The following is a 57,148-nucleotide window of genomic DNA, read 5'->3' as shown; positions in this document are numbered from 1 at the left end:
GAGCAGGCTCATGCGCGGCGGGAGCGCCATCGGATGGCAGCAGCCAGAGCAAAGCCAGAGGAAACAGACGCCCGCCATTGTAAGGCTTTCCATCGTGTTTTTCCGGCTGCGCGTTGATGATTCCGGCGTTGGCGGCTATCCAGTCCGGGCGATGAAAGTGCCGGGCGAACCAGAAGAGCGGAAGTTGCATCCCTCGATTGCTTCTGCAATCGGAATAGCAGAAGTACCGCCCGATGGGTGAAACCACCTGCTGCATGTAGTCCGCACTGGCGGCGAAGCCCGGATAATCCGCGACGCCCTGCGTCGAACCGGTGAGGCGCTCCAGGGAGGCCGCGAGGACGACGTGAAACATGGTGCCGTAATCCCAGTACATCGGCCCCTCGAGGAAGGCGCCATCGGGAGCGTAGGATTCCGCCGCATTGGGCAGGTAGCGAATCGCGCGCTCCAATACCTTCTCGGCGAGGGCAGGCTCTCGGTCGGCCACGGCAATGGCGGCTGCGGACAGCCCCGCGTGACAGACCTGATTCCAGTTGTTCGTTCCCTGGACAAAAAATGGCTCGGGCGTAACGAACGACGGACGGATGCCCTTGTCAACGAGCGCCTTTGCGATTTCGTCGCGTTGGTCTGGAGTCAGCTTGTCATACAGCCAGTCGTAACCGATGGCCACGGCCAGGGACATTTCCGCAACGTCGAGAAAGTGCGACGGATTCCAGTCGCTGAACTTGATGACGGCGAGCATCTCCTCGATGGCCCGGCTGGAATAGCGCTCGTCCCCCGTGATCTGTGCGACCATCGCGAGGGCGGTGATGCGCTCCAGCGCCAGACGGGAGACATCCAGCAGACGGCGTCCCACCAGGGTACGCTCCACGGGCGGCTGATCGAGCATGCGATCGGCATTTTCGCGGACCAGTGCGAAAACTTTGCCGGATAGGGGATCGGCCTCAATCTGTCGCCGTATTTTTTCCCAGTCCCCGCCAGCAACCAGCAGGCGGGGATGATCGGGCAGCGGATGGGGGAGGACTGCGGGATCAGCTTTTACGATTCCGAGCAGGATGGGAGATATCATGGTCAGGAGGAAAAGGATTCTCATAGGAAAGACGACGCGCACAGCCGACTCTGTCGGAGGCAGCGAAAGCTAGCTGGCTGGAGAAAATCCCGCGGTGCGAAGCACGTCCGCGAATTTTGGCAGGGCGGCTTCCAGCGGGGCGAGTTCGGGATGCCATTTGCGTTCCCACTCCAGTGAGACTCCACCGGCGTAGCCCTGAGATTTCAAAAGCGAAAACAGGTCCTGGGAGGGAAACTCTCCCTCGCCGGGCGGCACGTAGTCAAAGCCCTCCGCCGTCGCGCGGCTGTCCTTGTAGTGGATGTGGCGGATGAGAGGGCTTACCGCCTGCCAGGTGTCGGCGAGGCTTTCCCCGCCGATGCGCCAGGTGTGATGACTGTCCCAGAGCAAGGAGAGCGGGGCGTCCAGCAGGGAGTTCAGCCGCTGGCAACGCTCGGAGTTGGAAAAGGCATCATGCATTTCCAGGATCGGCTCCGCCCTCCATCCCTCGGCAGCAGCTTTTTCCCGGATGCGCCGGACAACTGTAGCGGCATGCCGCAGCTTTTCCGGGTCCAGGTCCTCGCTGAAATCGCCTCCGCCAAACACCCGCACGTAGGGCGTCCCGAGTTGATCGGCGAGTTTCATGAAGCCAAAAAACGCCTCCACATCGGCATCGCCCGCCATGGTGAGGAAGAGGGAGGAACCCAGCACGTGAATGGGCAGGCTGCCCGCAGGCACGGGATTCTCCGCGAAATACGCCGGCATATCGAGGCTTCCCCCGAGGCTGCGAACCTCAAGAAAATCCAGACCGCAGGTGACGGCGAGATCGTTGCATTGGGCGAGGCTGTATTGAGGCGCCCCGAGAGTGGAAAAGCCGAATTTCATAGGGAGATGGCCAGCTTCGCGAAAGCTGGGAACCGGAGCAATGCCGAAAGCCGCCGTCCTGCGGGAAAATCCGTTCTACGCGTACAGCTCCTACTCGGGAGCGACGTACCCGGCAGGCCCGCCGTACCGCAGAAACCGGCGATAGAGCAGGAGGAAGAGCACGATGGAAACCACAGCGAGGATAAAGCCCATGAAGAACGTGTAGCGGTAGTTATGCCCGCTCTGGTCGAGAATAAAGCCCACCGCCGGGGCGAGGACGATATTCACGCCTGCACCGAGAATGCCTCCCGCCGACGACAGCTCGGCAAATTTCGCCCGGGGCAGCAACCTCGCACCCAGCGAGGCCGAGGCGGTGTAATAGGCGCCCGCCATCACGCCCAGGGCGACGAGGCCCACGAGGAAACTCACTTGGGATTCCACGAAAAGCCCGCAGGCCAGAGTGACCAGGGCAAAGACGGACTGCACGGCGATGGTGAGGCGCAACGGATGAACGCGATCCGCGAGAGCACCCAGCGGATAGGACACGACGAAGGAGATCAGGTACGTCAGCGCGATGTATTTGCCATACGTCTCGAGGCTCAGCCCGATGCTCTTCACATAAAGGAGGACGAAGAGGTTGAACGGAATGTTAGCTGCGCCCCCGATGATGCCCGAGAGGAAGCAGAGCAGGTAATACGGTTTGGTGAAGCAGTCGCGGAAGTAGGATTTCACCGCCGGGAGGAATCCCCCCGCGGCGTCCGGCCCCTGCGGCTCGGGGGGCGGCGGGTATTCCCCCTCCTTCACCTTCACCAGCATGACGGTGAATCCGATGCCGTACAGGATGGCCATCCCGAGAAAGATTGCCATGTGGTGCGTCTCGGATTTCCCGACGATCCAGAAATTGAAGAGCATCCCGGCGAAGAGGCTCACCGCGCGAAAGAGTCCGTAAAACCGGCCCAGCAGCTCCTGAGGGACCACGTCATTGACCAGGGCATTGAAGACAGCCATGGACACGACGCAACCGACCTCAAACAGCGTCCAGAACAGGGCGAGAAAGATCAGCGTGGCGAGGCTCGCCCCGAGCACGGGACCGAACCAATGCGACAGCGTCGTCCCCAGCGGCGGGCTGAAGGCGAGACCGACCAGACCGATGACGATGACGGGCGTGGAAAGGATGAGATACGGGATGCGGCGCCCGAGACGGCTGCGCAAGCGATCCGACCGGTAGCTCACGATGGGATTGAGCACCAGGCCGAGCAGCGCAGGCAGGGAGCCGATCAGGATGCCGGTGAGCATGTCCGGCGAGCCGTAGTTTTTGAAAAGGAGGGTGATGACGGGAGGGATCGAGCGGTCCCGCATCGACCAGGCAAAGTCTCCCCAGAGCAGCCAGACAAACAAGGCCACGATGCCCGCCGCCGTGTAGGTGAGAGTGCCCACCTTCCAGACCTTCCGCGAGGCCGGGGCGGCATCGGGTCGCAACTCGGAGGCCGGGTTCATCGCAGGATCTCGCTGAACAGGTGACGCTGCGGGGGAAGGAGGGACTTCAGCATGGTGCACTTCATTTGTCCGACACGGGGAGGAGTGAAACAAATTGCGGCTTGCTCTAACAATTGAATACCTCCGTACGAACCAGCTTAACCCGCGGAAAATCCCCTCGACAACTTTGATCCGCCCAAGCACTAAGGAAATGCCGTGAATGACATTTCGCACTGCGTCGAGGTCCATGATTTCGAACGGATGGCCCATGAGGCGCTCCCCCAGCCCGCCCGCGATTACTATGCGGGAGGCGCGGCGGATGAGATCACGCTGCGGGAAAACGTCGCGGCATTTCAGCGCACGGTCCTGATGCCACGCGTGCTGGTGGATGTTTCCCGGCCCGAGCCCGGCACCACCGTACTCGGCGAGCGCCTCACCCTCCCGCTCCTCATCGCACCGACCGCCTTTCATCGCATGGCCCATCCCGATGGGGAAATGGCGACCGCACGCGCCGCGGCGGCCGCCAGCATCGCCATGGTGGCAAGCACCATCGCCTCCTGCACGCTGGAGGAGATCGCCGCCCAGGGGCCGTCGCCCCGCTGGTTCCAACTCTACGTGCACACGGACCGCTCGCTGACCGAGCGACTGGTCCGCCGGGCCGAGGCGGCGGGATACACGGCGCTCGCGCTCACGGTGGACGCTCCGCGCTTCGGGCGGCGCTATGCCGACATGCGCAATCACTTCACCCTGCCGGATGGCATCACGGTGGCCAATCTCGCCGAGGAGGGGCGTGAAAAGATGGATATCGTCCCGGGCGGCTCGGGACTGGCGCAATTCATCGCGAAGCAATTCGACGCCTCGCTGAACTGGAGCGATTTCGACTGGCTGCGGTCGATCACTTCGCTGCCGATCCTGGTCAAGGGCGTGGTGCGCGCCGACGACGCGCGCAAGGCGGTCGATCATGGCGCGGCGGGAGTCATCGTCTCCAATCACGGCGGCCGCCAGCTCGATACCGCACCGGCGACCCTGGATGCGCTGCCCGCAATTGCCGAAGCCATCGGACACCAGGCCGAGGTGCTGATGGATGGCGGGGTGCGGCGCGGTACGGACATCCTCAAGGCCCTCGCCCTGGGCGCAAAGGCCGTGCTGGTCGGTCGCCCCATCATCTGGGGTCTGGCCGCCGGGGGAGAGGCCGGCGTCTCCCGCGTGCTGCAGCTTTACCGGGAGGAGTTTGAGCTTTCCCTCATACTCGCCGGGTGCGCCTCGGTCGCCGACATCACGCGCGACCTCATTCGCCAACGCACATCGTGACCCAGGTCTTTTTTTCCCTCGCCGCCATCGCCTTCATCGGGGCGCTGCTGCGCCAGTTTCTCCCCGCAGCGGAGGAGGCCCGTCAGCACCTGAACCGGCTGGTGCTCTATGCCTTCCTGCCCGCACTGGTTTTTCACACAGTCATTCAATCCGATGTCGACCGGCTTTTCTTTGCCATTCCGGCGGCAGCGGCGACCGGCGTGCTGGCCTGCCTCACGCTGAGCTTTGCCATCTTCCATTTCCTGCCCATTCCCGGCCCGACGAAAGGAGCGATGATCCTGGCCGCGGCGTTTGGCAACGTGACGTATTTCGGCCTCCCTGTGCTGCTCGGGCTCTTCCCCGGTCATCCGACCGAGGCCGCACAAACCTCCGTGCTCTTTGAGGTCACGAAATCCTCCCTCAACCTCACCCTCGGCGCGATGATCGCCATCGCCTACGGGTCGCACGAGAAGATCACCTTCCGCAAAACCGCGCTGGAGGCGCTGAAGCTCCCGCCCATCTGGGCGCTGGCCGCCGCCCTGATCTGGAAGGCGCTGCACATCCCCTGCCCCGACTTTGTGCTCTCCGCCACGGGAATCATGGCCGCATCGGTCAGCGGCATGATGATCCTGTCGCTCGGCATGGCGCTGCGCTTCCGCATCCCACGCCGCGCCTGGCTCGCCCTGCCCGTGGCCGGGGTGAAGCTCGCCGCATCTCCGCTCATCGTGGCTGCGGCGGCGGGAGCCGTGGGATTAACCGGCATCTTCCGCGACATGACGATCATGGAGGGCGCGATGCCCAGCCAGTTGCTGAGCTTCGTCATCGCCGGGCGGTTCAAGCTGGATGACGAAACCCTCGCCTTCGTGATCATGGCCGACACGATCCTGGCCTTCGTCACCCTGCCCGTCGTCCACAGCCTGCTCGCGTCCGGTTAGGGACCGCAGGCCGGATCAGTCAATAGTGGCACTCGCCTTTCTTTGACTCGACCTTGAAATCGCGTTCCGCATCGAGATCCCGGTAAAACGCCGGATCGTCCTCCACGGAGGGAGCCTCGGTTAGCGGCTTAAGGGTTTCCCGGATGTGCTCGACTCCCGCCCGGGCCACAAAGGCCGGAAAGGATTCCGCCTGCTGTCGCTCGTCGCGGTACAGGCGCACCGTTCGCTCGACGGCAGCGCCGATGCGCGCCGCCGGGATGTCGATCACACGCAACCCCGTTGTCTCCCCGAGAGCGGAACCCCCGGCGAGCAGGGCGTAGTGCGGGACAGCGCGTCCGTTCACCTTTTTCGAGATCCCATAAAGTCCGATGTCACTCGCGTGGTGATGGCTGCAGGAGTTGGGGCAGCCCGACACGCGCACGCGCAAATGTTGCAGCGAGGGATCGTAGCCGAGCTCCCCCTCCAGCGCCCGGGAGATGTCGGCGGCCGCGGAACGGGAACTCGTGATCGCCGAAAGGCAGGCCGACGAGCCAACGCACCGCGTGACATCGAGGAGCTTCCCGGCGCAGCACGTGGCGAGACCGGCAGGCAGCAGAAACTGGTACAGGGCGGGCAGCGCCTCAACGCGCACTCCGCGCAGGACGATATTCTGCTCGATCGACGTGCGCAGCCCGCCGCCAAACAAGCGCGCGGCCTCCGCGATGACGTGAAGCTGGTCCGGGCTGACGTCACCGAAGGGCACGCGGATGGTCACCGCAGCCAGGCCGGGCTGGCGTTGGCGGAGGACATTGGCCGCAGACCAGCGGGAGAAATCCTGCGCCCGATCGGCGGAGACGGCGCCCGCTCCCACGCCAAAGAACGAGACAGGAGGCAGGGAGAAATCCTCAACGTGAAAAGCCAGTTCGTCCGGAAACGCCCCATCCACCGGTTCGGCGCGGACGGCGTCGCGGAACTTCTCGATCCCCCACTCCGCCAGCAGCCATTTCAGCCGGGCGCGGGCGCGATTGTTGCGGTCCCCCTCGCGATCGAAAACGCGCAGAATGGCATCGATGGTGGGGAAGAGTTTTCCCACAGGCACAAACTCCTCCAGCACCTGCCCGACCTTGGGCGTGGCGCCCAGGCCTCCGCCGACAATGATGCGGAAACCGCGCTGCCCCTCGCGCTTCACGGCGCGGATGCCGATGTCGGTAAAGAACGCCCGCACGTGATCCTCGGGGCAGGAATCGAAGGCGATCTTGATCTTGCGCGGCATGCGCGTGAGCGTGGCGTGCTCGCGATAATAGCGATCCACCGCGAGCGCGAAGGGGGTGACATCAAAGGCCTCGTCCGGCGCGACGCCGGAGAATGGGCAGCAGACCACGCCACGCACGGCATTCCCGCCCGTCAGCACGGTGGTCAGCCCCGCGACTTCGAGACGGGTGAGATAATTGCACACCGCAGCTCCGGGAATCCCGGCCAGCTCCAGCCCCTGGCGGGTGGTGAGATGCACTCCCAGCTCCCAGCCCGACTCGCGGCTCAGCTCCGCCACGGCCTCGAGCTGATCCGTGGTAATGACTCCTCCCGGCACCCGCACGCGGATCATGTAATACCCGGGGGTGTTGCGCAGGCTGTAGACTCCCCGGCGCACGCGGACGGATTTGGTTTCATCGGTGGGGCCGGATTCGCTTTCGATCCGAATCGCTTCGGCTACGGGCTTGGTACTCATGGAAAGACAAGGCGCATGGCGGCAGCGGAATGCCGCCGATGCGACGGGCAAGGGGTTGAATGCTCAGGCAGTCCGGCAAGGACTCGCCGCGATGAAGTCGAGCGCATCCCTCGTCCGTGAAACCGGACGCTCATGCCAGGGGACATGCTGGGACGCGACGTTTTCGTGAAAGACAATCTAGTCGGTCGCTATTTCCCAAACAAACCAATAGACCGCACATCCCTTGTCCATTTCTCACCGTAAAATCACCGCATGCCTGACCGGGATCGGGCAAAGCTCCTCCTAGGCGACAGCGGCCTCGCGCCATGCCCTCGGTGTAAAACCCGCCTGCTGGCGAAAGACGCGGATGAAATAGGATGGCGAGGAGAATCCGCACATCCAGCCGATTTCGGAGATGGAATGCCTTTGCTCCGACAACAGATCCCTGGCCATCTCCAGGCGCTCGCGGGTGATCCATGCGCCCAGGGTCATTCCCCGCTCCTCATGAAAACAGCGCGACAGATAATTCGCCGAGCAGCCAAGGGTTGAGGCAATACCTGCAACGGAAAGGTCGGGATTGCCCAGCAGCGTGCGGGCGAGCTTTTCCGTCTCCGTGACGAGGGGTGATTGCGAGTCAATACCCCCGGAGGGCCGATGCAGTTCGCCCAGGGCGGTCACCAGAAAAACCTCCAGCAGGCTCTGACGGAAACCGCTGCGGTGCTTCTCCGCGACCGCAGCGGACATTTCCTCCAGATACCGAAACGCAGACCTTCCCCGCGAGCTCACCAGGTGCTCGGCTTGCGAGGCATGAATGCCCCCGTCGGGCGAGGCTGAGGCGCGATGGACGAGGAATCCGTCGCGAGCCCGCATGAACACGATAGTGCCAAAAGGACTCTTCAGGTCGACCGGCGTCTCGGCATGGGGCACGCCGGTCGGCATCACGCAGACCTCCCACGTGCGGAGGCGGAAGGAATCGGCCGGGCACTCGAAATCCGTCGCCCCGCCAGTCTGGATAAACAGCTCGGGATACGGGTGAAAGAACGATCTCGGCTTCCAGCGGAACAGGTCGCTGGATCGGGGAACCCGCACCTTCAACCGGCCGGCCCGCAGGGAAGCCAGGACCCGTTCGATATCCTTGGAGAGAGGAATCATGGAGGTAAGATTTTTACTATTCTTCGCAGGCAATTGAAACTCATTTCCGTTGTTTTCCGGGTACAACCTGCGATGTCTGGAAACAGAAATTTCCCATGACCTCTCCCATCAACGTCATCGTCTGGGGCGAATATCGCCACGAGAAACGCAACCCGAAAGTCGCCGAGCTGTATCCCGACGGCATGCACGAAACCATCGCTGCATTCCTGCGCAAAGACACCGCCCTGTCGGTCGGCACCGCCACGCTCGACGAACCGGAACACGGCCTCACCGAGGCCGTCCTGAAGAAAACCGACGTGCTCATCTGGTGGGGGCACATGGCTCATGGCGATGTGCAGGACGCCATCGTGGAGCGGGTGAAAAAGCGCGTCCTCGAGGGCATGGGGCTCGTGGTGCTGCACTCCGGCCACTATGCCAAGATTTTCAAGTCGCTCCTCGGCACCACCTGCTCGCTGAAATGGCGCGAGGCCAGCGACAAGGAGCGCATCTGGAACATCCTGCCGTCGCATCCCATCACGCAGGGGATCGGAGATTACTTTGAGATTCCGGCCGAGGAGATGTACGGCGAGCCCTTTGGCATCCCTGCTCCGGACGAACTCCTCTTCATCTCCTGGTTCACCGGCGGCGAGGTCTTCCGCAGCGGCGCCACGTGGTATCGCGGCAACGGGCGTATCTTCTACTTCCGGCCGGGCCATGAGACGTACCCGACCTATCACCAGGCCGAGGTCCAGAAGGTGATCACCAACTCCGTCCATTGGGCCCGCGCCACGGTGCGCATCCCCGACACGTGCCCCAACTCCCCCGCGCTCGAACCCCTGCCCGATGATCCGGAAGCGCACCTGCGATCCAAGATCGGCCACAAATAACAGCGCCCGCATTTCCCCATCCCATGAGTAAGAAAAAAGTTCGTCTCGCCATCCTCGGCACGGGTGGCATGGCCAATGTCCATGCCGAGAAATTTGCCGCCATCCCGGGTTGCACGATCGTCGCCGCGGCCGACGTGGATTTGCAGCGGGCAAAGGATTTCGCCGCCAAGCATAACATTCCCGCCGCCTATGCCGGCGTGAAGGAATTGCTGAAGAAGGCGGACTTCGACGCTGTGACGATCGTGGCTCCGGATGCGTTTCACGCTCCGCTTTCCATCGCATGCCTCAAGGCGGGCAAGCACGTGCTGTGCGAAAAGCCGCTCGCCGTCACCTACCCCGACGCCCGCAAGATGGTGGCTGCCGCGAAGAAAGCCGGAGTCATCAACATGGTGAACCTCTCGTATCGCGACTGGCCCGCCATCCAGGCCGTGGAAAAGGTGATCCGCTCCGGTGAGATCGGCGAGGTGCGCCACATCGAGGCCAGCTACCTCCAGGCCTGGCTGGCCAGCAAGGTCTGGGGCGACTGGCGCACCACTCCCGCATGGCTCTGGCGACTCTCGTCGAAGCACGGCAGCAAGGGCGTGCTCGGTGATGTGGGCGTGCACATCGTGGACTTTGCCACGTACCCCGTCGGCCCGCTCAAGTCGGTCTACTGCCGCCTGAAGACCTTCGCGAAGGCCAAGGGCGACCGCATCGGGGAATACGTCCTCGACGCCAACGACTCCGCCGTGCTCAACGTCGAGTTTGCCAATGGCGCCATCGGCACCATCCACACCACCCGCTGGTGCGGAGGCCATGCGAACCGGCTTTTCCTCAAGATCGCGGGCACCAAGGGAACGGTGGAAATCGATTCCGACAAAACCACTGCCGGCTATCGCATCTGCTCGGGTCCCGATCTCGACAAGGCGCAGTGGCGGGACGTCGAGGCCCCCTCGATGCCGAACAACTACCAGCGCTTCATCAAGGCGATTCAGACCGGCAGGCAGGAGCAGCCGGATTTCGCCCGCGGCGCGGAAATGCAGAAGGTGCTCGATGCCTGCTACGTCTCCGACGAGAAGCAGGTCCCGCTCAGCCTCTAGCCGACCGCTCAATCCCAAGGAACTCCACGCCGGGACTGCCTGAAAATCAGGCGGCCCGGCGTTTTTCTTGAGAATTTCCGAGGGCTGCGGAATTGCTCAATTGAAGGATGCGGCATTCTGCCTCAGAATTCCCCCTCCCTGATCCGCGGCTGCCGCAGATTGCCCGTGCCATGAATCCCTCGCTCCTCATCGTACTCTCCATCCTCGCCGCGGCGGTCGCGCTTTTTACGATCAACAAGCCCCGGATGGATGTGGTGGCGCTGCTCGTGATCGTGCTGCTCCCGCTGACCGGCATCCTCACTGTGCCGGAAACGCTGGCGGGATTCAGTGATGCCAACGTGGTCCTCATCGCCCTGCTCTTCGTCATTGGCGAGGGCCTGGTCCGCACCGGGGTGGCCTATCAGGCGGGGGATCTGATCATTCACCATGCGGGCAAGAGCGAGTCGCGCCTGATCGTGCTGCTCATGCTCGCGGTGGCTGGACTGGGATCGGTCATGAGTTCGACGGGAGTCGTCGCGATCTTCATTCCGGTGGTGCTGAGCATCGGCGGTCGGCTCGGCATTCCCATGTCCCGGCTCATGATGCCGCTGAGCTTTGCCGGACTCATCAGCGGCATGCTCACGCTGGTGGCGACACCGCCCAACATGGTCGTCGACAGTGCGCTGCGGCAGGATGGACAGGCGGGTTTCCGCTTCTTCAGCTTCACGCCCATCGGGTGCATCATCCTCGCCGCAGGCGTCATTTACATGCTCTTTGCCCGGAGGTGGTTGAACTCCGCGCCCACACCGCGCAAACACACCAGCCGGTCCCGGCGCAGCCTCATCGATCTCGTACGCGAGTACGACCTCTCAGGGCGCGAGTACCGCATGCGCGTCCTGCCGCATTCTCCACTCATCGGCAAGGCGCTGAAGGACATCCAGCCCCGGCGCAAACACCGCGCCAACGTGGTCGCCATCGAGCGGTCCGGAAAGCTGCAGAAAAACATCATCAACCCGACGGCTCATACGGAGCTCCTCGCCGGGGATATTCTCTTCGTCGACGTCCCCACACCTGATCCCGAGGAGGCGGCGGCCATTTCCGAGGAGTTCGGTCTTGCGCCTCTTCCGCTCAAAGGCGGGTACTTTACCGACCAGTCGCGGGAGGTCGGCATGGTCGAGGTCATCATTCCTCCCAGTTCCGGCCTCATCGGCAAGAGCATCGTGGAAGCGGAGTTTCGCAGCGAATACCAGCTCCACGTCATCGGCCTGCGCAGCGGCTCCACCTCGCTGCAGGACCAGATCATGGAGCGCAAGCTCAAGGCGGGCGACATGCTCCTGCTCATCGGCCCGTGGAAGGCGATCCGCAAGATCCAGGCGGACAGCCCCGACCTCCTCGTGCTGACGCTGCCGACGGAAATCGACGAGGTGGTCCCCGCCTCGCGACAGGCTCCGCTGGCCCTCGCCAGCCTCCTCGTCATGGTCGCCCTGATGGTTTCCGGCCTCGTGCCCAATGTCCTGGCCGCCCTCATCGGCTGCCTGCTGATGGGCCTGTTTCGCTGCATCGACATGAGCAGCGCCTACCGCTCCATCCACTGGCAAAGCCTTATCCTCATCGTCGGGGTGATGCCCTTTGCCACGGCCTTGCAGAAAACGGGAGGTATCGATCTCGCCGTCAGCGGACTCATCGATGTCTTTGGCAAGGCGGAGCCGCGCGTCCTCCTGGGCAGCCTCTTTGTCTTCACCGCTGTCATCGGCCTTTTCATCTCCAACACCGCCACAGCGGTGCTCATGGCCCCCATCGCGCTGAGCGTCGCCTCTCACATCGGCGCATCCCCCTATCCCTTTGCCATGACGGTCGCCCTGGCGGCCTCGGCCGCCTTCATGACGCCCATCTCCTCGCCGGTCAACACGCTGGTGCTGGGACCAGGTCAATACCGTTTTGGCGATTTCGTGCGAGTGGGCGTCCCCTTCACCATCATCGTCCTGCTGATCAGCGTGCTGGTCGTTCCGCTGCTGTTCCCCTTTCGATGACGTGGGAACGCCGAAGATCCGGCCGCTAGAACAAGGACGGTGCGTCGTTGGCCTTGGGCAGCTCGGAAGGATTTATCTCCATGAGCTCGAGGATCTCGTAGATATCGCGGCACCGCCTGAGTCGCGAGGCATCAAGATTCAGCCGGTCCGCGATGGCATGTTCGTTGCCGGAAAGCCCAGGCAACGGGTCCCAGTTTCCCGCAAAGCGAATATCTTCCCCAGTTACGGAACGAACGGCTATGTCCAGGCGCTGGCGGGTCGTCATGATCTGGCGCTATTTGGCGAAATTCCCCCCGTCATGTCCAACCCAGAAGAGCCGGATTTTCCGGCCTTTCCGCACGCCCCGAAAGAAGCCTCTCTGGTCCAGCATTTTAGGAAAATCCGCCTCATGCGCGGTCGCCTCATTTTCTTCCCGACGGCCGGGAAGCTGCTTTTCCTTGGAGCCGCTCGCCCTCAGGCCGGCGAGGCGGCGGCGAGCTCCTGAGCGGGATTCTGCCGGAGGCGATACTGACCCGGCGGGGTTCCCACCACCTTGCGAAAGACGGCGGAGAAATAATACTCGTCAGTAAACCCGCACATGCCGGCGATCTGCTTCAGACCATGGGGCGAAGTGGCGAGCAGCACCTTTGCCCGGTTGAGCCGCACCTCGCGCAGATAGCCCACCAGGGACCTTTTCCTGGCGGAGCGAAAGAGATGCCTCAGGTGGCTCTCGCTCAGGCCGACGTGATCCGCGATCTGCCGGAGCGAGGCGATATCCGCGAAGTGCTCGCGCACGTATTGCTCCGCCTTGCGCACGTAGCGCTCCGTAGTCGAAATCCGCAAACTCTCCGAGGCTTCGCAGGCTCGCTTGACGAGAGCGAGCAGGACCGCCGTCACCCGCAGATCGAGCACCCGCTGGTCCAGCGCCGAGCCGTCGCCGTAGCTCCGCGACAGCGCCTCGATCTCCTCGACCAGCCAGTCGCCCTCCACCCCTCCGAGGAGGAATCCGTAGCGGAGCCTGCGCGCTGCTGCAGGAGGCAACGCCACCTGGATGCACACATCCTCACACTCCTCCTCGGCATGCTGGTCGTGAATCTCCCGCGGGGCGTAAACGACGATATCTCCTGCGGAGAACTGGGTAACCATTCGGTTGACGCGGGTGCGCCCAACGCCCCTGGGGTGATAGACGATCTCCGCCGCATAGTGGGCGTGGTCCGCACAGGTCGTCCGCTCCGGCATGATATGACGGGCCCCCGCGACAAAGCGCAGGGTGCGGGACGACGCATCCTCCAGAACCTCGCGCCATCGCGTGGGATTCAGCAGCTCGAGGCCGGGGTCGCCATTCATTTCCGCATCTCTATCGCGTTTCCATTTCAGCGAAAATCACAAAAGATGGCCGATAATTCGAATGGCAGAAATCGCGTGCCGATGGGAGGAGATCAGCATGAGCACAGAATCTCCCCGCCGCCTGTTTTTCCCCGCCGCCCAGCAGGTCGGCATCGAATCTTTTGAACCTCCCGCCGTCGCCGAGGGCGAGGTGCGTGTCCGTACGGAATACTCACTGATGAGCACCGGGACGGAGAATATCGTCTTTAACCGGCTCTTCGATCCGGGAACGCATTGGGACAGCTGGGTGAAGTATCCGTTCTACCCCGGCTATTGCGTGGTGGGCACGGTGGAGGAATCCCGCAGCAACGAGTTCGCCATCGGCGATCGCGTCGCGCTGCGCTCGGGCCACCAGTCCCACTCGGTCGTTCCCGCCGCGAAATGCACCCGCATCCCGGATGGCGTGGCGTTCCAGGACGCCCTGTGGTTTGCCCTCGCCAAGATCGCCTTCCATGGGGCGCTGGTTGCCGACCACTATCTCGGCGACACCGTTCTCGTGATCGGCGCCGGCCCGATCGGCCAGATGGCGATTCGCTGGGCGCGGGCGGCTGGAGCAAAAACGATCATCAGCGTGGACTCCGCCGAGGAGCGCCTGAAGCTCGCGGCCAAGGGCGGGGCCACCACCACGATCGCCTCGGGCATCGCGGCCGCGAAGGAGGAAATCCTCAAGGCCAATGGCGGCGAGCTCACGCGGCTCGTCATCGACACGACCGGAAATGCCGTGGTGTTTTCGCAGGCTCTGGAGTTGGTGAAATCCTTCGGCAAACTCGTCCTGCTGGGCGACACGGGCAAGCCGTCCGACCAACGCCTGACGCTCGATGTCATCACCCGCGGCCTGACCATCGTCGGAGCCCATGACATGCACGAAACGGAGCAATGGAACGCCCGATCCATCACCGGGCTCTTCCTGTCTCTCGTGGCGGACAAGCGGTTTTCCCTAACCGACCTGATCACGCACACGTTCCAGCCCGGGGAGTGCGTCGAGGCTTATGCGGCGGCCAATCGCGACCGCGCCAAGACCATGGGCATCATCTTTGACTGGCGGGCCGCCTAGGCCGCCCGGCGTCTGCCTTGCGAAAGGGAGCCGGGTTCAAGCCCGGCCCCAGAGCCGCAGCTGCTCGATGCACATGCGCGCGCTCTTGAGCGAAGAGGCCTCGTACTCCTCCTGCTCCGCCACGTACCACTCGACCACACCGATCTCCTCGGCGGCGGCAAAGATGGCATCGAAATTGACTGCTCCCAGTCCGATTTCGCACTGGCGGTCGCCCATGCGGCCGTCCTTGAGATGGATGAGCGGCACGCGCGATCCCAGGCGATGCAGCAGGTCCTGCGGGCGCTTCCCCGCGTGCTGCACCCAGTAGACATCGACCTCGGCGGAGAGGTTGCGAGGTTCCGCCGCATCGAGGACCCATTCAAAGGCCGTGCGTCCGTCCACCGTGGCGATCTCGTGGCCGTGGTTGTGATAGCTGAAGCGCAGTCCGTGCGCCCGGAGCGCCGCGCCGATCTCGTTGAACTCTTCGCCGAGGGCTTCGCATTGGGCGCGCGTCGCGACGGCCTCGGGAGCCATCCAGGGGCAGATGATATCCCTGGTCTCAAACAATGCCGCCTCGTCGATGACCCGGGCGCGGTCGTTCTTCAGGAGATCGATGCCGACATGCATGCCGGAGACTTTCAACCCCGCCTCCCGCACGGCCTCGCAGGCCGCCTGGGCGTTCAGGTTGCCGTAACCCGCCAGCTCGACGCCATGGTATCCCATCGCCGCCACCTCGGTGACGGCATGGCGGAAATCCTGTTCAACGACGTCACGGAGCGTCCACATCTGGAGAGAGACCAAGGGCTTTTTCATGGGAGGGGAATGTCTGGGAGGAGGAATTGACAATAGGCTTAACAGGTGGCTTAGCCACCCATCAAGCTTAATTCCCGCAAGCCAAGGCAATCGTAGGCCAGCGGAAGAAAGGCGGCCTCCTACGGCTTGAGCGTAGCCTCGGTGGCTTTGCGAGCGGCGACCACTTCATGAGCCACCTGACGCAGAATCATGGCGTCCTCGGGTGACATGCCTTCAGGAACGAAAGGGTTGTTTAGCACGCTGTCATTAAAGATGACCTCGTACCAGACGCAGGAGATAAGGAAGCGCCCGTAGAGATTGGAGTGCTTCGCATCGAGGACAAGCTTGGGCTCGTTCGTCGTCTTGTCCTTATCCCACTTCCAGCCGACGTTCAGGCTGGCATGCTGGTCGGGCAAGGTGCCGGGTGCCGGCTTGCTATAGTCAAACTTCGGATCGGGAAAGGAGAACGTCCAGCGAGGAAGCTTGCGCGCGGCCTGATAGGCATCGCCAGAAGGAATGATCCGCAGGCTGTAACGCTGGGCAAGCTTGTCATAGGCAGCCTTGAGTCCCGCGTACATCGACTGCTGGTTCAGCTTGCCGTCCTTGAACATCTCGTGATCCTCGCGATACGCCCAAGTTTGCTGGATGAGGATCTCGGCGGTCGGAGCGTTCTTGCGGATATAGTCAATAAGGATGCCCGCGAAGGGTTCGTAGGTCTCCTCCTGGAAGCTGTTGTTACTGACCTGCTGGATCGTGACGAAGTTCCATGGCTTGCTCGCGAGGATGGCTTTGAGGTTGATCTTCTTTTTGTCGCCAGTTGCGAGGTAGGCGGGTGCGTTATACGGGCTGCCCTTCGGATCGTCGGCATTTGCTTCGTAGGCCTGGAGGTAGCCTACGTGCTGGGCGAGGGAATGTCCGCCGAGATTTGCGCGCACAAGAACCAGATCTTTCCCGCCAGCCTTGGCCAGGGCCGGCAAAAGTACACAGGCGTCGTCGGCAAAGCTGTTTCCGACGGTGAGAACCTTGACGGACTGATCCCCGGGCTTGCCCTCATCGGCGGCACAGAGTCGGGAGGAAAGCAGCACTGGCACCATGGCCAGCAGGAGGGAATGGCTGATGGATCGGGGCGCGCGGGCGACCGCGCTCCGGAAAAACGAATTCATGGGCATCATCTGGGTGTGGCCTCAGCCTAGGACTTTGCAATAATCAGACAAGCCCGTGCTACCGAAGGCATCGTTTGTGCCACCGTCGAAAATGGACCCAAGCCCATAAAGCAACAGTCTTTACCCATACCCACAAGCAAACATCGATTTCTGGTCAAACAGTTTACAGTGAGGCGAAAAACCTATGCCCGAACCCTCATGGCGGCGACGGATTCCAGCAATGCCGCCGTCCCTCTGGCATAACGAAAGCCCGACGCGGCAGGAGGCGGGAGATCTTTCACCAGACCGAGGTAATGAAACTGACGGCCCATGCTCTCGGGATGAATGAGCGTCTGGAGGTTGCGCAGGGCTTTACGCGATTCGCCCACTGGTGCGGAACCCTCAAGCGAGCGAAGGTAGGTTTCCGACGCACCCACGAGATAATGGTGCTGGTCGGCAAACCCCTCGACACCGAGGCCCAGCCTCCCCGCCTCGTCGGCAAGTTGCGTGAAGTCAACATGCGAGGTGATGTCCTTGGAGCCAGGGTTCGACAATACATCATCGTCCCGCCGGTGTCCGGAGTAGCAGGAAAACGTACCGCGCGTGCGATGCTCGGCCCACAGATTCTCACGGGTGTACCCGTAGTCGATGATGAGTATCATCCCGGCTTCCAGCCGCTCGGCCATGGATGCCAGCCAGGCCACGGCAGCGGGCCGAACCTCCAGCAGGACCCCCTCAGGGCGCTCAGGCAATGCGGGCGGAATCACGTCGGTATCAGCTGATTGAAAAGCAAATCCGTCTCCCGCGCGAATGACCATCAGTTCCCGCCACCCATCGCCCTGGGATTGAAGCAGATGAAATGGCAAGGCATCGACCAGTTCATTGGAAAGGTGCACGCCACGAAACCGCGGCAAGCGGGAAACATCGTCAACCCAGCCGATCCGGTCGCCGAAGCGGCCCAGCACCTTTTCCTGTTCCGTCCGCCAAAATGATGCCGGCTCGATAATCAGGTAACGAAAGCCGCCCGGAAGAAGCTCGGACAAGGCGCTCACCACATCGGCTGCAAGGGTGCCGTCATGCGCACCCTGCTCCACCACCGTGAAATCTCCAGGTCGTCCCAGCCTTTCCCATACCTCGACAAGCTGCCCGGCCAGCAGGCGCCCGAAAAACGCCCCCACGCTGACGTTCGTGAAAAAGTCACCCTGCTTCCCGATCCGGACCTTGCCGCTGGCATAATAACCGTCTCCAGGCTCGTAGAGCGCAAGCTCCATGAACCTTGCGAACGAAATCGGCCCGGAAGCATCAATCTCCCGCGCGATCAGGTCACTGACCGCGGGTGACTTCACGAACATACACATTGACCTGGCCGTCAGTGCCCTTTCTTACGTCGGTGATGAGGAACGGACGGCGTGAATCGCGGCTGAAGGTCGCTCCTTCCGTAGGGGGCTTGGTCCCCGACGGATACTCAACAATGATGCGGGTATTCGAGCTTTTTCCACCGATCCCGAGAGTCTCGGAAAGACCGCTGTTTGCGCGAAGGACGGCGCGGTTCTGACCTGCAGCTGTAACGACAAAATTTCCCTGGAGGTAGATACGTTCACCCGCGAGACCTCGCCCAGCGAGTTCTGTCATGTCGGGGATATTGGAAAGGCGACCTCGAGGCATCTGGCCCGGCGAGTAGGTCGGCCAGTTGCCACTGCCCGTATTGGCGATGGATTCCTGGGAGGGAGTCGGAGTCCCGGCAAAAGCCGGGGTGGGCGACGCGCCCGCTTCGGTTGGGGTCGGGGTCGGCGGCTCGGCTCCCGCAATGACGGGGACTGCCGGCTTGACCTGAGGCTCTGCCGGAGCCGGCGTCGGCGTGGGAATAGGCGGCGTCTCGGCACTTTCATCCGCAAGCTTGGGGCGCTCGACGCGTACGAGTTGGGCCTGGGGCCTGCGAACGTTGGTATTGCCCGCGGTTCCGGCCTTGGTGTTGTCGAGACCGACGCGCAGCCGGTACGATGAGTATTTCTGGTTGGCCTCGGCCACCATTTTGTCGTCGAGGACCGGCAAACCGGAAGCCATGTCGAGATTGGTGGGAGGAGTCAGGGAAAACGTTCCCGGCCCTGTGCTGGAGGCATAGCTGCCATAAAGGATCGGCACGGCGGTGAACTGGAGCCGGCCATCCTTGAGCCGCTTCACGTTGATGATGGCGGAAAGATCGAGCGTGCGGTCCAGCTTCAGGTCGAGCCCGGTCAGCAGCATGCGCTGGAGCGTGAGCACGTCCTCTTTGTTGGCGGTAAAGACATGCTCGAGCAGCACGCCGCCATTCTCCGTCGACTGGGCCAGAGCCACGACGCCCGACGGGAAGAGGTTTTTGTCATTCAACTCGTAAGAATCGAGAATGTTGAACGAGCCCACGATGTAGGGCACGCGATCCTGGGTGAGCTTGTAATTGCGCAGGTAGTTGCGCAGCAGCACCTCGCTGGCGCGCTCCAGCTCGCGATCCGTCATGCGGCCATAGCGGTCGGCCAACTGGTTGGCGGTGAGGAATTCGCCCCGGGGCGCGGCCGTGATCTCAAAACGCTTGAGCGGCTCGAGCTTCTTCAGCTTGGTCAGGATCGAGTAGCTGAAGCTCTTCTCCGGGTGGCCAAAGACATAAAAGCTGAAGATCCAGCAGAACAGGGCAAACCCGACGAGGAGCAGGAGAATGATGGTCCAGAGGAACAGATTCCCTCCGCCACTGCGTGGGGGTTCGTCGTCATCGAACGAGGAAAATCCGGCTGATCGGCTTACCGGTCGCCGTCCTCTTCCGCGGGAATCAAAGGCCATGAATGCTCTGGTAAATTAAATCAGGAACCCGCCGCTTCCGGGGTCGGTTCAAAGGATGTCCCGCACCCGCAACTGCGTGCTGCCCGGGGATTTCTTATCCGAAATCCCGCGCCGGACAAGCCGTCTTCGTAATCAATCACGCATTGGTCGAGATATTCCAGGCTGTCGCGATCCACAAAAAGCCGCGCGCCCTCGTGCTCCACCTCCAGGTCGCCCTCGACGGGAGCGCCGATGGTCATGGCATATTGAAGACCGGCACAGCCGCCTTTTTCGACGGCGAGCCGCAATCCGGCCGCGCTGACATCCAGGCCTTTCTCCTGCACGAGAATGCGCAGTTGGGCGGCCGCGTTGGAAGTGAGTGAGATCACAACTCTTTTCTTATGGACGAAACCGTGCGAAGTCAAACGGCAGCAAAGTTGTTTCGATGGGAAAAATTCGCGTACTCGCCGATGAAGTAGCCAGCCAGGTCGCGGCTGGAGAGGTCGTCGAGCGCCCTGCCTCCCTCGTAAAAGAGCTGGTGGAGAACAGCCTCGACGCCGGAGCCGGGCGCATCTGGGTCGAGTTTCAGCGAGGCGGTGCGAGGCAGGTGACCGTACGGGACGACGGTTGCGGCATGGATCGCGAGGACGCCCTTCTCTGCCTGGAACGCCACGCCACGAGCAAGATCCGCCAGGGAATCGACCTGATGACGGTGCGCACGATGGGCTTCCGGGGCGAGGCCCTGCCCAGCATCGCCAGCGTGTCGCATTTCCGCCTCGTCACCCGGGAACACACCGCCGACATGGGCGTGGAGGTGCGGGTTTCCGGCGGAAAAACCGAGGACGTCCGCGAGATCGGCGCACCCCCCGGCACCCAGATCGAGGTGCGCGACCTGTTTTTCAACCTCCCGGCCCGGCGAAAATTCCTCCGGGGCGAGGAAACCGAGTCGGCCCATATCGTCCATGGGATCGAGGCCATCGCGCTGGCCAATCCCAAGGTGGCCTTCGAGTGCCGCCGGGATGGCAAGACCGTCCGCTCGCTGCCACAGGCAAAGGAACTCGCCGTGCGCATCCGCGACCTCTATGGGCAGGATTTCCTCGACCGGCTGGATGAGATCGAGCAGGTGGTCGGAGAAGGTTTTGCCATATCCGGGTATCTCGCCCGTCCCGGCCAGGGGCGTCGCGACCGTCTCCAGCAGCATGTCATTCTCAACGGCCGCCCCATCGTCTGCGCCACCGTCCAGCAGCCGCTCCGCGAAGCTTATGCCGATGCCATCCCGCGCGGAGAACATCCGCCAGCCGTCCTGGTCATCGAGATGGACCCGGAATGGGTCGACTGCAACGTGCACCCCGCCAAGCGTGAGGTCCGCTTGCGCCAGCCCGATCTCCTGAAACGGGCCGTCTACGAGGCGGCGCGTGGAGTGATCACCCGCACCCGGCGGCCGGCTGCTCCCACACCGGTAATTGCACCGGCTCCGCCGCGCGGGGAAACGCCCACGCCAACCGCGAAACCCGCGCCTGCCGCGCCGGAACCCACCGCCCCCTCGCGGCGGGCCTTTGCCGCGCCTGCGCCACAGGTGGATTTCGTCCTCACCCCGGAGCCGCCGCCCCCAGCGCCGATTCCCGAGCCGATGGCGGAGGCTTTTCCGGCTTCCGCATCCTCGCGCGATCTCGCCCCCTCCCCATCGGACGAGGCCCTGCCGTACCGCATCCTCGGCACGCTAGGCGACCGTTACCTCGTACTGGAAGGTGACGAGGGCATGGTCCTGCTCGACGAGGGAGCAGCGGCGGAACGCATCCTTTTTGAGGCTCTGGTGAAAGGCATGGAATCTGGCGGCGCGGCCTGCCAGCACCTCCTGATTCCCGCCTTGTGCGAATTGCCCGCCCGGGAGTTTGCCTGGGTGATCGAGCACCTGGCTGATTTGCGGGAGGCGGGGTTTTCCCTCGATCCCTTTGGCAACGCCACCGTCCGCATCGATGGCTTGCCCGCCGGACTGGAAAACAGCGATCCCGCCCGGCTCCTGAACGAAGTGGTCAACGCCGCCCGTGCGACCGGCAAGACATCCGCCGGACGCGGCTTGCGCGAGGCGCTGGCCCGGTCTGTTTCGCGCCTCGCGTCCCAAACGCCGACGCGGAGATTTCCCGAGCGGCTCGTGCGCGATCTCCTGCGCTGTGCCCTGCCCTATGCCAGCCCGGATGGCCGGCCCACCATGATCCAGTTTTCCTTCGCGGAACTGGCCCGGAAATTTGGCCGACGCTAACTAATAGTCGTGCAGCATGATTGCAGCCCGGCCCCCGTTGTGACATAAAGGCAGGGTTGTGATGGAAGGCCTGCGCATCGAACCCGCGACCCTGGAGGATCTGCCCGATCTGGCAAACCTCCTCCATGACCTGTTCACACAGGAAGAGGACTTCCGCCCGGACCGCGAGCGGCAAATGCGCGGCCTGCGTCTGATTCTCGAGCAGCCCTCGCGCGGACGCATTTTTGTCCTGCGCAATGCCAACAAGATCATCGGCATGATCAACCTGCTGATCACCATCAGCACGGCGGAGGGCGGCTTTGTGCTTATCCTTGAGGATCTGATCGTCCATCACGACCATCGCGGCCAGGGGTATGGCACCCAGCTGCTGAACTACGCCATCGACTTCGCCCGCCAAAAGCAGTTCCTGCGAATCACCCTGCTGACGGACAAGCCCAATACCCCGCAGAAGGATTTTTATCGCAAAAACGGCTTCGTTGAAAGTGGCATGGTGCCGATGCGCATGTACTTTCGCGAGAATGAGCACTGATGATGTACGCGACCTGGGGTTTGCCCGGGTCGATCTCGACCGTGAGCGTCGCTGCGGTCGTCCCGAAGTGGTTTTCGGTCCCGGCAAGCTGCCGGGCGAGGTGGCCGAAATCTCTCGAGCCCTCGTGCAGGCAGGCCAGCGCGTGCTGGTGACCCGCGCCACCGATGAGCAGTATCAGGCTGTCGTTGCCGAGCTGCCGGAGGCCAGATTTCACCCGCGCGCCCGGTGCATCCGGGTCGGCGAACCCACGCTATCCCCGCAAAAATGGTCCGTCGGGGTGCTTTGTGCAGGCACGGCGGATTTGCCGGTGGCCGAGGAGGCGGCTGTGTGCCTGGAATCCTTCGGACGCACGGTGGATCGGGTCAACGATGTCGGCGTGGCCGGACTTCATCGCCTCCTGGGCGAGGTGGGACGCGTGCGCTCGCACGGCGTGCTGATCGTGGTCGCCGGAATGGAGGGCGCCCTGCCCAGCGTAGTCGCCGGGCTGGTCCAGCGGCCCGTCATCGCCGTTCCCACCAGCGTGGGGTATGGGGCGAATTTCTCCGGCCTCGCCGCGCTGCTGGGCATGCTCAACAGCTGCGGCAGCGGCGTGACCGTGACAAATATCGACAACGGATTCGGCGCCGCCTGCGCCGCCGACGATATTCTCCGGCTGGGCGAAAACTAGAGTGGTTTAAACCGGCAGGGTCGTGCGCAGGACGACGGCCTTGCCGTCGACCGGAGCGAGCGTCGCCGAGGCAAAGCTGGCCGGGACGAGGAAGAACTCGCCGGGAACGAAGGACCGCGAGCCAACCGTCACCTTGCCCTCGAGCACGGTGTAAACGGCGAATCGGTTGTTTTCGATGGCGGGAATCCGGCCTTCGAGGCTCACTTTCTCCACCTTGAAGTACGGGCATTCGGCCACGGTACCCTGCTCGACGTGCTGCACGCCGGGTTCGAAATCGGCAAAATCGGTCGAGACCATCGACTCCTCGATGTGCAGCTTGCGCGGTGAACCGTCGAGGCCGACGCGGTTCCAGTCAAAGACACGGTAGGTCGTGTCGCTGTTCTGCTGCACCTCGACGATGACATTGCCCTCGCCGATGGCGTGGAGGCGTCCGCTGGGAATGAAAATGCTGTCGCCCGTGGAAACCGGCACGACGTGCAGCGCCTCGGCCACATGGCCCTCGCGGAGCAGCGTCTCAAAGCGATCGCGGGTGACGCCGTGCTTCAACCCGGCATAAATGGTCGCTCCGGGCAGGGCGTCGGCAAAGTACCACATCTCGGTCTTTGGCTCACCATTCAGGGCTGCAGCCATGCTCACCGGTGGGTGAACCTGCACAGAAAGCCGCTCGCGAGCATCGAGCAGCTTGATCAAAATCGGGAAACGAGGAGCCTCGCTGGTGACATAATCTTCACCAAAAACCTCGGCTCGGCGATTTTTCCAAAGCTCATTGAGAGTGGCCCCCTGCAATTCTCCCTGGTGAACAACGCTCTGCGCGTCCTCGCGGTCGACCAGTTCCCAAAGCTCCCCGATCGGCGCCCCCTGGGGGAGGCGTTTTCCGAAAACCGCCTCGAGTCGGCGGCCACCCCAGACGCGTTCCATGGCGAGGGGCTCAAAGACGAGAGAATCTTGCAGAGACATACCCCTCTCGTTTCGCCGACTCCCGGCCCCGCTGCAATTCCAAATTGCAGCGTTGCCGCCGGGACCGGAATCGTGAAGGATGGAGGGTTCTCATGGCGAACAAACCAAAACGTCGCGGCACCTGGGATGCGGTGATCGGCCTGCTGTTCCTGGGAGTGGCTCTGCTGCTGCCCGTGGCGCTGATCTCATATCATCCCCGTGACATTCCCGCATGGGTGCCTCTCATCAGTACCACGACGGTCTCCAATCCGGTGATGCACAACCTCTGCGGCGTTATCGGCGCAATCGTGGCGGGTTACCTCTATTTTCTCTTCGGCGCGGCGGCTTACCTCTGGATCATCTTCTTCGCAGGCTACGGGCTGGCAAAGCTGATGATTCGCGACTTCTCGCTGCGCGAACGCGCGGGCTGGGGATTTCTCTGCGTCCTGTGCGGCGCGTGCCTGCTTCAGTTGCAACCATGGTTCCTCCATGGCTGGGAAAAGGCATTTCGCATCGAGGGTCCGGGAGGCTGGGTTGGCAAATGGGTCGGTGAAAAGGCTTTCGGCGGCCCGCTGGGCCCGGTCGGCGCTCCCGTCGTCCTGCTCCTGATTTATCTGGTGAGCCTCATTCTCGCCACGGGCTTCCATCCCATCCTCGTGGGTCGCAAGATGTGGAACGACTGGCGGAAAGCCCGGGCCGAGGCCGAGAAAAAACGCCTCGCCGAGATGGAAGAAACCGAGCGCATGGAGGCCGAGCAGCGCAAACTGGCGAAACAGGCGGAAAAACTCGAGCGCCAGCTCCGCAAAAAGCCTGCCAAGGGCGAAGACGCGCCCGCCGAGGAACCCTCCGCTGCGCCGGAGCCCCAGGCGGAATCGTTTCCCGAACCGCGCATCTTCGACGCCACCGCGCCCTCCGCAAAGAAGCCGTCTCTGGCCGACATCGAGGCCAACCGGAAAAAACGCTCCGAGCCGCGTCCCGGCCTCGTCGGCGGCCTCGCCCTGGAAAACTACCAGCTCCCGCCCCTCGACCTGCTCGACCCGCACGACGAGGAAGGCCGCAAGCCCGCCGATCCGAGCGAGCTCCTCGGCGTGCAAAACACCATCATCGACACGCTGGCGCAGTTTGGCATCAAGGCCCAGCCGGGCGACATCACGCGCGGGCCGACCATTACGCGCTTTGAGGTTTATCCCGACAAGGGCGTGCGCGTGGATCGCATCACCGCGCTGGAGCGCGACATCGCCCGCGCCACCCGCGCCCAGCGCATCAACATTCTCGCCCCGATTCCGGGCAAGGACACCGTCGGCATTGAGATCGCCAACTCCAGCAAGGTCAAGGTGACCCTGCGCGAACTGCTCGAGACCGAGGACTGGCTCCAAACCGGTGCCAAGCTTCCGCTGGCCCTCGGCAAGGACGTCTACGGCAAGACCATCATCGCCGACCTCGCCAAGATGCCCCACTGCCTCGTGGCGGGTACGACGGGCAGCGGCAAGAGCGTCTGCATCAACTCCATCATCGCCAGCCTACTCTTCCGCTACACGCCGGAGGAACTGCGCTTCATCATGATCGACCCGAAGGTCGTCGAGATGCAGACCTACAACGAACTCCCCCACCTCGTCACCCCGGTCGTGACCGACCCGAAGAAGGTGCTCCTCGCCCTCCGCTGGGTGGTCGACGAGATGGAGCAGCGCTACCAGATCTTTGCCAAGACCGGCGTGCGCAACATCGGCGCCTTCAACGACCGCCCGCTGCCGAAATCCCAGGCCGAGCTCGATGCCGAGGCCGCCGCCAAGGGAGAAGAGGAATCGCCCGAGGACGCGCCAGAGACCGTCACCGAAGATACAGCCGCAGAACCCGATGCTCCCGAGGAGGACGAAGAGGAGGAGGAAACCAAGCCCATCTCCGTCCCGCGCGACAGCGACCTCATCATCCCCGATCGGATGCCGTACATCGTCGTGATCATCGACGAGCTGGCCGACCTCATGCAGACCGCCCCGGCGGATGTGGAAAGCGCCATCGCCCGCATCACCCAGATGGCGCGCGCGGCGGGCATTCATCTCATCGTGGCCACCCAGACGCCCCGCGCGGACGTCGTCACCGGCATCATCAAGGCCAACATCCCGAGCCGCATCGCCTTCCAGGTCGCCTCCGGCCTCGACAGCCGGGTCATCCTCGACCAGAAGGGCGCGGAAAAGCTCCTCGGCCAGGGCGACATGCTTTACCTGCCTCCCGCCAGCTCGCAATTGCAGCGCTCGCAGGGCGTGCTCGTGACGGATGATGAGATTCACCGTCTGGTGAAGTTCGTCGCGGAACAGGCCAAACCGAAATTTGAGTCCAGCATCCACGACAAGCTCAACAGCCCGACCATCGACGAAGAGGACGTGACGGACGAAGACGAGGAGCTGGTCGACAAGGTGCTCGAGGTGATGAAGCAGGAGCGCCGGGCCTCGACCTCGCTCTTCCAGCGCAGGCTGCGCCTGGGTTACACGCGGGCTGCGCGCATCGTGGACATTCTCGAACAACGCGGCATCGTCGGCCCGCGCGATGGAGCCAAGGATCGCGAGATTCTGATCGATCTGGACAGCATCGATTAAAAATCTCGCGTTTTCTCCTCGGAGGGCGGGATTTCCGCTTGTGTTCGCTTCGAATTGAGCCACATAAGAATCAGAGATAGGCGCGGCCGGGCCTCATCGAACGAAGCACGGCAGCCTCTTCGCTAATATTTCACCTGCCTAATGTTCGACGTCGCAGCAGTATTCGATTCCGACGAATCCGGGGAGTCCCTTGGCTCCAGGCTGGCGGCTGCCCGCAAGGCGAAGGATTTGCCGATCGAAAAAGCAGCGCACGACACCCGCATCCGGGTGCAGCGTTTGCGCGAGATCGAGCATGATGATTTCTCGCAGTTTTCGCATCCGAGCTACGCCCGGATGTTCCTGACCGACTACGCCCGTTATCTGGGTCTGGAGGTCGATGCGATCAAGCACCTCCTGCCCGCGCCCGGAGTGTGCGGAGCGGCAGGCTACCAATATCTCGAGGAAGGCCCCCGCACCTACGTGCGCAAGAAGATCCGCCCGCTGCGCCAGCGCCGCCTGATCACAGGGTTGATCGTCGCCGCAGTGGTCATCCTGCTTCTCGCCTTCGCCATTCCCTTTGCCATCAAGCTCCAGCGGCTCGGTCCTCTTGACCGGCTCGCCAAGGATCAGATCGTGAAAGACGATCGTTCGCTGATCGTCGAACCTTCCACCCCGCCCGCTCCGGCTGCAGAACCCGCCGAAGCGCCCGCAGTTCCCGCTTCGGAACCTGCCACGGCGGCTCCCGTCCAATCCTCTGCCACCGAGTCCGTGCCAGCAAACACTCCTCCGCTCTTCGTCGGAGGCACCGTTTCGCACGGCAACGCCGTCCAGTAACGGCCCTCTGTTCCAGTCATGAAAGAATCTCAAGGCGTCCAAACGCCCAAGGTGGGTATGATCAGCCTCGGCTGTGCCAAGAATCTCGTCGATGCCGAGGTGATGCTCGGCGGCGCTGCCGTAGCCGGTTTTGAAATCACCGCCGACGCCGACGAAGCCGATGTCATCGTGGTCAACACGTGCGGCTTCATCGACAGCGCCAAGCAGGAGTCGATCGACGCCATCCTGAGCGCCAAGCGCCGCCCGGAGCAGAAGCTCGTGGTCAGTGGCTGCCTGTCCCAGCGGTATCGCGACGAGCTCGTGCGCGAACTGCCCGAGGTGGATGCCTTCATCGGTCTCGACCAGATCGCCACCGCCGGCGAGATCTTTCGCGATGTGCTCTCCAAGGAAACCGAGGCGCCCTTTGCCCTCATCTCGCCCAAGTCAAAGTACATCCCCGACTACGACACGCCGCGCTTCCGCCTCACCCCGACGCACACGACCTACCTGAAGATCGCCGAGGGGTGCAACCACCCGTGCAGCTTTTGCGTGATCCCGCAAATGCGCGGCCGCCATCGCAGCCGCACGGTGGAAAGCGTCGTCGCTGAGGCCCGCCGCCTCGTCTCCGAGGGCATCCGCGAGATCAATCTCATCAGCCAGGACACGACGTACTACGGCATGGACCTGTGGCAGGAAAAAGCCGGCCCGCGCCAGCCCGTCGATCCGCTCCGCGGCCCGACGCTCATCCGCCTGCTCGACGAACTCGGCCAGATCGAGGGAGATTTCTGGATTCGCCTCCTCTACACCCACCCGGCCCACTGGAGCGACGACCTGATCCAGGCCATCGCCCGGAACCCCAAGGTGGCGCGCTATATCGACATGCCGCTCCAGCACATCCATGGCGACATGTTGAACCTCATGCGCCGCGAAACCTCGCGCGAGCACATCGAAAACCTCATCGACCGCCTGCGGGCGGGAATCCCGAATCTCGCCATCCGCACCACCTTCATCGTCGGCTTCCCCGGCGAAACGGAGGCGCATTTCGCGTCCCTGCTCGAGTTCATCGAAAAGGTACGCTTCGAGCGGCTGGGCGTCTTCTGCTACTCGCAGGAGGAGGGTTCCCGCGCCGCGAAGATGGAGAACCAGGTGCTCACCCGCACCAAGAACCGCCGCCATCGCGAGGCCATGAAGCTCCAGCAGCGCATCGCCGCCGAGTGGGCCGAGGCCCAGAAGGGCCGCACCTTCCGCGTCCTCGCCGACCAGGCCCGCCTGGGCCGTACCGAGTACGACGCACCCGACGTGGATTGCCGTGTGGTATTGACAAAGTCCGTCCCGGTCGGCTCCTTCGTGGACGTGAAGGTGACGGGATCGCAGGTGTACGACCTCGTGGCGAAGCCGCTATAAGCGGCTGGCATCGGCATTTTTCCTTTTGCGCCGCCGCGCCTTTGCGGCATGCTTGTCCTTTCCATGATCGAACAACTCGAAGCGATTGACGCCTCCGCGATTTCGTCCCGTCTGGGTGAATTGCGGAGGTTTCTTTGACCTCCCCAGCCTGACTCAGCAACTCTCCGAAGTCGAAGGGCGCATGGCTGCGCCGGACTTCTGGAACAACAAGGAAACCGCCCAGCGCGATGTCGAGCTGGTTTCCTCCCTCCGCGCCAAGATCCAGCCCTTCAACGCGCTGGAATCCCGCGTCGCCGACCTCGAGGTGCTCAAGGAGCTCGCCGCCGAGGAGACCGGACCGAACCAGCTCGCCGCCATCAAGGACGTCGAGGCCGAGTACCAGTCCGTCCTGAAGGACCTGGAGAAATTTGAGCTCCAGCAGCTTCTTTCCGGGGAATTCGACAAATCTCCCGCCTTTATCACCATTCATGCCGGAGCCGGCGGCACGGAGTCGTGCGACTGGGCCGACATGCTGCTGCGCATGTACACGCGGTGGATGGAACGCAGCGGGCTCAAGGCCGAGTCGGTCGACATCCAGACCGGCGACGAGGCGGGCATCAAGTCCGCCACGCTCCGCGTCTCGGGCGATCATCCCTACGGCTACCTCCAGACGGAGCGCGGCGTGCATCGTCTTGTGCGCATTTCGCCCTTCGACGCCAACAAGCGCCGCCATACCTCCTTTGCCAGCGTGGACGTGGTCCCCGAGATCGAGGACGCGCCCATTGAGATCAACGAGGCCGACCTCAAACTCGACACCTACCGCTCCGGCGGCAAGGGCGGGCAGAACGTGAACAAGGTGGAGACTGCCGTGCGCATCACCCACCTGCCCACCGGCATCGTGGTCGCCTGCCAGGCGGAGCGAAGTCAGGGCCGCAACCGCGAAATGGCTATGAAGATGCTCAAGGCCAAGCTCTACCAGATCGAGGCCGACAAGAAGCGCGCCGAGGTAGAGCGTCAATACGGCGAAAAGGGCGACATCGCCTGGGGCAACCAGATTCGCTCGTACGTCTTCCAGCCCTACCAGATGGTGAAGGACCTGCGCACCGGCGTGCAGACCAGCGACATCCAGGGTGTGATGGATGGCGACATCGATGCCTTTATCGAGGGCAAGCTGCGCGGCCTGACCTACAAGAAGGGCGCCCAGGACGACGAGGAATAATCGTCCTTCCCACGAAACTCCCAAGGGCCGGTGCGAACCGGCCCTTTTTCGTGTCCTGCGACCGCCTTACGCGGCAATCTTGTCGTGGTTGAACTGCAGCTCGTAGAGCTTGCGGTAGATCGGCGAACGCTCCAGCAGCTCGGCGTGCGGACCCGCGTCGACGACCATGCCCTTGTCCATGACGACGATCTTATCGGATTTCAGGATGGTCGAGAGACGGTGGGCGATGGCGATCACCGTACGGCCCTGTGAGAGGCGATCGAGCGCGGCCTGGATCATGTGCTCGGACTCGGAGTCGAGAGCCGACGTGGCCTCGTCGAGGAGGAGGATCGGCGCGTTCTTGAGCAGGGCGCGGGCGATGGCAAGACGTTGCTGCTGGCCGCCGGAGAGCAGGCAGCCCTTGTCGCCGACGATGCTGTTGTACCCCTCGGGCTGGGCCACGATGAAGTCGTGGGCGTAGGCCAGCTTGGCTGCCGCAATGATCTCGGCCTCGGTGGCGTCGAGGCGGCCGTAGCGGATATTCTCGTAGATCGTGTCGTGGAAAAGGAAGGTCTCCTGCGTGACCACGCCGATGTGCTCGCGGAGCGAATTCTGCGAGATCTTGCGGATGTCGACCCCGTCGAGCTGGATCACGCCCTGCTGCGGATCGTAGAAGCGCAGGATGAGCGAGAGCACGGTGCTCTTGCCCGCGCCGCTGGAGCCGACGAGCGCATACTTCTTGTGCGGCTCGACCACGAGGTTCATGTCCTTCACGGCATTCTGCTCGGAGCCGTAGGAGAAGGTGATGTTCTCGAAGTTGAGACCACCCCGGCAGCCCTTCAGGACCACCGCATCGGGGGCATCCTGGATCGCCGGCTGCTTGTTCAGGAGGTCAAAGACATTCGAGGCCGAGGCCATGCACTTCTGCATCTGCAAGGGAATACGGCTCAGCGACTTGACCGGATTGTACAGCAGGAAGATACCGAAGCAGAGCGCGGCAAACTGGATGATGCCGATGTGGTAGTAGTAGACGTAGAGGATCGCCAGCACGACGCCAAAGGCCGAGACCGACTCGATCAGCGGCTGGACGATATCCATGCTCTTGCGCACGCGCATGCTGTTGCGGCACTGGAGATCGCTGGACTTGGCAAACTGCGAGGCTTGGTAATCCTCGCGAGCGAAGGACTTGATCACGCGTACGCCGGCGAAACTCTCCTGCAGGATGACCGCCATGGCTCCGGCTTCGTTTTCCTCGGCCTTGCCCGCCTGCCGAATCTTCCGGCCAAAGACGAGCACCGGCACCATGCAGATCGGGAAAAGGAGCAGGGTCGTGAGGCTGAAGCGCCAGTCGAGGCTCACCAGCACGACGATGCCGGTCACCACGGCCACCGGCTCCTTCACGAGATCGCCGGAGATGCTGGTGAGGGCATTCTGCGCGACGCGGGTGTCATTGATCACGCGGGCGATGAGCTTGCCGGACTTGGCCTTGTTGAAAAAAGCCATCGGCTGGGACATCAGGTGGCGGAACAGCTCGGAACGCAGATCGCGCAGGATGTGGAAGCTGACCCAGGAAAGGTAATACGAGTTGAGGTACGAGAAGATGCCGCGCGCCACCATGACGGCCGGAATGAGCATGCTGATCCAGATGACCGTATCAATGGCTGGACCGGCATCGGCTCCGTGCATCTTCATCGGGTTGATCTTGCCCAGGGTCTGACCAGCCGGGAGGACCTTCTGCCCCACATAGTTGAGCACGAGTGGAATCGTGCCGTTCAGCGTACCGGCGAGAATGCCGCAGACCATGCCAAACACGACCCGGGGCAGGTAAGGCCGCATGTAGGTGGCAAGTTTAAAATAGGGGCCCCAGAACTCCTTGAGGAGCTGAGTAAAGGGAATCTTCTTCTTATCGGCCATGGATCGAACCCGAAATCATCCGCGTTGCGGCGTTAAAAGGCAAGGTCATGACCAGGACGAGCCATGACATTGAAATACCAGTCCCAGATGGCGGGACCGAAAAACACCCAAAGCGCGGCGCCAAGGGCAAGAAATGGGCCAAACGGCACCCGCGCACCGGAGCGGTCGCGCGCCAGGAATATCCCGGCGACAGCGGCGACACATCCGATAATCGAGGCGGCGCAAATGGTGAAAACAACCGCCTGCCAACCCAGGAAGGCTCCGATGGCCGCGATAAACTTGACGTCGCCAAATCCCATCGCCTCTCGGGGGATGGTAATGGCAGTGAGCTTACCCTTGATCTCATCGATCTGATCCAGAGGTTTCTCCTGCCCTTCATCGAGCAGCACGTGATAGCGAAAACGCAGCACCGGCGAACCCTCCAGCACCCGACCATCAATCGAAGCTCCGGTGCTTTCAATGACAAGTTGGTCGCGCTCGCGAAAATCGATCTCGTGCCAGAGAAGGGAATCCTCGCCCACCGTGAGCGTCGCGGTATCGCCATCGCGCTTCCATGAGAACGGCAACTCCTCCTTGAATACATGTCGCTTGCGACCGAAGGCGAGTTTGCCACCCTCGACGATAAGCCAGAGAATGCCGTACCCGAGAGCGGCAGCTCCCAGTGAGGCAAATAAAGCGTGGAGCCGGGAGTCCGTCTGCATGAGGCCGGGAAGGATGACACTCAGGACGACACCCGCGGCCGTCCCGCCGATGGTGATGACATCCGGGATAATGAAATGCTCGATGTCGATGAAGGTCGCCGTGACCAGGAGCGCGAGGAACAGCCAGTAGGCCGGTGCCAACGGCAGGCCAAACGTCAGCCACGCAGCAAGAAACAGCCCGGAAGTGAGGATCTCCACCAGAATGTATCGTGGAGAAATCTTCGCATGGCAGCCGGAGCACCGCCCGCGCAAAGCGAGCCAGCTGATAACCGGCAGATTTTCGTACCAAGGAATGGTCTTGCCGCACGAGGGGCAGAAGGAGCGCCGTGGCTGGTCGAGCGAAAGATTTCGAGGGAGGCGATGAATGCAGGCATTGAGGAACGACCCTATGATCGCCCCCAATACAGCGGAAAAGACGGTGAGTACCGTTTCCCTCATTCCTTGGGCAGATCGACCTCGACCTGCTCGCAAAGGGCGTGAAGCAAGAACTTCTGCGCTTCCTGGATGCGAGCCGTCACCGTTCCCGGCACGATCAACTCGATCTCGGAAGCGCCAGCGGTAAACCCGCCCCCTTTGCCCAGCAGCGTAATCGTCCGCAAGCCACGACGACGAGCCTCCTCAATGGCGAAGAGCACGTTGCGCGATTTGCCACTGGTCGTCAGCGCGATGAGAACATCGCCCGGTTTGCCGTAGGCATGCACCTGGCGGGAAAAGACGTCGTGAAAAGAATAATCGTTGCCGATGGCAGTCATCAGGCCGCCATCCACGGTGAGCGCGATCGCAGGGTAGGGACGACGGTCGCCGTTGAACCGGCAGGTAAACTCCGTGGCCATGTGCGCCGCATCGGCGGCGCTGCCTCCGTTGCCACAGAAGAGGAGTTTCCCTCCCGAGACGAGGCAATCGAGTACCACCTTGGCCGCCTGGGAAAGAGGCTCCTCGAGGGCGCGTAGGGATTCAAAGGTGTCCAGAGCGTCCTGAAGCGAGGATTGGTAAGGCGTCATGCGGCGGGTGTTTGCGGAGCGAGGCAAAGCCGGGAATCGCTCGCGAGCATTTTCTCCAGCGTGGGCCATTGTGCAATATCCATCTCAATGAAGAGGTTGAGGTAGGCGGCCACAGCCTCCTGCGGGTAGTCTTTCAAAAGCCCTTCAACCGCCTCGTTAACAGCGGCTTCCGAAGGCTCCGGCGGGAGATCATCAATGAGACCATGTCCATTGTGCGGAATTTTCAGAGTATCGAGAAACTGACAGATCATCGGCTTGTGCGCACCGAGGAGCCAGGTCTGGAGAATCTCGATCGACGCATCCTCATTCGCCTTGCGGGTAATCTCGTTACGCATCCACAAGTGCCTCTCCTCGCGGGATTTGCGCTCCAGGATGATCGGGCGGAGCTTCCGGCGTGTGGAAAGAACCTGCACGCAGGCACGGTAGGCCGGCTTGTCGTTGTCGTAGAGAAACTGGAAGACGTCGCCAGCGAAGCTTTCAGGCAACTGTTGGAAGATATCGTGGGCTTTCATGGGAAGACGGCGGATCGTGCGCCGGGAACCGACTCGTATGATGGCTCGCCTCCCGGTAGTCAAGCCTGCGGGCAGTGCACCTTCCGCATGCCGTGCCATTGACACCGTCACACAAAGCCGCTTGTATGCGGCCTCCATGAGGACATTCCTCGTACTCGCCCTTACTGCCATTCTTTTTACCGCCTGCTCGTCGGTCCAGGAGCCTGCGACGAAGCTGGAGCGCGCCAATGTCCTGCCGCTCGCGCTGGATAACGCCTTTCAGTTCCGAAAGATCAAGATGTACTACAACCAGCCGGTCGATCAGAACATCTCCGCGGAAAACGAGCCAGCTACCTTCGAGCGAAACCGGATCAACTTCGGAGCGGTAGACTCCTGGGATCGCCAGCAGCGTGAGGGCAACTACTATTGCTTCTTCTGGCGCGCCACACAGGAAGCCGACGTCACGGTTCGTTTCGAGTACCGCCAGGCCGCCTTGGGCAACTACGTGATGGCTCAGGAGCGCTACTACCCATCGACTCGGGGTTCGCACAAATCGGACTTTGAAGTCACCGGCGATGACTTTCAGGAAAACGGGCGGGTTACCTCGTGGCGCGTTCTGCTGATCGTAGACGGTCGGATCGTGGCGTTCCGACAGTCCTTCATGTGGAAATAATGGACCTCGCCGGGGGACATTTGACACCCGCCTCGAGAGTGGGCTAATAGTGACCTCACACGTGAGCACCTCATCATCTGTCCTCGTCGGCTGCGTTGATCGCACGGCCTGGGTCAAAGTGGAAGGCAGAGGGAGTTTTCAAAACAGCTCCGGACTCAAGGAATTCGTCAAGCAGATGATCCAGCGCGGATTCCGCGAATTCGTCGTGGATCTCCAGGACTGCGAGCAGATGGACTCGACCTTCATGGGCACCCTTGCCGGTGTAGCCCTCCGTCTGCGCGAGCTCGGCCAGGGTTCCCTCCGCGCCACCAACGTCAACGAGCGCAACTCCGACCTCCTTTCCAGCCTCGGACTCGACCAGCTTTTCACCGTGGAATCCCTCGGTTCGATCGCAGCCGAGACGGAACCCCTGCCCGATGATGACGCCCTCCGGATCGCCGAACCCAAGGCCCTGGAGGCCGAGGCCCAAAAGCAGGCGGTTCTCGAGGCACACGAGGCCTTGGTCGAAGCCGACCGGGCGAATGCGGTGAAGTTCAAAGATGTGCTGGAGTTTTTGCGGAATGAGTTGAATGCTCAAGGTTCCTCAGACAAAGAGGGATAATCGCACCGTCCGGGAGGGCGGAGCCCATTCCGAATGTGGACCTACATCTTTTTCACGCTCTTCTTCGGCGCGTTCATCGCGCTGTTGGTAGTGCTTAATACCTTCACACGGCGCATTGCCGAGCTGGAACGCCAGCGCGCCGAACTCCAGGTGGAGGAGGACCGTGTATTTGACTTTCTGCACGAACTTGGCGAGGCCTTTTCCGAGGGCGTTCGCTCGTCGGAACTCCACCGCCTCATCGTTGAAGCAGCCACCCGCATCCTTGATGCCCATGGGGGAGCGCTTTACCTGATGGATAAATCGGACTCGATGCTCGTACCCGGGTTCATCTCCAAGGGGTGTCCGGCTCTTCATGAGGTACCCGAGCACGTCCTGCAGCAGGCGGAGACGAACCACATGGCATTGGAGAGTTACCTGCGACTCAGCTCGATCCGCCGCGGCGAGGGCATCATGGGCGCCTCCCTGGTCGATCCTCGCCCCCGCCTCTACGTGGAAGCCGAGTTGATTCCCAATCCCGCCGCTGACAACCCGCTCGTCGCTCATTCTGCGATGGTGGCTCCGTTGATTTATCGTCGCAAGATCCTCGGCGTGCTCGCCCTGGCCAACGGCCCGATGAGCACACCTTTCACCGAGAAGGACATGAATGTCTTCAAGACGATCGCCGAGCAATCGGCCTTTGCCCTCTACAACGAGGTCGTCTATCTCGAGGCCGGAGAAAAGAAACGCCTCGACCATGATCTCGAGATTGCCCGGGAAATTCAGGCCATCCTGCTTCCCTCCGCGCCGCCAACCATCACAGGCTACGAATTGAGCGGTATTAACGTCCCGGCCAGGCAGGTGAGCGGCGATTACCTCGACTATATCCGGGTGGATGACCGTCGCCTTGGCGTCGCCATCGCCGATGTCTCCGGCAAGGGCGTGCCAGCTTCTTTGATCATGGCCATGTGTCGAAGCGTGATCCGTAGCGAAGCGGTGGGCAAGACCTCTGCCGCCGAGGTGCTCCGCCGGGTCAACCAGCAGCTTTACCCCGACATCAAGGAGGACATGTTCATCAGCATGGCGTACCTGATCCTCGACTCAGAGAACAACAGCGTGACGCTCGCTCGCGCGGGCCATGACGCCCCCCTCCTCTACCGCTCTGCCACGGGAGACATCGAAAAGCTGTCTCCCAAGGGGATGGCGCTGGGTATTGACAGCGGTACGGTCTTCAATAGAGTTTGCGCGGACTTTCAGTTCGACCTGCATGCCGACGATTGCGTGCTGCTTTACACGGATGGAGCCACCGAAGCGCTCAACCGGGAGGGAGCCGAATACGGGCTGCCCCGCCTGATCGATCTGTTGCAAAACAGCGCGCCCAATGGGGCGAATGCCATCGTCGGTCGCATCACGGATGACGTGAAGGGCTTTGTGGGCAACTATCCGCAACACGACGACATAACTTTGATCGCAATCCGAAAGAAATGAGTACCGATTCCGAAAAACTGGACGAACAGCAGACCGTGGAAGCCGCCCCGGAAACACCCGGAGCAGAAGCCACTCCGCAGCTCGACCTCGCGGCGGAGTTGGAGAAGTACAAGGACCTCGCTCTCCGTACCCGCGCCGACCTCGAGAACTACCGCAAGCGTGCCATCCGCGAGAAAGAAGAGGCCATTCGCTACGCCAATGCCTCGCTCGTCGAGAGCCTCGTGCCGATTTTTGACAATTTCGAACTCGGCCTCAGTGCTGCCCGCACCGCAACAGACCCGTCTGGCATCGTGATGGGCCTCGACATGGTGCGCAAGCAACTGGAGGATTTCCTGCGCGACTATGGGATCGAAGCGGTCGATGCCGTCGGCCAGACCTTTGACCCCAACCTCCACGAGGCCATGGCCCAGGAGGAAAGCGACACCGTCCCCGAGGGCACGGTGCTCCGCCAGATCCGCAAGGGCTTCAAGTTGAAAGACCGGTTGATCCGCCCCGCCAGCGTGGTGGTATCCAAGGGACCGGCACAGGGATGATGACGAAGCGCTGCTACTACGAAGTCCTGGAAGTCCGGCGCGAGTCCACGGAAGAGGAGATCAAAAAATCCTACCGCAAGCTCGCGATCAAGTATCACCCGGACAAGAACCCGGGAGACCACGAGGCGGAGGAACGTTTCAAGGAACTCGGCGAAGCGTACGAGATCCTCATGGATGCCCAGAAGCGGGCTGCCTACGACCGTTACGGCCATGCAGCCTTTCAGCAAGGCGGCGGCATGGGCGGTGGCGGAGGTGCAGGCGGCTTTCACGATCCTTTCGACCTCTTCCGCGAGGTCTTCGGCTCCAGCGGTGGCGCTGGGGGCATTTTTGAACAATTTTTCGGCGGAGGAGGCGGCGACGGCTCCGGACGCCAGCGTGGCTCGGACCTGCGTTACGACCTGCAGATCACCCTCGAGGAGGCGGGTACGGGTTGCGAAAAGGAGATCGAGATCCGCAAGCTCGACGCCTGTGAGGATTGCGGCGGCAGTGGAGCGCAAAAAGGCTCCCGCGCCGTCACATGCTCGGTATGCCGCGGTCGCGGCCAGGTCGTGGCCTCCCGCGGATTTTTCCAGGTCGCCCAGACCTGCCCAAACTGCCACGGCACGGGCAGCGTGATCGAAAAACCCTGTAAAACCTGCCACGGTGAAGGGCGCACGGAACGCACGTCACGCGTGAAACTTAAGATTCCCGCTGGAATCGATGAGGGCGCAAGGCTCCGTAGCAGCGGAGGCGGCGAGGCTGGCCTGCGCGGCGGTACCTCGGGCGACCTTTACGTCGTGATCCATCTGAAGGAGCACGCAATCTTTCAGCGTGACGGGATGGACCTGCATTGCGAAATCCCAATCCCGTTTTCGGTCGCCGCTCTCGGAGGAGAGGTCCGCGTGCCGACACTCAGCGGAGCAGTTTCTCTCAAGATTCCCGCAGGCACGCAGGGAGACAGCGTCTTTCGCATTCGCAGCCAGGGCATGCCTGGACTCGGAAGCTCCAGCCGCGGCGACATCCTGGCGCGAGTGCAGGTCGAGGTGCCAACGCGCCTCAACGGCGAACAGCGCAAGGCGCTCGAGCATTTTGCCCAGCTCTGTGGCGAGGAAAACACTCCTCTGCACAAAAGCTTCACGGACCGGCTCCGTGACCTGTTCAGCTAGGAGTCTCGCAAAAACGAGCATCAGTAGTTCCACTCTGCTACCTCTCAGCGAGGCGCGAGCGCAATCCCAGCTTTTCAGAAACCGCTCTGGCACAACACTGATGCCCTGCTAGATTATCCCCATGCTCGTGACCTGCGAGGAAATGCGGCGAATGGAAAGCGCGGTCTTCAGCCGCGGTGTAAGCGCGGAGCATCTCATGGAGGAGGCTGGACTCGGCATCGCCCGCATCGTCCGGCAGTTCCACTCCCGGCCCGGGACATGTATTGCTTATTGCGGCAAGGGAAACAACGGTGGCGACGCCTTGGTAGCGCTGCGCCATTTGCGCCGGTGGGGATGGAATATCAGCGTGGAACTTGCCTATCCTGCCGAGGAGCTTTCGGAACTGCCGAGAAGGCACCTGCTATCGCTCGACCTGTCATCCCGGGAGGATTTCGGCGGTTCCCTTGTGCTGCTGGACGGGCTGCTCGGCACGGGTGTCTCGGGTGAACCCCGCCAGGAAGCCGCCGATGCCATCCGGCGCATGAATTCCCTGCGCCTGAGCCGAAATGCCTGGGTGCTGGCCATCGACATCCCGAGCGGACTCAACGGCGACACCGGAGAGCCCTCCGCCACCTGTGTGCAGGCAGACCTCACAGCAACGATCGGCGCACCCAAACGCGGTCTGGTCGCCGATGCGGCGACGAATCACGTCGGCCGCCTCGCCTTTATTCCCCTTCGTGAGCTCGATTTCGATCGCGAGAGTTCGCCGAGACTTTCCTCCCCCGAGGAGCTACGGTACTGGTTGCCTCCTCGCGCCTTTGACACACACAAAGGGATGTGCGGACGTGTCGGCATCATCGCAGGATCGCATGGGATGACTGGAGCCGCCCGACTCGCTTCCGCCGCCGCTGTGGCTGCCGGAGCTGGCCTCGTCACGGTGTACGCCCATGCCGACATCCAGCCCGTCCTGGCAGCCGCTTGCGTGCCTGAAGTAATGGTGAAGGAGGTGGAGAGCCTCCGCGAGGTCCTCGAGGAACCGATGAACGTCCTCGCTGTGGGACCCGGCTTGGGACGCGCCTATGATAATGATGTCGTCGCGCTCGTGAAGGAATGGCCTCATGCAATGGTCGTAGATGCCGACGCCCTGAACGCCGTCTCGCAGGATACCTCGATCCTGAAAACCTGTCGCGGCCCTCGCCTGCTAACCCCACACCCGGGGGAAATGGAGAGGCTGTTTCCCCAGCGCAATCGCCCACGCATCGACTGGTTCCGTGATTTCACAAACCAGTATACCGCCACGCTCCTGCTCAAGGGTGCCCGCACCATCATCGGCAACGCGGAAGCCTGCTATTACAACTCCACAGGCAATCCCGGAATGGCGAGCGGCGGCATGGGGGACGTTCTTACGGGAACCTGCGCAGCCCTTGCTGGGCAACTGAACGGCGACCTCCTGAAGAGCGCAGTGCTCGGCGCTTGGGTCTGCGGACGAGCCGGGGAGATGGGTGCATCAGCCCCCTTTAGTTCTCCGGAAAAACTCTCGGCCCGGATCGTGATCGAACTACTCGGCGCGGCTTTCTCCCAGCTTCGTGAAGGTTACTAGAAAGTTTCCGCCTGAGATATAGCCGAGTATGCACGCGAGCACCCAACCGCCAGTCACCCAGCAGCAATGAAGCGGTCCGGAATTTCACTCCAGAACATCCCTCCCCAGGCCTAGCAGCCAGACTCAACGGACCAGAAGAGGAGTCCCAATCAAGTATCTCGCTTACTTGTTTCCGGGGTTTTCCCCAACAGGAGGCGCCTTTGCCTCAATCTGCTCGGCCTCCATGGTCTGGGCCGTCTTCAGGGATGGCAGGCGACGACGCTTGAAGGCATCCCATCCCGGCAGCAAACGATGGAAAAGCTTCTGGGTTTCGGCGATGGGGGATTCCTCGATGAAGTATGAGATCGCCGCACGTCCAACCGCATAGGTACCCGCGCCCGCGACGAATCCAGAGACAGCATTGCCCCACAAAGGAACGATCTTGATAATGGCCCGCGCACTTTCACGGAAAAGGATGCCCGCCCCAATATTGAGTCCGAGCGCCCCGAGAAACTCGGTGACCAGTCGCACATTGACGGGCTTTCCCGAGACATAAACGACCAGCCCGACCATGAGCGTCTGCAAGGTCGTGAGCACCGGCATGTCGGCCAGAGGAATGGGCTGAAGACCAATCACGCCGCACACCGTGGTAAAGGATTTCAGGAGCGACCCGGCGATTTCCGCCTGTGCCTTTTTCGCTCCGGCGATGCGGGCAAACTCGAGTCGCGCGGCATTTGGCAGCACGGCGCAGATCGCCTCGCCCACGCCCCACTCCTCCTCATCGGGCATGCACACCACAGAGCGGCGCATGGAAAACTGGCGGTCAGAGGCAAAAAGCGCCTGCAAGCGAGCTCGTGCAGGCTCGCCGCCATAGGCGATGCCAACGATAGGCGTCTCAGCGCCGCTCTGCGCGACCCGCGCAATCGCTTTGGTCCAGATCGCCTCAGGCTCGAGATTTTCTCGCAGGTAAATCAATACATCCGGAGCAGCATGCGCGATCGCCGCCGCCACGACATCATCCGGGGCATCGAAGCGAGCATCCAAGATCTGCGCCTCTCCACGGCCCGAGCGACCGGAGAGTTTGTAGCTACGCCAACCACCCGACATCTCACCAGTCTCCACCGTGACGCCGCAGGCGGTGTGCAGAAACTCCGGAACGCTCTTGCCCACGCTGCCCACCAGCATGAGCCGCGCCGGTCGCTGCTCGAGAAAGACCTCACGAATCGGCGAGATCTCCCGCAGGATGGGCTTTTTCATCCCCTCCGGCAGCTTATCGACCAGCTGAAACAGCCGGTCGTACATGCTCAATAAAGTGTCACGGTTCAAAGTGTCTCAAGTCCTCAATGACGGTTCCAGTATGCTCCTCGGGCTTCACCTTTCTGTAGATCGATTTGACCCTGCCCTCCGGATTGATCACAAACGTGCTGCGCTCCGTGCCAAAATACTTCTTTCCATACATGGAACGCTCCACCCACACGCCATAGGCCTGCACGATCTCTCGATCCGCGTCACTAATCAGCGGAAATGGCAGATTGTGCTTCAGAATAAACTTCTTGTGGGTCTCGATCGGATCAACGCTCACGCCGAAAACCCTCGCCCCGTTTTCAATCACCTCGGAGTAACGATCCCGTAAATCACAGGCCTGCTTCGTACATCCGGGCGTATCGTCCTTGGGGTAAAAATATAAAATCACGGGAGTCCCTCGCGACGAGGAAAGCGTAAACTGCGCACCCTCCGGAATCCCCTCCCCAACCACCGGAGCTGTGAAATCCGGGGCGATATCACCTGGCGCAAGAACCATATCCGAGTGACAATCCTCCGACCCCGCCTCCTTTGCAAGCGGAACTGGTCAATGTTTACCTATAAGGGAATCCGGATTCACAACCATTCGCATCAAGCATGCGATCCCTTCCAGCCAGACATCTCGCCCCGCCCAAACGAATTTCCAGAGAAGAACAGAATCTCTCTCGGCAGCCGCAAATATTCTGGGGAAAAATCTACGGAGATAATCCACTACGTGGAGAGTTGCATTGAAAATAGACCTCACGGCTCGCAAATCCTCTTTGAGCGCCCACCTTTCAAAGCGCACCCAAAGCCGGGAAAGCCCGGAATTACAGCAAATCGATATTCTTCTATTGCGTTTTGCGGGAAATCCGATTGAATGCAGGGCTCGTCACGCGCGGTTAGCTCAGTGGTAGAGCACTACCTTGACACGGTAGGGGTCACAGGTTCGAACCCTGTATCGCGCACCATTTCCCATTCGGGACTGGTTGGGACTCCAAAGGACTCTTTGGGACTGGAGCCTCTATTTATCAGCCTCTCCGGCTCATTCTCCGAAATTGCTTCTTGGACTCCTTGGGACTCAACGGGACTGCTCGGGACTATTTCGTGTGGCAGTATATGTGGCAGTTGCGGGACTGCCGGGAGAGCACTGATACTCTCGCGCACAGGAAGCAATGCGGCATCCGTGTAAAGGTGATCGCTCAAGCGGCGGTCACTGTGCCTCATCAGCTCCATGAGGACGCGCTGGGAACTCCCCGCCCTCTGGAGCCAGGAACAGAATGTGTGCCGCAGGGAGTGAAACCCGACATGCCTCCCATCCTGCCCGACGAGGGCGATTCCCGCCTTGGCAGCATCTTTCGGGAAATGTTTGCGGCTCATGCTGCCAAAGAGCCGATCTTGAGGCAGCAAGCCTTTCGCGCTCACATGGTGGCGAACTTGGGCAACAAGCGAGTCATGAAGTGGCTGATGCGCAACCCTGCCGTTCTTCGTCGTTTCCGACCGTACGACAACAAGACGCTCCTCTAGCCGCAGGTCGCGAACCTCAAGGGCTTCAATCTCGGCGTACCGCAAACCGGTGTACGCGGCGAACGTATAAAGTAAGCCCCTCTCGCCAGAAACGGCCACAAGCCGCTGAAACTCCGCGTCCGTTAAAGCCCGGCGAGGCCGAACCATCCCGTGAACCGGCAAAAGCTCAACCGTTGCCATCGGATTTTGGATCAACCGACCCCGAGAAATCAGCCAATTGAGAAGCGAGCGAATGGAAATGAGATATTCGTTGAGGGTCTTCGCCGATGTCCCCTCATTCATGCGAGCAACGCGCCACAGTTGAAAGCTATCTGGCGTGACACTCGCGACATTTGACCACCGGCATTCACGACAAAGCCGCACGACTCTCGCCTTGAGTTCGGCAAGGTACCTATCATCCCGGTTGCTCGCCTTCGCTAGAACCATCTCATCGAGATAAAAAGAAAGCTCCTTTTGCTCAGTTTTTCTCAATGCCTTCGGAGGCATGATTCCTGCAGCCTCAAGCTGCAACTCCTCATACCGTTCAATGAGGCGCTTTTGCGCAACCTGCTTATTCGTGCAACGGAGCGACTCCTCACGAGCCTTTGTCCATGTCGGTAACCTGAACCATCCATGGTAAACCCTGGAGTGGCTACGCTTGATTAGGTGACAGCTCATAACCCGGATGGGGAGGCAAACGCGCCTATCTGACGCTTAAAGCGATCAATCACACTTCTTGAAAAGCGGGAGCATCGTCCAACCTTCACCGGTCTCGGCAGCTTACCAGAGTCAACGAGGCGATAAATCGTTTTAACGCAAACATTTAACTCCCCAGCAACTTGCTTAAGCGACAAAAGTGGATCTCCATTCATAGAAGCAATTTCACTTTTCTGGAACTCTTCTTGACCCCATCCAGCATGGTCGAACCGATATGTTTAAGAACTTCAAGAGTGCCGAGATCGGGTTTTCGCTCTTTCTTATTCGGCCACAGCATGAAGTCTCCTCGCCAATCCGGGGCCTCTCCCTCGATTTCTCCGACGGTTGCAGCCCCCGAATCCACCAAACGTTGAACCAATTGGCGCTTCCATTCCGGCTTTGCTTCACGAAGCTCCGTCTCCGTGATTATTCCCTGCTTTACCGCTCTTTCCTCAAGTTCTTTGCGCCATGCCTTAGCCTCCGACACTGGGATGTATGCAAAAGGAGACTGCCGAAGCACCCGCTCTTTACCAAAAAGAGTGGTTTTCCGATGAGAAACGTGAAACAAAAACATGCTCATTTTCCCTTCTTGCACTCGCTTGTGCACTGCCGCGCGAGAGACGGGACAATACATACTAACTCCGCCAGGCGAAACAGTGGGCCCGACGAGTTGAGTGAGAAGATCATACCAATCTGCAATCTCCTCCTCCGACGCACTTTCGCGTCGGTAAATTCTAGTCCCTTTATCAGGACTGCCGATAATCGGCCAGAGTTCCTCAGGTATCTCAGTTAACACACTGTCAACCTGACATTGGTTTACAAAATGTCAACCTCTATTCAAGGGCGAAAATATCTTTGGATTCGAGGCCTCCAGTCATTTCCATGCACGATACGCTCAATTGCCAGTCCCCCAGCAATAATCTCTGCTTTCGTCAATTGCGACAGATGCTCCCAATCATCCCCAAAGACATAGGTCGCATTGCCACGGAAAACACTCTCCAGAAAGTTCAAGCCCCTATCTGGAAATCGGTAAACCACATACTCGCGAAATCCACCCTGCCCAATCACGATCTGACTTGGACCAAATGAATTAATAAGCTCAGCTCGCTCCAAGACAGCTTCTCGGTAACCAGGATCGGTTCTACTGACGATCTCGTCGAGTTGCGTAAGAAGCTGATCAAAAGGATTTTGCCCCGCAGGGAGCAATCTCCAATTAACCTTTCGAACAGGCGCAACAATTATACGCTCCAAGTTTTCCGTTAAAACTTCACAAATTCCAAATATCTCCAGAAAGAGGTTTACGCGATGAAGCGTGGCGTCTTGTCGATTTGAGCTATGATTAAACGCTTCGGTTGTTAAAAACAGATTACCCGATACGTCTGCAGAAACCCTGATTTCAACACTTGGAGGAGGGAAATTTCGCCTTGGGTACCTGTTATAGTAACGCAACACAAAACCACTATGCTCATTCCCATGCCAATCGGTCCATGTGCTGTACACCCACCGACTAACCGTTTCCATTGGAAGACTCCGATCTGGAACTTCTTTGCCATTCGCGTTGTATCGAGATACTGGACCGAACACAGGCGCAGGAAGAACCGCAAAATTCTCCTCACACGGAATTGGAAACCCAATTCTTGCGAGCGTCGGAGCATCAATATCGCCAACACTTCTCGCGATGAGGATGGGCGTTTCATCCGGAACAGACGAAAAATAACGACTACATCTATTGATCCGCTTCCCCTGAATAATCATAATTTTGCTCTTCTCAATTTAGAAAACTCTCACTCTCAGTAAATAAGCCAAACACTCGAGTAAGCTTCAACTTAAAAGCCTCCTACAGATTCGACGGAAAATCTCAAGACAAATAAGCTCACAGGAGACCACAAGCTCTAAGCCTATAATTCGCAATCTGATCAAGACACAATGCTCCTTCAAGCGACCCACCGGCGCGGCGCTGACGCGCCGCATCCGGTGGGGCCACCTTGACAGGAGCAACCTGGACTTCTTCCAGATCGGCCTTAGACGGTGATTCTCTGGCTCCGTTCCGTCAGGGACGCAATGAGGGCGTCCGAAATCCGGATCGAATCGAATTCGTCTCGCTCGAATTTGGCCAGTTCGTAGGCGTTTGCGCCCAGGTTCTTGAGGACGTAGCTGACAGCGTCCTTTTCCCCTCCATGCTCTGCATTGTCGAACCGCCGAATCCTTGCCATGCCACCGCCGAGGGATTCCCATCGGCTCATCGCTGCCATGCGATAGTGGCTCGTATTTGCGCCCGGAGGCAGGGCTCTGATCAAAAAGTGAAAGTGTGGACGGCCTCCAATCTCGCCCTTCTCGTGTCGTAGCACCCATTCTGTTTTCTTCTGCTGCCAGTGGCGCTCTTGCTGGCGCAGCCATTGAAAGAACATCGAGTAACGGACCGCAGCGGATGGAACACGGCAGCCCACGATGTTGAACTTCTTCCCCTTCTCCAAGAGATCGGGCTGCGACTGGTCAATGGGAACCTTTCGCATTCCGAAGGTCAGCGTACCGAACCAATCCCAGGAGACTGAGCCGAGCTGATAGAGAAGGCCGGACGTTGCGTGCATGGCTACGATTTGGCCGGCGCAAGTCCTTTCACGACGAACCGGGGGCGCATCGTGTTGCTGGGGCGTACCGCATCCACGAAGAAGGCCAGCGTCTTGCCGACCATCGTTGAGGCTTGCGGGATCAATCCAGCCGAGAAGACGCAATCGACGGTATCCGTCAGTTTCACGGTTTGATCGGCGTCGAGACAGGTAAGGGTCTCTTGGGCGATGCGGCCGCGCTTGCTGTCGTAGCTGGAGTCTTGGTGAGCGATGACAAGTCCGTGGAATGTCATTTTGTGGGTTCCTTTCTAGGTTGGGTTTTCTTGGTTTTGGCCTGGGCGACTTTGCCCACGGTCAAAGGGGTGACGGCGACTTGCCCACAAACCGGTTGCTCTGGCTTGGCGCCAGCGCGCGAGCTGTTCCCCTTCGGGGCTCGCGCTGCCGCAACCTCCGCCTCCGGGCGGTTTATGGACAAGTCTTCCTTGTGAGATCGAACGATGGCGAGCACAGCCGCCCGCAACGGCTTGGGCAGAGTGAGCCAAGCATTGATGACCTCGCAAATCTCGAAGCCTTCGGGAAACTCTCCCGCTTGGGACTCGTTCGTGTGGCAGCCGGTGTGGCAGCCCTTACGCAAGTCATTGATAATCAGAGGAGCGCCAACAGGTTCGAACCCTGTATCGCGCACCACCCCTCATAATCAACGACTTACACGGATTCCCGTGTTTTTTGGTCAAAAGTCATAACAAAGTCATAACCTCCTCTTGAGAGGGTGATATTTGGCTGGGGAACCGGAGGGTGATTTTCGTAAAATTCTTGGCGATCTTTCCACCCGCCGAGCCAGAATCACCTGCCTGCTACGAAACGGCATCATCATCCGGGACTCCGCGCCTATTCCGCCGGAAGACAAGAGCTAAACGCCAGCGCCGGCCAGCGGCAGAAGGAGAAAATCTCATTTGCCCAGTCCGGCTCCGTTCCGGGCAGATCATTCCGTTTGTCCACCCCGGGGAATAAAATGCTCCCGACTCCTCGAACAAACGAACGCCTTCCCCTGGCCCAGGAATTCGTCTTGTCTCCGCCACCATAGCCAGGGGACCGATCATAAGGCGTTGAACAGGCCGCCAAACTGGTCGTTGAACGCCTTGATGATGTTATTCCTCGATCCTTGGGGAGGCCCGTACCAGATCGCCTACGGCTCCAACTAGACGAGCGACATCAGGACTGCGGGCACAAACAAAAGCACGAAGATCCGGTCGATGGTGACTGTCTGGACTGCTCCAGCAAAGCAGGAGCCCAAGAAAACCAACAATATCCCGCCCGACAGAAGATACGTCGAATCGTGGTAACGCCGACTCCATCAGTCACGATGTCACTGAGGCCACCTCGGTAAAAGGTAGATTTCTCTAGAGGCCATCCCATCCATCTGTTTCACAAGATCTATCAACGACGGAATGGCTCACCGATGCCCGGCAGGGACCATGAATACATTTGCCAGGAAACAACCTGACTTCAGGATCCAGATTCAACATTGATAAACGCTAATCGCTAAACTCTCTGAGAGTGCCTCGACATTGCTCCTGAGCGACATTCTATTGGGAGATTATGAACCGCACGCAGTTCATTCACCTGCTGACTGAAGATATCTCCGGCCTCGTCAGCTTTTGGGACTTTCAGGCGAACGATTTCGGACACGTGGCCAAGGGACCGTGCAACTATGTGCTGCACCCCAATGGAGGTCGCGTACCGCTGGTGGAAGATCGCGAGAACCCAATCGGTCCCCTCGCCGCGCAATTCGGGTCCGGAGCGTGGCTGGATATTCCCCGCTCCGAATGCCCCCGGCTCAATATACACGGATCGCAGGCGAGCCTCAGTATTATCGCCTGGATCAAGCGGGAAACCGGGCCGGAACGAGGTTGCGAGGCTATTTCCGGGATGTGGAACGAGCACGGATTACGCCAGTATTGCCTTTTTCTGAATCTCGGAATTCATAATAGCAGCCAACAGGTGGGAGCACATGTCTCCTCGATAGGGGGACCGACACCCGGAGCCCGGTATTGCATGGACGCCGCCATCGGCTCTACAGCGGTTCCTTTTGGTGAATGGCAATTTGTTGCGATGACTTACGATGGGGTCTACGCTGCCGCCTATCTCAACGGTCAGTTGGACTCCCGAGGAGAGCGAAATCCCTACCATTATCCGGGAGGGATTTTCGACGGAGGCAAGGAGGGAGCAAACTTCACCGTTGGAGCTGTCGCTCGTCCAGAGCGGGTCGTGATGCGAGATGGCCATCCGATCGAGGAGGGCCATGTGCATGCGAATCTCTTTCATGGTTTAGTTGGCGGACTGGCGGTCTTTGAGCGAGCCCTTGTTCCTTCTGAAATCGCCGAGATCTTCAGGGCAAGCATGCCTTACTCACAGATCGTCAATCGACCGCGGCAGCAGGAGGTCGTTGCAAACAGCGCAGCCTGTCGGTGAGCGAATCCGCCAGTGTCCGGCATACGCGCGCGAGTTTCCTCCGACTGGTCTCCGCTGCGCCTCTTACACAGGAATCTGCCGAGAAGGCGGCAACAATCCTACCCTGCGACCAAACGGGAGCTGCTATTCGACAGATGCCGTCGCATGGAGAGTCAAGTTGGGCCCAGCCGAACTGTCGAATCCTGACAAGGAATCTCTCGAGATGGTCCCGGGATATCCACGCGCCGGTTCCTTCCTTTTCAAACGGATGTTTCCGATAAAAAAGCTCTGCCTCTGCCTCGCTCGCAAAGGCGAGAAAGAGCAGCGCTCCTGGCGCCGCGTACGGATGAATATGACACTCTCGACGCCGAACAAGACGCCCGATTCGTCCCGGCTCCACCCCGATTCGCTGATAGGTGTCTCCTTCTGCCCACTGAATCACGGAAAAGCTTGCCTCGGGCATATCCCTCTGGCCCTTAAGCAACTCGTTGACAGCTTCCTTGAGCAACCCTCTCCCGTCGTTTAGCTGCTTCAGTTCCTGCACTGCATAGCCGAGGTGAAATCGCAAAGGCGGTTCCGACCTTCGCAAGAAGCCCTCTGATTCCAGAGTACGGATCAGGTTATAGGCCGTGATGAGTTTGAGCCCCGCTCCATCCGCCATTTCCCGTACGCTGCATCCCTCATCACGTCCCGCCACCAGATAAAGAAGACGAAAAGCGCGCTGGAGCGATTGAACCTTTCCTGGCATTTAGCGAGAAAGAAGCGCCCAATAGCTCATGGAGTCGTCAGGCTTTCGATGATGGCCACACCAAATGGCGCCTCCCGACTCCACAGAAGTCCATTTGCCAACCTCAAGGTCGATCGAGCCATGCTCGAGCTTGCCAAACTCCTCGATGGTCACGCCGAAGACATCATTTAAAAAGGCGGGCGGAGCAAATTCGCAGGCGCGGTTGTTCCGATGCCGGGTCGCTGAGCGCGCAGTGGCCACCAGCAATCCGCCATCTTTCACGAAATCTGCAAGCCTCGCCGCCAGATCCTCATCCACTAGAATGAACCCGGGCATGAAAATGACTTTAAGCCCCTCGAAGGAGTCGCGTGCGTTGATAAACCCAGCCGCAATCTTTCGGCGCAAAAGCTCTCTCAGGATCACCCGCCTCTGATCATCCGGGGAGGGAAGCCCCATCGGCAGTGTCTGATGAGCCTCGTCCTGATCGCTGTCGATCAAAACAGCGCCCTTCACCGAGAGGGTGGTACCAAGAATCCGGTCGCCGATGCGGGCGAACTCCGCTCCCTCCTGGGCAAGCTCATGGTACCGACGTCGGGGCATATTATCGTGGCCCAGTACCCCGTTCCAATATATCTCGGCACCGCAGCGTGCACAAGATCGTGTCGATCCCCACAGTGCCGAGCGCGTCTATGGTTTCATCAAAGATCGAAAACTCAAAATTCCCCGGCTGAGGTTCGATCCGATCCCAGGCAAACTCGGCCATTCGCACAATATTCACCCCGGCTGCCGCCATCATTGCAGCGTCGTTCCTTCGCTCTTCAGGATGCCAATGCTCCGGATAGTCGGAAACTCCGAACAGGAACCTGCTCAGTTTCGCAGGACGCTGGTGGCGCGGTAAAGAATTCAACATGGCAAAAGATTGAAACTAACGAACGTAACGCCAAATAGTCGTGAAGGATTTTGGAGAATATAGATACGTGCCATCGTTACCCCTAAAGCGCTCCACGCCGCGCTTCCAGCTGCTGGCGGATCGCGATCATCCGTTTCCTATCCAGAGGATATAGCCAGACAAAGATCAGTCCACACGCCCAGATGACGAGCGGCAGGCCGACATAAAGCAGCAGCATCGAGTGGAGCACCTCCGACGACTGATTGGACGCTTTCCTAACATCAAACCCAGAGACATTGAGAACCAACCCGCCGAGCCCCATCGAGCAGGTCAGCGCGGCTTTGATGAACCAGGAATAAAATGCATTCAGAGCGCCCTCGCGCCGCCGCGTCGTCTTGAGCTCATCATAGTCTGCGACGTCCGCCTTCATGGATGGAACGAAAAGCCACACGGCGGCAATGGCGCAGGACTCAAATATCCCCGGTATGATCTGCAGGTAGGGCATCTTGGGTGTCATCAAGAAGTAGTTCAGGACATGTCCCAGCAAACTCGCGGCGAGCATGAATCCCACGACGTTTTTTTTGTCATACCGCTCTCCCAGCCAGGTGTAGAGCGGTATGCAAAGGATGCCGGTGATCACCATCGCGCAGCTTTTCCATCCCGTGATGATTGAGGAGACGGCAAGATCGCCATGGCAGACGTAGTAGATATTCACGTACTGCCCCAGAGTCCCGACCGCGCTGCTGCCGACGACCAGAAAGAATGACAGCGAGATCAACATCCACATGGGATGACATTGGATGGACTCGCGAATGCTTTGCCAGAAGGGTTCGCGAGACTGGAACTTTGTCTCCGCCTCGTAGTAGCGCTCCTTCACAAACAGGGCAGGCAGCAAACCCACGACGAGGATCAGAACCGCGACGAACCAACTGCAAACCTTCATGCCATGCACGATGTCCGGCTTACCCGTATCGGGATTCGCAAACAACGGACCGGCGAGGATGGCCATTGCCCAGCCCCCCAGGAGACCGCTCAGCTTGCCAAACAACGTGATCCAGGCCGTAAGGCGCGTGCGTTCATCGTAGTTGGGAGTCAGCTCCAGCTGGAGTCCATAATAAGCCATCGCCCAGCTCGAAAACGCCGTATAGAAAACCATGCCGACAATGATCAGGTAAGCGACCATCGCATTCTCCCCCCACTCCGTCGGCGGGCGCCAGATCCAGGGCGAGATCGCCGCCGTGAGGATCGCCCCGACAAACATGAAGGGACGGCGTCGCCCCCATCTGGTGCGGGCGTTATCGGACAGATTTCCCATGACGGGGTCCATCACGGCATTCCACGCCTGGAGCACCATCAGGATGAGGCCGAGCTTCGCCGGATCGATGCCCAGACCGATATTGAAATACGGCATCCACAGGACGCCGATCGTCAAACCGGAGGCAAAGTAGTCCGCACAATTCCCCGCACCAAACGCCACCTTCTGGCCCAGGGGAATCCGGTCGGTCGGGGCAATCCGATGACGCTCACTCATCGGGTGCAAGATGGGGTCGAGTAACTAAAGGCAGAGCACATGGCGCAATTTTGCGGCGACGCAGCGATCGGGCGTTCGCGCCTACGGCGAGATGATGCCTTGCACCTCCTCGATCCACCGCCAGGTCTGCTGATGGAGCTCGGATTGTGTCTTGTCAGGCGAAGCAACGGGCAACTCCGGAAGTCCCCCCCAATCCGGAATCGTCAATGCCCTTCCGGAGAGTTCCTTTGCCAGATCGCGGAAAGTCTCCCCGACTTTCTTCGGGCGGTTGGAGGTATCCAGCAAGCCCATATCATACTCGATTTCAGGAAACTGGAACTTTGGTGAAATATCGTGGCTCGCCCACCACGTGATGCGCCCCACGCCTCCAGCTACGGCAGCGCGCACGGAAGCCTCCAGGAAGGCTGGAATTTCCGCCTCCGGCATCCAGTGAGATGTCGCACCAAACTCCTGAAGCCAGATAGGCTTGGCCATGTCACCCGCGTACTTTCGCGCCAAGGCCGCCATCGCCGGCACCAACTGCACGCTGGCACGTTGCCTGTGATCGCCGCGCTGGAGAGCACCGGTAAACTCGACCCAGCAATGCAGGGCGATAAGGCGCTGCCTCTGCGCGAGGAATCCAGGCGTAAACGTCTCGGGATAAAACCAGGGCTGGTGATCGACGCCATTCACATGCATCGCCTGCGGACAAAGCTCCTCAGCGAGGGATAGGAAATGCTCCATCCAGAGATCGCCATCGCGGGGGTCTGGCGTCTTCCAGCAGCCATTCATTTCGTTGCCGAGATCAAACCCGAGAAAGTTTGCATGCTGGTTCAGCCGTTCCGCGCAGGCTCGCATGTAGAGCTCGGAGGGCTCGCGCATGGCAGGCTCGCGGTAAAAATCCCTGCCCTCATCAAATACAGGACGGAAGGGCCAGCCGCTCAGCCAGCCCGTGTACAAGGCGGGGCAGACATCGAGATTTCTCTCCGCCGTGAGAACCATGAGCTGATCGAGCCGATCTAGATGCGCGGGACTCACCCAGCCGCGATTTGGCTGAAGGTAAGGCCAGACCAGCATGATGCGAAGATGATCCGCACCGAGCGCGGCGATGGCGTCGAGATCGCGGGCGATCGAGTCTTGAGAAAAGTCGTTCCAGGCATACCACCAGTTTTCGCGTGGGATGTAGTTTACCCCGAAGCGAATGCTGTCGAGTCGCTGATCCATTTACTTGCCCTCCAAAATCAAAGCGTGCGGGATCGCGTAGGTTCCGGAGTTGTCAATTCCCTCCGAAGGCGGCACCACGATGGTCTCGCCCGCCTTGACCGCGCGCTGGTAGACGCGGTCGGCGAAGACATTGTCGCCAGCCTTCCACCTGATCGTGACCCCGGCCGGCTCCCAGCCTTCCGGAATCTCGACATTTCCCTTGGGCATCACCAGCAGCCAGGCGCGACCATCGTGAGACGCCCGCAGCTCAAAGCCGGAACCCGGTTGATCCGAGGCCCCTCGCGGCACGGTATAGAGAGAATATCCAGAAAACGCCGTCGGGATCTCAGCAAAATCAAACTGCCCGGTGGCACGTTGATTCTTCTGCCCGATGCGAGACACCGTCACATTCGAAGGAGCCGCTGGCTCGGCGACAGCCTTTGGCAAGCCCGCGCCCAAGCCGACGTGAGCATTCAATAGATACCAGGCCGATTCCGCGAAAATTCCCGCGGACGAATGCAACCGAGTCCACGGCACAGCTTGAACAAACCGCCCAAATTTCGAAGCGGCAGCGGCAATGGTATCCGAGCTTTTCGGAGCGTAAAACGCAATCCAGGCGGCGCAGGCGGGTTCACGGACATTGATCACCTCCAGGTCGCGACCGCGGTTTCCCCAGGCCTTGAGCTGCTCCATTGCGAGATCCACGGCCTCCTTCGGAGTCGTCTGCGGCCGCCATGAGGCGTTCATGACACGCCAGTCGGTCAGGAACTTGGCGTCGGCCAGATTTCCCTGCATCGAATCCCGGACGAATCCCGCGCATCGCTCGGCGGTGCGTTGCAGCGAGGTTTCATATCTGGCCCGCACTGCCGCGTCTGACTCCAGGCGGGCGAGTTCCGCAACCATCGCCTGGGAAATGACATAAATCCAAAGATGATTCACTGCGAGCTGGGGCAGCGCACGCCACTCGAGATCGATTCCTGCCTCGATGATATCAATGCGTGAGCGAGAGCCCTCGACCGCCTCGGTAAGCGCGGCTTCATAATCCTGCCTCCACCGGTCGTCGCGACTGATCTCGTAAGCGATACGGCTGGCAAAGAGCCGCCGCGAAACGGCCCGATAACCACCGCCAGCCCATTCTCCCCGAGTCTCACCAGCCTGCATGTCGCCTATCGCGGCACATGGCATCTTCCAGCCGTTTTGAGCGAGCGCATCGGCCACGGAGAGAATCTTGGCCTCGATCTCCTTGCGCTCCCCCGCGGTCGGCAGATCGGTCTGCAGGTACTTCCAGAGACCGTAGAACCACGGGGCTGTCTGGTCATCCGAGCCGATCGGGTAGTAGGTATTCTCAGGCGGGTAAAAGCCCCGGGCGATGAAGGCAGGCTGATCGTTGAGGGAGGCGCACTTCAGCAATCCCTGCACGAGTTCCCGAGCGACCCTCGCATCCTCTGGCGACTTGGTCACCTGCCACCGCATGAGGACGCCGTCGAGATAAAGCCCGGAAAGAAAAGGCCCGTTCTCAAGCGGCGTCCACCACGATAGTGAGTTGGGTTTCCCGAGTGTTGGCTCGTCGCCCTTGGGAAGTTCGATCGATCCATCGGTATTGACGTAATCGAGGACCAAGCCTTGCGGGCGCACGATAAAGCGCCGATCAAGGTCTTGATGCAGCCCGTCAATGACAGGCGAATCGACAGCTCGGACCAATGTCGCCGAAGACAAGACCGAGGCAAGTAGAAACAACGGGAATCTCATGGATGGCTGAACGCTATGATTCTTAGGCAGTCCGGCGGCGAACGCGGAGAAGGACGAACATCGCACCGGCGCCAAGGAGCAGAGCGGCTGAGCCCGGCTCGGGAACCACCTGAAGCTGATCGACACGGAGGACGGATCCCGACGACAGGTCGGCGTAAAACCCGATGCCCGTGATCGTCGACGAAGCCAGATCGGAGGAGATTGTCGTATTGCCTACACTCATCCCGACGCCTTGGGAGAAGGTAAACGAGCGCCACGCGGACTTATCGGTGGTAAAGTTAAAGGAGCGATAGACATCCTGCGCCGGTGCGTTCGTAAAGTTTGCACCGCTCGTAAAGCTGGTCGGAATAAAGGTGGAATCCGTGGCATACCAGGAACCGCTTACCTGGACGAGAAGTCGCAACGGGGACGCGGGTCCATTGCCATTCATGTTCCACGAAATCGTAGTGGGATTTGCCAGGCTGAGTCCCGTCTGGAAAGTGGCGTAAGACTCGGCCGCCGGCTGAGGACTCCCGCTATTGACGATCGCGAGGAAGCCAATCGCAGGTCCGGGATTTCCGGCCAGATTGGCGATGGCCACATACTGGCTGCCTCCCGTCGTGCTGGTGATGTTTGTTGCAGAGGCGCCCTTGTATGCGGTCCAGCCGATCGTGCTCATCGCGGCATTGGCGGAGCTATTGCCGGGAAACGTCTCCAGGTAAATCGCCGCGGCATGGGTAGCCTGGGTGCAGAGAAAGAGGGATCCCGCGGCCAGCAGGACGGCCGGCAACATGGCGACACGATGAGATATGGTGGTTACTTTCATAGGTTTGTGGAGTTGGATTGGTTGATTTGCGTTGTATTAGGAAGTCGTTAGCTACCGGCCTCATCCTCCCGGGTGATCTCGTACGAGAACCCCGCGCCATCACCTCGCCCGGTAGAGAGATCAAGAACCCGGCGGCCGTCTTTTTCACCGAGAGAAATCTCTTTGACCCGGGAGCCGTCCGTACGAACGCTCCAGGCCCGCCAAGTCCCTGCAGGCAAAGCCAGCTCCACAGTCGCCGACGCCCGATGCGCCAGATGCGGCATCTCCCCCAGTTCCGCTAGCAACCGGCGATTCGAATCCTGGAACTTCATTCCCTTATTCAGCACATCAGTGAGGTGCAGGAGGAGGATGCGGCGGCTTTCTACCAGAGCCTTGCCATCGACAGACGCGACGCAGAAAACGCCAAACGCCGGACCGTTACGAACACTGAGGAAGTCCCCCCGCCCCACCTCTCCTCCGGGCAGCACAAATCCCGCGCTACGCGGCGTCGCAAGGGCAAACATGCCGCGCGACGGATCAAGTTCGATCTCCCCTGTTTCACTTTTGATCAGCGCACTGCCCGACTTGTCGGTCAGCGAACCCGCGGGCAGCACGCCATCCCGGATGAGCCGTGCGACGAGGGAACCATCGACAAGATAATCACTGTCTCCGCCCTTCTCTTTGAGCAGAGCCGGATCATCAAACACCCTCGCCCTTACTGACAGAGCATCTCCTCCAACCGTGGGCAGCACACCGATTTTCGCGACAAGGCCCAGACGGGAGAACTCCCGGGGAAAATCCCGGGGCCGAGTCCCCTCAACGCCAAACATCCGGTCCGCACCGGGTACGAATCCGATTACGGTAGTGGCTGGTCGGACATCGCCCCGTCGGAAGACGAGGGCGCTGAAACGATCCGCCAGCATTCCAATAGGATCAGTCGATAAATCAAAAATACTTCCGATCCCGATGGTGTCCAGCCGAACATCGCTTGATGCATAGTCGAAATTAAACATGGCATCCCACCCTTGCAGCGAGGCGTAGGAAGGAGCGAGGAGCGCTCCCTCCGCCCGATACATGTTGGGCATGACGAAGTTGAACTCCGTCACGGTAAACGGTCGCCCGAGCACGCGGGTCGGCATGAGTAGCCGCGGGAGCGAAGATTCGTAACGGACCGCGCTGGTTTGGTTAAACCGGAAAGGCAGCTTCCACAGCGCTCCGACGAAGAGCGGATGATCCCAGTACATATGGGTATCGACGTAGTCGTAGCGTTCCCGGGCCAGGGTGAGCATTTCCAATTCGTGGAAATTCGCACCCGTGATGGGAGCTTTTGCGCCGAGATCCCGCAAGGTCGCGCGCAGGCGATCATCCGTGCGCAGGTGCAGGTCCATCAGGAATCTCAGCTCCGCAGCCGGGTGCGCGGCGACCACCTCGGCAGGCTGCCCGTCCTTCCATTTTTCAAAAGCCTGCCGGTAAAGCTGCGCCAAGGGTTCATCCCCACGAGGCAGCTCTAGCGGAGAATCTTCATTGACCGGACATATCCCGACCAGCACCGGATCATCAGCCAGCGATAAGCCGGTGTACGGATTGACGTGCTGGAGGAGAGCCTGGGCAAAACGCTTCCACGAATCAAACGCCTTCTCCGAAAGCGGGATGAGTTGTTTGATCTCGTGGTCAAAATCGCGCCCCAGATCGGGAATCTCGTCCACGCGGAATTTCCGCATCGAATACAGATCGATAGAAATATAGATGCCCCGCTTCTTCAACGCGGCGATCAGGTACTCCATGCGATCAAGCCGCTCCGGGTCGAATTCATACGACCTGCCCCCCGG

General features: G+C 60.7%; 53 protein-coding genes and 1 tRNA gene (2 of these 54 cut by a window edge). 21 read left to right on the top strand and 33 right to left on the bottom strand.

Annotated features, from left to right (window positions below):
• The 3 genes from TSACC_RS19480 to TSACC_RS21385 form a co-directional block, all read right to left on the bottom strand.
• A protein-coding gene (locus TSACC_RS19480) for a heparinase II/III domain-containing protein (protein ID WP_169809716.1) crosses the window boundary here: on the bottom strand, positions 1–1,066 show its 5' portion. The gene continues 788 nt to the left of window position 1, outside the view; only the first 1,066 of its 1,854 coding nucleotides appear in the window; it begins with the start codon at positions 1,064–1,066; the stop codon falls past the left edge of the window.
• Positions 1,067–1,135: 69 nt separating this feature from the next.
• A complete protein-coding gene (locus TSACC_RS19475) occupies positions 1,136–1,927 on the bottom strand; it encodes a sugar phosphate isomerase/epimerase family protein (RefSeq protein ID WP_075081126.1) in 792 nt (263 codons plus the stop codon).
• 90 nt (positions 1,928–2,017) lie between these two features.
• Positions 2,018–3,403, bottom strand: a complete 1,386-nt coding sequence (locus TSACC_RS21385; protein WP_075081125.1) for an MFS transporter — start codon at positions 3,401–3,403, stop codon at positions 2,018–2,020.
• 195 nt (positions 3,404–3,598) lie between these two features.
• On the opposite strand from TSACC_RS21385, the gene TSACC_RS21995 reads away from it, so the two are divergent.
• Positions 3,599–4,693 (top strand): alpha-hydroxy acid oxidase, encoded by a 1,095-nt coding sequence (locus TSACC_RS21995; RefSeq protein WP_202816013.1) that lies wholly within the window; start codon positions 3,599–3,601, stop codon positions 4,691–4,693.
• Positions 4,690–5,607 carry an AEC family transporter gene (locus TSACC_RS19460; protein WP_075081124.1) on the top strand — a complete coding sequence of 306 codons (918 nt, stop codon included), beginning with the start codon at positions 4,690–4,692 and terminating at the stop codon, positions 5,605–5,607. Before TSACC_RS21995 ends, TSACC_RS19460 begins: the two co-directional genes overlap by 4 nt.
• Before the next feature lie 19 nt (positions 5,608–5,626).
• Here TSACC_RS19460 and TSACC_RS19455 read toward each other — a convergent pair whose 3' ends face one another.
• Entirely contained in the window at positions 5,627–7,312 is a 1,686-nt protein-coding gene (locus tag TSACC_RS19455) for a nitrite/sulfite reductase (RefSeq protein WP_075081123.1), read from the bottom strand.
• 282 nt (positions 7,313–7,594) lie between these two features.
• Positions 7,595–8,443 carry a helix-turn-helix transcriptional regulator gene (locus TSACC_RS19450; protein ID WP_075081453.1) on the bottom strand — a complete coding sequence of 283 codons (849 nt, stop codon included), beginning with the start codon at positions 8,441–8,443 and terminating at the stop codon, positions 7,595–7,597.
• A gap of 95 nt (positions 8,444–8,538) precedes the next feature.
• On the opposite strand from TSACC_RS19450, the gene TSACC_RS19445 reads away from it, so the two are divergent.
• From TSACC_RS19445 to TSACC_RS19435, 3 genes are all read left to right on the top strand, one after another.
• Positions 8,539–9,309: a ThuA domain-containing protein gene (locus tag TSACC_RS19445; protein WP_075081122.1), complete on the top strand. Its 771-nt coding sequence runs from the start codon at positions 8,539–8,541 to the stop codon at positions 9,307–9,309.
• A 23-nt stretch (positions 9,310–9,332) separates the two neighbouring features.
• The gene (locus TSACC_RS19440) at positions 9,333–10,388 is read left to right on the top strand and encodes a Gfo/Idh/MocA family protein (RefSeq protein ID WP_075081121.1); all 1,056 of its coding nucleotides are present in this window, start codon (positions 9,333–9,335) and stop codon (positions 10,386–10,388) included.
• Between the two features lie 170 nt (positions 10,389–10,558).
• On the top strand, positions 10,559–12,397 hold the full coding sequence (locus TSACC_RS19435; RefSeq protein ID WP_075081452.1) for an SLC13 family permease: 1,839 nt from the start codon (positions 10,559–10,561) through the stop codon (positions 12,395–12,397).
• 25 nt (positions 12,398–12,422) lie between these two features.
• On the opposite strand, the gene TSACC_RS19430 is transcribed toward TSACC_RS19435, so the two are convergent.
• Together TSACC_RS19430 and TSACC_RS19420 are read right to left on the bottom strand one after the other, a co-directional pair.
• The gene (locus tag TSACC_RS19430; RefSeq protein ID WP_075081120.1) at positions 12,423–12,662 is read right to left on the bottom strand and encodes a hypothetical protein; all 240 of its coding nucleotides are present in this window, start codon (positions 12,660–12,662) and stop codon (positions 12,423–12,425) included.
• 188 nt (positions 12,663–12,850) lie between these two features.
• The gene (locus TSACC_RS19420; RefSeq protein ID WP_075081118.1) at positions 12,851–13,723 is read right to left on the bottom strand and encodes a helix-turn-helix transcriptional regulator; all 873 of its coding nucleotides are present in this window, start codon (positions 13,721–13,723) and stop codon (positions 12,851–12,853) included.
• Positions 13,724–13,820: 97 nt separating this feature from the next.
• On the opposite strand from TSACC_RS19420, the gene TSACC_RS19415 reads away from it, so the two are divergent.
• Entirely contained in the window at positions 13,821–14,816 is a 996-nt protein-coding gene (locus TSACC_RS19415) for a zinc-dependent alcohol dehydrogenase (RefSeq protein ID WP_169809715.1), read from the top strand.
• A gap of 36 nt (positions 14,817–14,852) precedes the next feature.
• Here the strand turns inward: TSACC_RS19415 and TSACC_RS19410 are convergent, their stop codons facing one another.
• The 5 genes from TSACC_RS19410 to TSACC_RS19390 all read right to left on the bottom strand — a co-directional run bounded on the left by TSACC_RS19410 (position 14,853) and on the right by TSACC_RS19390 (position 19,908).
• Positions 14,853–15,608 (bottom strand): sugar phosphate isomerase/epimerase family protein, encoded by a 756-nt coding sequence (locus tag TSACC_RS19410; RefSeq protein ID WP_075081116.1) that lies wholly within the window; start codon positions 15,606–15,608, stop codon positions 14,853–14,855.
• 119 nt (positions 15,609–15,727) lie between these two features.
• Positions 15,728–16,750 carry a DUF4886 domain-containing protein gene (locus tag TSACC_RS19405; protein WP_169809714.1) on the bottom strand — a complete coding sequence of 341 codons (1,023 nt, stop codon included), beginning with the start codon at positions 16,748–16,750 and terminating at the stop codon, positions 15,728–15,730.
• Positions 16,751–16,932: 182 nt separating this feature from the next.
• Positions 16,933–18,075, bottom strand: coding sequence for a class I SAM-dependent methyltransferase (locus TSACC_RS19400; protein ID WP_169809713.1), 1,143 nt, complete (start codon positions 18,073–18,075; stop codon positions 16,933–16,935).
• Positions 18,053–19,540, bottom strand: coding sequence for a hypothetical protein (locus tag TSACC_RS19395; RefSeq protein ID WP_075081114.1), 1,488 nt, complete (start codon positions 19,538–19,540; stop codon positions 18,053–18,055). The genes TSACC_RS19400 and TSACC_RS19395 overlap by 23 nt, the downstream gene beginning before the upstream one ends.
• 20 nt (positions 19,541–19,560) lie before the next feature.
• The gene (locus TSACC_RS19390) at positions 19,561–19,908 is read right to left on the bottom strand and encodes a HesB/IscA family protein (protein ID WP_084400682.1); all 348 of its coding nucleotides are present in this window, start codon (positions 19,906–19,908) and stop codon (positions 19,561–19,563) included.
• Between the two features lie 56 nt (positions 19,909–19,964).
• On the opposite strand from TSACC_RS19390, the gene mutL reads away from it, so the two are divergent.
• The 3 genes from mutL (at position 19,965) to larB (ending at position 22,975) form a co-directional block, all read left to right on the top strand.
• Positions 19,965–21,779 carry a DNA mismatch repair endonuclease MutL gene (gene mutL / locus TSACC_RS19385; protein ID WP_075081112.1) on the top strand — a complete coding sequence of 605 codons (1,815 nt, stop codon included), beginning with the start codon at positions 19,965–19,967 and terminating at the stop codon, positions 21,777–21,779.
• A 61-nt stretch (positions 21,780–21,840) separates the two neighbouring features.
• A complete protein-coding gene (locus tag TSACC_RS19380) occupies positions 21,841–22,308 on the top strand; it encodes a GNAT family N-acetyltransferase (protein ID WP_075081111.1) in 468 nt (155 codons plus the stop codon).
• The gene (gene larB, locus TSACC_RS19375; protein WP_075081110.1) at positions 22,298–22,975 is read left to right on the top strand and encodes a nickel pincer cofactor biosynthesis protein LarB; all 678 of its coding nucleotides are present in this window, start codon (positions 22,298–22,300) and stop codon (positions 22,973–22,975) included. Before TSACC_RS19380 ends, larB begins: the two co-directional genes overlap by 11 nt.
• A 6-nt stretch (positions 22,976–22,981) precedes the next feature.
• Here larB and TSACC_RS19370 read toward each other — a convergent pair whose 3' ends face one another.
• Entirely contained in the window at positions 22,982–23,932 is a 951-nt protein-coding gene (locus tag TSACC_RS19370) for a type I phosphomannose isomerase catalytic subunit (protein ID WP_202816012.1), read from the bottom strand.
• Positions 23,933–24,024: 92 nt separating this feature from the next.
• Between TSACC_RS19370 and TSACC_RS19365 the strand changes: the two genes are divergently transcribed.
• From TSACC_RS19365 to prfB, 4 genes are all read left to right on the top strand, one after another.
• Positions 24,025–26,502 carry a DNA translocase FtsK 4TM domain-containing protein gene (locus TSACC_RS19365; RefSeq protein WP_075081109.1) on the top strand — a complete coding sequence of 826 codons (2,478 nt, stop codon included), beginning with the start codon at positions 24,025–24,027 and terminating at the stop codon, positions 26,500–26,502.
• A 141-nt stretch (positions 26,503–26,643) separates the two neighbouring features.
• Positions 26,644–27,315 carry a helix-turn-helix domain-containing protein gene (locus TSACC_RS19360; RefSeq protein WP_075081108.1) on the top strand — a complete coding sequence of 224 codons (672 nt, stop codon included), beginning with the start codon at positions 26,644–26,646 and terminating at the stop codon, positions 27,313–27,315.
• Between the two features lie 18 nt (positions 27,316–27,333).
• The gene (gene rimO, locus TSACC_RS19355) at positions 27,334–28,698 is read left to right on the top strand and encodes a 30S ribosomal protein S12 methylthiotransferase RimO (RefSeq protein ID WP_075081107.1); all 1,365 of its coding nucleotides are present in this window, start codon (positions 27,334–27,336) and stop codon (positions 28,696–28,698) included.
• Positions 28,699–28,761: 63 nt separating this feature from the next.
• A protein-coding gene (prfB, locus tag TSACC_RS19350) for a peptide chain release factor 2 (protein ID WP_369695381.1) occupies positions 28,762–29,896 on the top strand; the annotation gives its coding sequence in 2 pieces (ribosomal slippage) (positions 28,762–28,827 and positions 28,829–29,896; 1,134 coding nt in all).
• A gap of 66 nt (positions 29,897–29,962) precedes the next feature.
• Here prfB and TSACC_RS19345 read toward each other — a convergent pair.
• The 4 genes from TSACC_RS19345 to TSACC_RS19330 are packed head-to-tail and all read right to left on the bottom strand — an operon-like array spanning position 29,963 to position 34,003.
• On the bottom strand, positions 29,963–31,789 hold the full coding sequence (locus TSACC_RS19345; protein ID WP_075081105.1) for an ABC transporter ATP-binding protein: 1,827 nt from the start codon (positions 31,787–31,789) through the stop codon (positions 29,963–29,965).
• Between the two features lie 32 nt (positions 31,790–31,821).
• Positions 31,822–32,928 carry a prepilin peptidase gene (locus tag TSACC_RS19340; protein WP_075081104.1) on the bottom strand — a complete coding sequence of 369 codons (1,107 nt, stop codon included), beginning with the start codon at positions 32,926–32,928 and terminating at the stop codon, positions 31,822–31,824.
• Entirely contained in the window at positions 32,925–33,491 is a 567-nt protein-coding gene (locus TSACC_RS19335; RefSeq protein WP_075081103.1) for a D-sedoheptulose-7-phosphate isomerase, read from the bottom strand. Before TSACC_RS19335 ends, TSACC_RS19340 begins: the two co-directional genes overlap by 4 nt.
• A complete protein-coding gene (locus TSACC_RS19330) occupies positions 33,488–34,003 on the bottom strand; it encodes a hypothetical protein (protein ID WP_075081102.1) in 516 nt (171 codons plus the stop codon). The genes TSACC_RS19335 and TSACC_RS19330 overlap by 4 nt, the downstream gene beginning before the upstream one ends.
• A gap of 136 nt (positions 34,004–34,139) precedes the next feature.
• On the opposite strand from TSACC_RS19330, the gene TSACC_RS19325 reads away from it, so the two are divergent.
• The 6 genes from TSACC_RS19325 to TSACC_RS19300 all read left to right on the top strand — a co-directional run bounded on the left by TSACC_RS19325 (position 34,140) and on the right by TSACC_RS19300 (position 39,977).
• The gene (locus TSACC_RS19325; RefSeq protein ID WP_153811542.1) at positions 34,140–34,655 is read left to right on the top strand and encodes a hypothetical protein; all 516 of its coding nucleotides are present in this window, start codon (positions 34,140–34,142) and stop codon (positions 34,653–34,655) included.
• Positions 34,656–34,716: 61 nt separating this feature from the next.
• Complete coding sequence (locus TSACC_RS19320) at positions 34,717–35,256, top strand: STAS domain-containing protein (RefSeq protein ID WP_075081100.1); 540 nt, start codon at positions 34,717–34,719, stop codon at positions 35,254–35,256.
• Between the two features lie 33 nt (positions 35,257–35,289).
• Positions 35,290–36,720 (top strand): PP2C family protein-serine/threonine phosphatase, encoded by a 1,431-nt coding sequence (locus TSACC_RS19315; protein WP_075081099.1) that lies wholly within the window; start codon positions 35,290–35,292, stop codon positions 36,718–36,720.
• Positions 36,717–37,253 (top strand): nucleotide exchange factor GrpE, encoded by a 537-nt coding sequence (grpE, locus tag TSACC_RS19310; protein ID WP_075081098.1) that lies wholly within the window; start codon positions 36,717–36,719, stop codon positions 37,251–37,253. Before TSACC_RS19315 ends, grpE begins: the two co-directional genes overlap by 4 nt.
• Positions 37,250–38,398, top strand: coding sequence for a molecular chaperone DnaJ (gene dnaJ, locus TSACC_RS19305; RefSeq protein WP_075081097.1), 1,149 nt, complete (start codon positions 37,250–37,252; stop codon positions 38,396–38,398). The genes grpE and dnaJ overlap by 4 nt, the downstream gene beginning before the upstream one ends.
• Before the next feature lie 121 nt (positions 38,399–38,519).
• Complete coding sequence (locus TSACC_RS19300; protein WP_075081096.1) at positions 38,520–39,977, top strand: bifunctional ADP-dependent NAD(P)H-hydrate dehydratase/NAD(P)H-hydrate epimerase; 1,458 nt, start codon at positions 38,520–38,522, stop codon at positions 39,975–39,977.
• 162 nt (positions 39,978–40,139) lie between these two features.
• Here the strand turns inward: TSACC_RS19300 and TSACC_RS19295 are convergent, their stop codons facing one another.
• Positions 40,140–41,258, bottom strand: a complete 1,119-nt coding sequence (locus TSACC_RS19295; protein ID WP_075081095.1) for a YcjF family protein — start codon at positions 41,256–41,258, stop codon at positions 40,140–40,142.
• A gap of 13 nt (positions 41,259–41,271) precedes the next feature.
• The gene (locus TSACC_RS19290; RefSeq protein ID WP_075081094.1) at positions 41,272–41,757 is read right to left on the bottom strand and encodes a peroxiredoxin; all 486 of its coding nucleotides are present in this window, start codon (positions 41,755–41,757) and stop codon (positions 41,272–41,274) included.
• A 376-nt stretch (positions 41,758–42,133) separates the two neighbouring features.
• Here TSACC_RS19290 and TSACC_RS19285 point away from each other — a divergent pair.
• Positions 42,134–42,208, top strand: a tRNA-Val gene (locus TSACC_RS19285).
• On the opposite strand, the gene TSACC_RS22820 is transcribed toward TSACC_RS19285, so the two are convergent.
• From TSACC_RS22820 to TSACC_RS19255, 6 genes are all read right to left on the bottom strand, one after another.
• The gene (locus tag TSACC_RS22820; protein ID WP_369695382.1) at positions 42,159–43,190 is read right to left on the bottom strand and encodes a tyrosine-type recombinase/integrase; all 1,032 of its coding nucleotides are present in this window, start codon (positions 43,188–43,190) and stop codon (positions 42,159–42,161) included. The genes TSACC_RS19285 and TSACC_RS22820 overlap by 50 nt on opposite strands.
• Positions 43,191–43,417: 227 nt before the next feature.
• Positions 43,418–43,615, bottom strand: a complete 198-nt coding sequence (locus TSACC_RS22815; RefSeq protein ID WP_075081093.1) for a helix-turn-helix transcriptional regulator — start codon at positions 43,613–43,615, stop codon at positions 43,418–43,420.
• A complete protein-coding gene (locus TSACC_RS19270) occupies positions 43,612–44,235 on the bottom strand; it encodes a hypothetical protein (protein WP_237764034.1) in 624 nt (207 codons plus the stop codon). The genes TSACC_RS22815 and TSACC_RS19270 overlap by 4 nt, the downstream gene beginning before the upstream one ends.
• 41 nt (positions 44,236–44,276) lie before the next feature.
• Complete coding sequence (locus TSACC_RS21990; RefSeq protein WP_153811539.1) at positions 44,277–45,194, bottom strand: hypothetical protein; 918 nt, start codon at positions 45,192–45,194, stop codon at positions 44,277–44,279.
• Positions 45,195–45,460: 266 nt separating this feature from the next.
• Positions 45,461–46,027, bottom strand: a complete 567-nt coding sequence (locus tag TSACC_RS19260) for a hypothetical protein (protein ID WP_075081090.1) — start codon at positions 46,025–46,027, stop codon at positions 45,461–45,463.
• Positions 46,028–46,029: 2 nt separating this feature from the next.
• Positions 46,030–46,299, bottom strand: coding sequence for a hypothetical protein (locus TSACC_RS19255; protein WP_075081089.1), 270 nt, complete (start codon positions 46,297–46,299; stop codon positions 46,030–46,032).
• A 1,306-nt stretch (positions 46,300–47,605) separates the two neighbouring features.
• Between TSACC_RS19255 and TSACC_RS19245 the strand changes: the two genes are divergently transcribed.
• Positions 47,606–48,478, top strand: a complete 873-nt coding sequence (locus TSACC_RS19245) for a LamG-like jellyroll fold domain-containing protein (RefSeq protein ID WP_075081087.1) — start codon at positions 47,606–47,608, stop codon at positions 48,476–48,478.
• Here TSACC_RS19245 and TSACC_RS22810 read toward each other — a convergent pair.
• From TSACC_RS22810 to TSACC_RS19205, 8 genes are all read right to left on the bottom strand, one after another.
• On the bottom strand, positions 48,426–49,205 hold the full coding sequence (locus TSACC_RS22810) for a helix-turn-helix domain-containing protein (protein WP_075081086.1): 780 nt from the start codon (positions 49,203–49,205) through the stop codon (positions 48,426–48,428). The two genes, TSACC_RS19245 and TSACC_RS22810, sit on opposite strands and share 53 nt — an antisense overlap.
• Positions 49,206–49,784: a beta-galactosidase trimerization domain-containing protein gene (locus TSACC_RS19235; protein WP_075081085.1), complete on the bottom strand. Its 579-nt coding sequence runs from the start codon at positions 49,782–49,784 to the stop codon at positions 49,206–49,208.
• A gap of 1 nt (position 49,785) precedes the next feature.
• Positions 49,786–50,094: a beta-galactosidase gene (locus TSACC_RS22805; protein WP_075081084.1), complete on the bottom strand. Its 309-nt coding sequence runs from the start codon at positions 50,092–50,094 to the stop codon at positions 49,786–49,788.
• An 82-nt stretch (positions 50,095–50,176) separates the two neighbouring features.
• Positions 50,177–51,604 (bottom strand): MFS transporter, encoded by a 1,428-nt coding sequence (locus TSACC_RS19225; protein WP_075081083.1) that lies wholly within the window; start codon positions 51,602–51,604, stop codon positions 50,177–50,179.
• An 81-nt stretch (positions 51,605–51,685) separates the two neighbouring features.
• Entirely contained in the window at positions 51,686–52,807 is a 1,122-nt protein-coding gene (locus TSACC_RS19220; protein ID WP_075081082.1) for a glycoside hydrolase 5 family protein, read from the bottom strand.
• Entirely contained in the window at positions 52,808–54,535 is a 1,728-nt protein-coding gene (locus tag TSACC_RS19215; RefSeq protein WP_153811538.1) for a hypothetical protein, read from the bottom strand.
• A gap of 22 nt (positions 54,536–54,557) precedes the next feature.
• Complete coding sequence (locus tag TSACC_RS19210) at positions 54,558–55,340, bottom strand: PEP-CTERM sorting domain-containing protein (protein WP_084400680.1); 783 nt, start codon at positions 55,338–55,340, stop codon at positions 54,558–54,560.
• Positions 55,341–55,387: 47 nt separating this feature from the next.
• A protein-coding gene (locus TSACC_RS19205) for a glycoside hydrolase family 5 protein (protein WP_237764033.1) crosses the window boundary here: on the bottom strand, positions 55,388–57,148 show its 3' portion. 1,551 nt of this gene lie beyond the right edge of the window; only the last 1,761 of its 3,312 coding nucleotides appear in the window; its start codon lies beyond the right edge, outside the window; the stop codon is at positions 55,388–55,390.

The organism is Terrimicrobium sacchariphilum (assembly GCF_001613545.1).
Lineage (GTDB): Bacteria > Verrucomicrobiota > Verrucomicrobiia > Chthoniobacterales > Terrimicrobiaceae > Terrimicrobium > Terrimicrobium sacchariphilum.
This window is presented reverse-complemented; position numbering and strand designations above follow the sequence as displayed.

Coding starts and splice junctions, on each gene's coding strand:
- TSACC_RS19475 (WP_075081126.1), bottom strand. CDS start 1,927: ATGAAATTCGGCTTTTCCACTCTCGGGGCGCCTCAATACAGCCTCGCC.
- TSACC_RS21385 (WP_075081125.1), bottom strand. CDS start 3,403: ATGAACCCGGCCTCCGAGTTGCGACCCGATGCCGCCCCGGCCTCGCGG.
- TSACC_RS19455 (WP_075081123.1), bottom strand. CDS start 7,312: ATGAGTACCAAGCCCGTAGCCGAAGCGATTCGGATCGAAAGCGAATCC.
- TSACC_RS19450 (WP_075081453.1), bottom strand. CDS start 8,443: ATGATTCCTCTCTCCAAGGATATCGAACGGGTCCTGGCTTCCCTGCGG.
- TSACC_RS19445 (WP_075081122.1), top strand. CDS start 8,539: ATGACCTCTCCCATCAACGTCATCGTCTGGGGCGAATATCGCCACGAG.
- TSACC_RS19440 (WP_075081121.1), top strand. CDS start 9,333: ATGAGTAAGAAAAAAGTTCGTCTCGCCATCCTCGGCACGGGTGGCATG.
- TSACC_RS19435 (WP_075081452.1), top strand. CDS start 10,559: ATGAATCCCTCGCTCCTCATCGTACTCTCCATCCTCGCCGCGGCGGTC.
- TSACC_RS19430 (WP_075081120.1), bottom strand. CDS start 12,662: ATGACGACCCGCCAGCGCCTGGACATAGCCGTTCGTTCCGTAACTGGG.
- TSACC_RS19420 (WP_075081118.1), bottom strand. CDS start 13,723: ATGAATGGCGACCCCGGCCTCGAGCTGCTGAATCCCACGCGATGGCGC.
- TSACC_RS19415 (WP_169809715.1), top strand. CDS start 13,821: ATGAGCACAGAATCTCCCCGCCGCCTGTTTTTCCCCGCCGCCCAGCAG.
- TSACC_RS19410 (WP_075081116.1), bottom strand. CDS start 15,608: ATGAAAAAGCCCTTGGTCTCTCTCCAGATGTGGACGCTCCGTGACGTC.
- TSACC_RS19405 (WP_169809714.1), bottom strand. CDS start 16,750: ATGAATTCGTTTTTCCGGAGCGCGGTCGCCCGCGCGCCCCGATCCATC.
- TSACC_RS19395 (WP_075081114.1), bottom strand. CDS start 19,540: ATGGCCTTTGATTCCCGCGGAAGAGGACGGCGACCGGTAAGCCGATCA.
- mutL (WP_075081112.1), top strand. CDS start 19,965: ATGGGAAAAATTCGCGTACTCGCCGATGAAGTAGCCAGCCAGGTCGCG.
- TSACC_RS19380 (WP_075081111.1), top strand. CDS start 21,841: ATGGAAGGCCTGCGCATCGAACCCGCGACCCTGGAGGATCTGCCCGAT.
- larB (WP_075081110.1), top strand. CDS start 22,298: ATGAGCACTGATGATGTACGCGACCTGGGGTTTGCCCGGGTCGATCTC.
- TSACC_RS19370 (WP_202816012.1), bottom strand. CDS start 23,932: ATGTCTCTGCAAGATTCTCTCGTCTTTGAGCCCCTCGCCATGGAACGC.
- TSACC_RS19365 (WP_075081109.1), top strand. CDS start 24,025: ATGGCGAACAAACCAAAACGTCGCGGCACCTGGGATGCGGTGATCGGC.
- TSACC_RS19360 (WP_075081108.1), top strand. CDS start 26,644: ATGTTCGACGTCGCAGCAGTATTCGATTCCGACGAATCCGGGGAGTCC.
- rimO (WP_075081107.1), top strand. CDS start 27,334: ATGAAAGAATCTCAAGGCGTCCAAACGCCCAAGGTGGGTATGATCAGC.
- TSACC_RS19345 (WP_075081105.1), bottom strand. CDS start 31,789: ATGGCCGATAAGAAGAAGATTCCCTTTACTCAGCTCCTCAAGGAGTTC.
- TSACC_RS19340 (WP_075081104.1), bottom strand. CDS start 32,928: ATGAGGGAAACGGTACTCACCGTCTTTTCCGCTGTATTGGGGGCGATC.
- TSACC_RS19335 (WP_075081103.1), bottom strand. CDS start 33,491: ATGACGCCTTACCAATCCTCGCTTCAGGACGCTCTGGACACCTTTGAA.
- TSACC_RS19330 (WP_075081102.1), bottom strand. CDS start 34,003: ATGAAAGCCCACGATATCTTCCAACAGTTGCCTGAAAGCTTCGCTGGC.
- TSACC_RS19325 (WP_153811542.1), top strand. CDS start 34,140: ATGAGGACATTCCTCGTACTCGCCCTTACTGCCATTCTTTTTACCGCC.
- TSACC_RS19315 (WP_075081099.1), top strand. CDS start 35,290: ATGTGGACCTACATCTTTTTCACGCTCTTCTTCGGCGCGTTCATCGCG.
- grpE (WP_075081098.1), top strand. CDS start 36,717: ATGAGTACCGATTCCGAAAAACTGGACGAACAGCAGACCGTGGAAGCC.
- dnaJ (WP_075081097.1), top strand. CDS start 37,250: ATGATGACGAAGCGCTGCTACTACGAAGTCCTGGAAGTCCGGCGCGAG.
- TSACC_RS19300 (WP_075081096.1), top strand. CDS start 38,520: ATGCTCGTGACCTGCGAGGAAATGCGGCGAATGGAAAGCGCGGTCTTC.
- TSACC_RS19295 (WP_075081095.1), bottom strand. CDS start 41,258: ATGTACGACCGGCTGTTTCAGCTGGTCGATAAGCTGCCGGAGGGGATG.
- TSACC_RS19290 (WP_075081094.1), bottom strand. CDS start 41,757: ATGGTTCTTGCGCCAGGTGATATCGCCCCGGATTTCACAGCTCCGGTG.
- TSACC_RS22820 (WP_369695382.1), bottom strand. CDS start 43,190: ATGGTTCTAGCGAAGGCGAGCAACCGGGATGATAGGTACCTTGCCGAA.
- TSACC_RS22815 (WP_075081093.1), bottom strand. CDS start 43,615: ATGAATGGAGATCCACTTTTGTCGCTTAAGCAAGTTGCTGGGGAGTTA.
- TSACC_RS21990 (WP_153811539.1), bottom strand. CDS start 45,194: ATGATTATTCAGGGGAAGCGGATCAATAGATGTAGTCGTTATTTTTCG.
- TSACC_RS19260 (WP_075081090.1), bottom strand. CDS start 46,027: ATGCACGCAACGTCCGGCCTTCTCTATCAGCTCGGCTCAGTCTCCTGG.
- TSACC_RS19255 (WP_075081089.1), bottom strand. CDS start 46,299: ATGACATTCCACGGACTTGTCATCGCTCACCAAGACTCCAGCTACGAC.
- TSACC_RS19245 (WP_075081087.1), top strand. CDS start 47,606: ATGAACCGCACGCAGTTCATTCACCTGCTGACTGAAGATATCTCCGGC.
- TSACC_RS22810 (WP_075081086.1), bottom strand. CDS start 49,205: ATGCCAGGAAAGGTTCAATCGCTCCAGCGCGCTTTTCGTCTTCTTTAT.
- TSACC_RS19235 (WP_075081085.1), bottom strand. CDS start 49,784: ATGCCCCGACGTCGGTACCATGAGCTTGCCCAGGAGGGAGCGGAGTTC.
- TSACC_RS22805 (WP_075081084.1), bottom strand. CDS start 50,094: ATGTTGAATTCTTTACCGCGCCACCAGCGTCCTGCGAAACTGAGCAGG.
- TSACC_RS19225 (WP_075081083.1), bottom strand. CDS start 51,604: ATGAGTGAGCGTCATCGGATTGCCCCGACCGACCGGATTCCCCTGGGC.
- TSACC_RS19220 (WP_075081082.1), bottom strand. CDS start 52,807: ATGGATCAGCGACTCGACAGCATTCGCTTCGGGGTAAACTACATCCCA.
- TSACC_RS19215 (WP_153811538.1), bottom strand. CDS start 54,535: ATGAGATTCCCGTTGTTTCTACTTGCCTCGGTCTTGTCTTCGGCGACA.
- TSACC_RS19210 (WP_084400680.1), bottom strand. CDS start 55,340: ATGAAAGTAACCACCATATCTCATCGTGTCGCCATGTTGCCGGCCGTC.